The following is a 57,423-nucleotide window of genomic DNA, read 5'->3' as shown; positions in this document are numbered from 1 at the left end:
GTGCTCCATCTGACCGGGATCACCCCCGCCCTCTCCGCCGACTGCTGCGCGCTGATGCGTGAGCTGACCGCCCGCGCCCCCGGCCGTCCTCTCGTCTCCTTCGACCTCAACTACCGCGTCTCCCTCTGGCAGCGGGAGGACGACGCCGAACAGGGCCCCGCCGTCCTGCTCGGCCTCGCCCGCGGCTGCGACCTCGTCTTCGTCGGCGAGGACGAGGCCGAGGCGGTCTGGGGGCTGCGCGGCCCGGCGGCGATCCGGGCGGCGCTGCCCGAACCGGAGATGCTGGTCGTCAAGCAGGGCGGCGCCGGGGCCACCGCCTACGCCCGCCGCCCGGACGGCACCGACGCCGTCACCTTCGAACCCGCCCCGCGCGTCGATGTCATCGCCCCCGTCGGCGCGGGCGACGCGTTCGCCGCCGGCTTCCTCTCCGGCGCCCTGCGCGGACTGCCGGTCGCCGAACGGCTGCGCCACGGCCACCTCATGGCCGCCGCCGCCCTCACCGTCCCCGGCGACCTCGGCACCCCGCCCTCCCGTGAGCACGCCGACCACCTGGTGGCACTCGATGCCACGCAGTGGGGGACACTGCGATTCGGCCCCGGCTGGACAGATCTGCCGTCTCCCGCCGAAAAGTGGGCCGAGACCGCAGCGGTGGAGGTATCCGACCCATGAGCCAGACCGTCGACCGAGCGCTGAGCATCCTGCCGCTGCTGGCGGAGGGCCCGGCCAATCTGGAGCAGGTCGCCACGCGGCTGGGCGTGCACAAGTCGACCGCGCTGCGGTTGCTGCGCACCCTCCATGAGCACGGCATGGTCTACCGCCAGCAGGACCAGCGCTACCGCCTCGGCGCCCGTCTCTTCGCGCTCGCGCAGGAGGCGGTGGAGAACCTCGACGTCCGCGAGATCGCCCACCCCCATCTGATGGCGCTCAACGAGCGGTGCGGGCACACGGTCCATCTCGCGGTGTACGAGGAGAACGAGGTGCTCTACATCGACAAGGTGGAGAGCCGCTACCCGGTGCGGATGTACTCGCGGATCGGCAAGCCCGTCGCCATCACCGTCGCCGCCGTGGCCAAGCTGCTGCTGGCCGATCTGCCCGAGCCCGAGCGGCGGACGCTGGCCGAGCGGCTCACCTACCCCGCGTACACGCCCCGTTCGACGCCGAACGCCGCCGCGTTCCTCAAGGAACTGGCGACCGTGCGCGAACAGGGCTGGGCCACCGACTTCGGCGGCCACGAGGAGTCGATCAACTGCGTCGGGGCGCCGATCCGGGGAACGGACGGGCGGGTCGTCGCCGCCTGTTCGGTGTCGGCGCCGAATGTCGTCGTCAGCGCCGAGGAACTCCTCTCCCTGCTGCCGCTGGTGCGCCGCACGGCGGAGGAGATCAGCCGGGAATACTCGGGCGGCGCCGCGGTGTCCCCACCGGTGTCCCACGCCTCGCAGAACCCCTCCCAAGTAACAGCAGAAACACCCGAGAAGAAAGCCGAGGAGCCCTCCTCATGACCGAGAAGCTGCAGAAGACCGCGATCACCCCGGCCACGCACACCACCCCGCCCGCCAAGTTCTCCCACGGCGTGAAGAAGGGGAACGTCCTCCAGGTCGCCGGTCAGGTCGGCTTCGGCCCCGCCGTCCCGGGCCAGGCCCCCACCCCCGTCGGGCCGACCCTGCGCGAGCAGACCCTGCAGACCCTGCGCAATGTGCAGGCCGTGCTGGAGGAGGGCGGCGCGAGCTGGGAGGACGCCATGATGGTGCGCGTCTACCTCACCGACACCGGCCACTTCGCCGAATTCAACGAGATCTACAACGAGTTCTTCGCCGACCTCAAGGAGGCCCCGGCCGCTCGTACGACGGTCTACGTCGGCCTCCCCGCCGGTCTGCTCGTCGAGATCGACGCCCTCGCCGTTCTGGGCTGACCCCGAAAGCCCCGCGGCGGGCGGGAGCGCCTTTCGCCCGCCGCGGGTTCCACCCCTGACTCGTCCTCACCGTCCCCGTCGTCGGAAGCTCGAGCCCTGATCAACCGCACCCACGCTCTCCCAGCGCGCGGCCCCCCGCCGTGCGGCGGTACCCCCTACCCACACCCGGAGTTCCCCATGTTGCTCGCGGCCGCTCCCGCTGCCGAGACACCACCCCACACCGGTGGTCTGCTCGCGCTCATCGACGGCACCGCCGGTCTGCTGACCGTCGCCGCCCTCGGCATCGCGCTACTGCTCTACCTGATCATCAAGGTCCGGCTGCAGCCCTTCGTGGCACTGCTCGGCGTCTCCATCGCGGTCGGCCTGGCCGCCGGTCTCTCGGTCACCGAACTCTTCGGCACGGTCCAGAAGTCGGACGCCGTATCGCTCATCGAATCCGGTATGGGCGGCATCCTCGGCCACATAGCCATCATCATCGGCCTGGGCACCATGCTCGGCGCGATACTCGAGGTCTCCGGCGGTGCGGAGGCGCTCAGCGCCCGGCTGCTCGGCATCTTCGGGGAGAAGCGGTCACCGCTCGCGATGGGGCTGACCGGCCTGATCTTCGGCATACCCGTCTTCTTCGACGTCGGCATCTTCGTCCTCGCGCCGATCGTCTACGCGGCCGCCAAGCGCAGCGGCAAGTCGATCCTGCTCTACGCGATGCCGCTGCTCGCGGGCCTGTCCATGACCCACGCCTTCCTGCCGCCGCACCCCGGCCCGGTGGCCGCGGCCGGACTGTTCCATGTCGACCTGGGCTGGGTCATCCTGATGGGCATCGTCGTGGGCATCCCGTCGGTGCTGGCCGCGTGGGGCTACGCCGCCTGGATCGGCAAGCGCATCTTCGTCCCCGTACCGCAGGACATGGTCGAGGCGGCCGAGGAGTCCCGGGAGGCGGTCGCGGCCCAGCAGCGCGCCTCCGGCGTCACCCCGGCCGAGCGGCCGGTTTCGGTGGCCACGGTGCTCGCGATCATCGGCACCCCGCTCGTCCTGATCCTCTGCGCCACCTTCTCCTCCGTCGCGCTGGACCCGAGCACCGGCCGCTCGGTCATCGAGTTCTTCGGCCACCCCTTCGTGGCGCTGACGATCGCCCTGCTCCTCGCCTACTACCTGCTGGGCATCCGGCGCGGCTGGTCCCGCAAGTCCCTGGAGACCGTCTCCACCGCCTCCCTCAAGCCCGTCGGCAACATCCTCCTGGTCGTCGGCGCGGGCGGGGTCTTCGGCGCGGTCCTCAAGGGCAGCGGTGTCGCCCAGGCCCTGGCCGACGCCTTCGACAGCGCGGGCCTGCCGGTCATCGTGCTGGCCTGGCTGATCTCGGTGGTGCTCCGGGTGGCCCAGGGGTCGGCGACAGTCGCGATCGTCACGACGGCGGGCATCGTCACCCCGATGCTCTCCGAGGGCCACTACTCCCAGGCCCATCTGGCGCTGGTCATCATGGCCATCTCGGCGGGCTCGATCTTCGCCTCGCATGTGAACGACGGCGGCTTCTGGATGGTGGCGAAGTACTTCGGCATCTCCGAGAGCGACACGCTGAAGTCCTGGACGGTGCTGGAGACGGTGCTGTCGGTGGCCGGTTTCGTGGTGGCGGCCCTGCTGAGCATCGTCATCTAGCGGACGGCGCCCGCATGACAACGGCCCCCGAATCTCGGCAGAGACTGCCGAGATTCGGGGGCCGTCGCTTCTAGCTCAATTCCGCTCCCTGCCCAGTTGGCATCTCCGCAACATTCACCATTGCAACTCATTCATGAGAGCATCCAACTTTGCTCAAGTGATGGCAAAGAATTCCGGTCGAAGAGGGGGCGGATCCCGCTCGGCGGCACGTCGCGAATGCCAAGTCGTTTTATGTTCTACATACATTCAGCTCTTCATCCCCATGAGCGGCATGATCAATCCATAGGGTCCTTGAGGCATGTGAAGGAAAGGGACCCATGGAAGAACTCCGCGCAATCCGGGCTCGCGGTATCACGAAGAGCTTTGGTGATGTCGTCGCCCTGGACGGCATCGATCTCGAGGTAACGCAGGGTCAGATCCACGGCCTGGTCGGACCGAACGGCGCCGGAAAAACGACGTTGCTCGGCCTTCTGCTGGGGCTCGCGGTGGCCGACAGCGGTCGCCTGGAGGTCCTGGGTACACCGGTCGAGCGGGCACTCGACGCTCCCGACGGTGTCGCCGGCTTCGTGGACGGCCCCGCTCTCTACCCCTCGCTCACCCCACGGCAGAACCTCGCCGCGCTGGCCGCACTCCGCGGCCACGACGCGCGCACGGCGGCGATCGACGACGTACTCGCCGAGGTCGGTCTCACCGACGTCGCCGACGACCGTACCCGCGGCTTTTCCCTCGGCATGCGCCAGCGGCTCGGGCTCGCCGCCGCCCTGCTGACCAAGCCCCGGCTGCTCGTGCTCGACGAACCGTCCAACGGCCTCGACCCGGCGGGCAAGAAGCACGTGCACGGTGTCCTCAACAAGCTCGCGGCCGACGGAACCGCCGTCGTGCTCTCCAGCCACAACATGGACGACCTCGAGGCGCTGTGCTCCGAGGTGACCATCCTCGCCGCCGGACGCGTCGTCTTCTCCGGCCCGCTGTCCAAGCTGGCCACCGAGAACCGTGAACTCGACTACCGGCTGCTCACCTCCGACCCGCAGGCCGCGCGCCGGCTGGCGGACGACGCGCCGGGGATCCAGGTCTTCGACGACGCCGGGGTACGGCAGGACGCCGAACTGCTCGTCGTACGGGCCCTGATGCCCGCCCTTGACCAACTCGTGGTGCGGCTCGTGGAGGGGGGCGTCGCGCTGCGCGAGCTCACTCCCGTGGTGTCGCCGCTCGAAGCCGCGTTTCTCGATCTCACCGAGCGGCAGGAGGCCGACAGATGACCGAGCCTCTCACCCGGAGCCGGGAGCAGGAACACGAGCAGGTGACCGGGGGCCGTCGCGTCCCCGTCACCCGTGCCTGTCGCTTCGAGTTCGTCAAGCTCGTCTCCCAGTGGCGGATCCGCCTGTTGGTGCTCGCCTGCTGGATCGTTCCCGCCCTCTTCGTCGCCGGGGTGAGCCAGCAGAGCACGCTTCCCGTCGACACCCTCTTCGGGCGCTGGATGCTCGCCTCCGGGTGGGCCGGGCCGCTGGTGATGCTGGGTTTCGCGGGGACCTGGGCGCTCCCGCTGCTGACCTCGGTCGTGGCCGGTGATGTGTTCGCCTCCGAGGACCGGCTCGGCACCTGGCGCCATCTGCTCGTCGCGGTCCGCTCGCCTCGGCGGATCTTCGTGGCGAAGGCGGTGGCCAGTCTCACCGTCCTGCTGCTGCTCGTGGCCGGGCTCGCGGTCTCCAGCACCGTCGGCGGCCTCCTCGTGGTCGGCGACCAGCCGCTGGTCGGTCTCGACGGCCATCTCCTGGCACCGTCGGACGCCGCCGTTCAGGTCTTGCTCTCCTGGGTCTGCGTCCTCGCTCCGACCCTGGCGCTCGCCGCACTCGGCTTTCTCGGGTCGGTCACGCTGGGACGGTCCCCGATGGGGCTGCTGGTGCCCGTGTTCGTCTCGCTCGCGATGGCGGTCGCCCAGATGCTGCCGCTTCCGGTGGCCGTGCGCGTCGCCCTGCCGAGCTACGCCTTCATCTCCTGGAACGGTCTGTTCACCAGCCCCCAGCAACTCGGCCCGCTGCTGATCGGCATCGTTGTCAGCCTCGTATGGGCCGTGGTCGCGACGGCGCTGGCGTATGTGCTCTTCGTACGGCGCGACTTCACCAACCTGGCCCACGACGGTTCGGGCCGCCGTGCGATCACCATCGGAGTCCTGCCGCTCGTCGGGGTGGCCGCCGCGTCGTTCGCGGTCGTCGCCGCGACGACCTCGGCGACGGGCTCCGGCATCGAGCAGGACAAGGTGCAGCGCTCGCTCGCCACGGCGTTCGCGCACCTGTATCGCATGCAGACCGACCAACTCAACCGACCCGCCATCACCGAGGCCCAGCTGAAGGCCACGGCGTCGTGCAACAAGGGAAGCGTCAGGGTCGCGGCGGAAGGTCCGGGCAACGACTGGCGCTGCGTCGTGACCTGGCATCTTCCCGGCGTCGAGGCCACCGGACAGGCCATCTACCAACTCGACGTCACTCCGGACGGGCGGTTCATGGCCGATGGCGATGGACCGAAGGAAGTGAACGGCTACTTCCTGGTGCGGACCCCCGATGGGGACGCACCGAACCCGCTGTGGCAGTTCGACGGCAACGTCGAACTGCTCGACACCACCCCGAAGGGATAACCTCAATGCAGGTAACTCGCCGCCGCAAACTCGTCGAGGAAGCCCGGATCAGCCTCATCAGCAGACGCATCGGCCGCCGGATACCGCTGTTGACGGCGGGCACCACCGCTGTCGCCCTCGTGGCCGCCGGCACGGCGCTCGCGCAGACCCACCAGTTCGGCACGGACCAGGTCGGTCAGGTCACCGAGAATGGCCAGGTCGTCTCCAGCAACCAGTACATCGCCCCGTACGGCGACCGTCTCGTCATCAACCAGGGCAAGATCATGTCCTCCTCGGTCAGCCCGGACGGCACGCACATGGCCGCGTCGGTCACCGACGGTGGCGCGGCCCTGGCCATCGTGGACCTGAAGAACTGGAAGACGCAGCAGCTCGTCAGCAACGCCGCGTCGTCGAACCCCCGCATCAGCAGCAACAACGTGGGCCAGGAAGGCCCGACGTACTCGCCCGACGGCAAGCAGCTGTGGCTGGGCCAGCCGGACGGCTACACCGTGTTCACCGTGAACGCGGACGGCAGCGTCTCCAGCCCGCGGACCGTCGGCATCCCGGCGCAGGGGTCCAAGCACGCCCTGGTGGGCGCGGTGGCGTTCTCGGCCGACGGCAAGACCGTGTACTCGGCGGTCAACGGCCAGAACCGGGTCGTCTCCATCGACGCCGCGACCGGGACCATCAAGCAGAGCTGGAACGTGGGCAACGCCCCGCGCGGCATGGTCGTCGTCGGCGACAAGCTCTACGTCAGCAACGAGGGTGGCCGCCCGGCCAAGCCCGGCGAGCCCACGATCAACTCGTATGGTACGCAGGTACTCGCCGATCAGAAGACCGCTGCCACCACCAGCGGCACGGTCAGCGTCATCGACCTGGCGGACCAGGACACCGCGGTCTCCAGCATCGGGGTCGGTCTGCACCCGACCGCCGTGTACGCCAAGAACGGCGTGGTGTTCGTCACCAACACCGCCGACAACAACGTGTCGGTCATCGACACGGCGAAGGACAAGGTCGTCCAGACCATCTCCACCCAGCCGTGGGCCAAGGCCCGGGTGGGCTACGAGCCCGACGCGGTGACCCTCACCGACGACGGTCACCTGCTGGTGACCCTCGGCCGCGCCAACGCCGTCGCCGTCTACAAGTTCACCTCCGCGCAGGAGCCGGTCAGTTATGTCGGCCTGCTCCCCACGGACTACTTCCCCTCGGAGATCACCACCTCCGGCCACCAGGTGTACGTCTCCAACACCCGTGGCGTCGACGCCCGCCGTAAGGCCACCGGCGGGCACGGCACCCACGACACGACGTCGAGCGTGCAGAAGTTCACCCTGCCCGACGACAGAGTGATCAGGTCCTACACCGGCAAGGTCTTCAAGCAGAACGGCTGGAACGGCGAGTCCCTCAAGAAGACCGACGGCACCCCGGCCAAGCCTGTGCCGGTCCCGGTCAAGCTCGGCGACCCCTCGACGATCAAGCACGTCTTCCTGCTCGTCAAGGAGAACCGGACCTACGACCAGGTCTTGGGTGACGTGCCGGAGGGCAACGGCGACCCGTCGCTGACCGAGTTCGGCGAGAACGTCACGCCGAACCAGCACGCCCTGGCCAAGCAGTTCGGCCTGTACGACAACACGTACGACATCGGTACCAACTCCGCCGAGGGTCACAACTGGCTGATGCAGTCCGACGACCCGGAGTACACCGAGTCATCGGCCGGTGAGTACACCCGCAGCTACGACACCGAGGACGACGCCCTCGGCCACCAGAAGACCGGTTTCATCTGGACCGGTGCGCAGGCGGCCCGCAAGTCCGTCCGGAACTTCGGTGAGTTCCAGCAGTTCCTGACCAAGCCGTCGGGCGCAAGCTGGCAGAACCTGTACTGCGACACCAAGAACATGGCGGCGACCGGTCAGGACACCGCCTACCCGCTGAACTCGACCTCGCCGATCCCGTCGCTCAACGACGTGTCGGTGCACGGCTTCCCGAAGTTCGACACCAGCGTCCCCGACATCTACCGGGCACAGATCTGGAAGCAGGACTTCCAGAAGAACGGTCCGGCGAACCTGAACATGTTCTGGCTCTCCAGCGACCACACCGGCGGCCCGGTGAGCCCTGCCTCCCAGGTCGCGGACAACGACCTCGCCGTGGGTCAGATCGTCGACGAGATCTCGCACAGCAAGTACTGGAAGGATTCGGCGATCTTCGTCGTCGAGGACGACTCCCAGGCGGGTCTCGACCACGTCGACGGCCACCGTGCCCCGGTCCAGATCATCAGCCCCTGGGCCAAGCACGCCACGGTGGACAGCCACTACTACTCGCAGATCAACATGATGCGGACCATCGAGCAGATCCTCGGGATCCAGCCGATGAACCAGAAGGACACCGCGGCCACCCCGATGGCCGCGGCGTTCACCCAGCACCCGGACTTCACGCCGTTCAAGGCGCTGCCCAACCGGACCTCGCTGACCGACGGTGTGAAGACCGCGCCGTCCTGTGGTCTGGACACCCCCGCGGCGCAGAGCCTGAAGGCGGCGGCCGTGCCGTCGGCCTCGGTGCCGACGGACATGAAGAACGTCGCCGCCCAGTGGAGCCAGTGGAAGTCGAAGCAGCGGCTGACCGGTCCCCATGCCGTCCCGGACTACGCTCCCCCCGCCCAGATGAACCACCTCACGTGGTACGAGACGCACAACTGGGCGAAGCCGTACCCGGGTGAGAAGAAGATCTACGCTCCTCAGGACGTGCCGGGCGCCTACATCCCGTCGGCGGAGAACGACGGCTGACGCGCACTCACGTGCAGGGCGGCCCCTGGTCGGCATCATCGCCGGTCAGGGGCCCGCCCGCGGTGTGGCCCGCACCCTGGGTCAGATGGTGGGGAGCTCACCGCGCTTGACGGCGGAGACAGACGCCGACCACGCGGACGGCTCGAATACGAGCGCCGGGCCGCGCGGGGTTTTGCTGTCGCGGACGGGGACATCGGCGTATCCCCGGGCTATTTCGAGGCAGTCGCCGTTGCTGGGCCCCGCTGTGGCCGGACCTCGCGGCGGCGGAGCAGCCGCACGCGGCCCAGTGCTACGCGCTCGGTGAGCGGCCCCCGCCTCCCGATGCGCCCGAGTGCCGTCAGCCTGTCCGCTACCCGGGCGGCCGACAGCGTTACTGAAGACGACCGCACTCGCGGCCTTCGCGAGGTGCCGTCCCGGAGGTCTCCCGCCGGGACGGCGCCCGCGTCGTGGCGTACGGCCTCGGCTCAAACTCAGGCGCAGTACTGCGCTTCCTTGCCGATCGAGCGGTACATGCAGTCCGCGTTCTCCACGAGTTGGAGCACCGCGTCGCGGTTGCGGCTGGTTTCGCGGTCGATGACCTCGTCGGGCGGGTAGAAGCCGCCGCCGCCGGAGCCGGTCGGGTACATCTCGAAGGTGTAGGCGAAGACCTTCTGGGTGCCCCACAGATAGTCGTCGATCGCGCCGTCGGTGATGTAGAGCTCACTGGACTGCTCGGGCGTGTAGCCGTTGCTCGCGGCCATCTTCTTGCCGACCGCTGCGAAGGCGTCGTAGTCGTCCCGCGTCATGCCGGTGGTGGTTTCGTCGTACGTCCAGCCGAAGGGCCACAGCACCAGTTCGCTGTAGGTGTGGAAGTCGATAGCGGCCTTGAGCTGCTGCTTGCCGCCGACGACGCGGCTGCGGGCGAAGTCGGCGACGACCTTCACCTCGGGGGCGGAGCCGGCGCTGGGGCCGCGGTAGGTCTCCGAGCCGGGGGAGCCGGAGGAGCCGCCGCAGCAGCCCCATTTGAAGTCCCAGTTGCGGTTGAGGTCGGTGCCGACGGACGAGGAGCCGGAGTTGGGCTGGCGGTTCTTGCGCCAGCTTCGGTAGGAGCCGGTGGCGATGTCGTACTCGCCGCCGTCCGGGTTCACATCCGGGACGATCCAGATCTCCCGGCCGTTGACCGCGCCCGTGATCCGGGAGTCGCTGCCGTAGCCCTCGGTGAACTGGCGCACCAGATAGAGCGCCATCTCGACCGTCAGGTGCTCACGGGCGTGCTGATGGGCGGTGAAGAGGACCTCGGGCTCATTCTCGTCCGTGGCCACGTTGTCGCTGATCTTGAGGGCGACGATGTCGCGACCCTCGTACGACTTTCCGATGACGCGCTTGCTGAGGATCGACGGATACTTGGCCACCGCCGCGTTGATCTCGGCGTTCGCTTCGGCGTAGTTGTGGTACTTCGCATCGGCCGACGGGAAGTCGAACGGCTTGGCGGACCTGCCCTCGGTGCGGTCGGGCGGGCCCTGGAGCGCGGTGAGCCGGTAGCCGAGTGCGCGCAGCCGTTTGGCCTGCGCCGCGTCGGCGGTGACGACCAGGGAGCGGGCGTCCACCTCGTCGATGGACACGCCGGTGGCGGCGACGGCGGAGCGGTCGGCCCGGGTGGCGGGGCCGGAGACCTCGTACTGACGCACGCTCTCGTCGGCGCCCTGGGCAGTGGGTGACGCGGTGCGGTCGGTGCCGGGCCGTGGAGCGGGATCGTCGGCCTGAGCTGCCATGGGGGCGGCGAGTGCGAGGGTGAGCAAGGCGGTGAGGGCGGTGGCCCGTCTGCCGCGGATGCGACGTCGCATGACATCTCCTGGGGGGTGAAGGGCGAGCGACTGCTGCGCCAGTGTTCGGCCATGCGCATGACATGCGCAAGGGTGGGAAATGGTCGAAGCCGAAGGAATCTCTCATCGAGGGAAGGAACCCCCCGCATGAACAGATCTCTCGTCGGTGCGCTCTCGGCCCTGTTGTTGGGCGGCGCGACCCTCGTCGGCGCGGGCGCGGCGCCCGCGGCGGCCGCATCCCCCGCCAAGGCCCCGAACGCCGTCACCTTCGCGGGCACGGTGGCGCTCAGCAACTGCTCCGGCTCCGTCGTCCGGACGCCGGGCTCGGCCGACACCGACCCCGCGCTCGTGCTCTCCAACGGCCACTGCCTGGAGAGCGGCTTCCCCGGGGCGGGAGAGGTGATCGTCGACCAGCCGTCGAGCCGGAGCTTCACCCTGCTGACCGCTTCGGGTGGCAGCGCCGGCACCGTACGCGCGAGCAAGGTCGCGTACGCGACGATGACCGACACCGACATCTCGCTGTACCAGCTGACGTCCACATACGCCCAGATCCAGTCGGCGTACGGCATCAAGGCGCTGCAACTGTCGGACAGCCACCCGACCCAGGGCTCCGCCATCAATGTGGTCTCCGGCTACTGGAAGAAGATCTACTCCTGCAATATCGACGGATTTGCATACCGCCTTAAGGAGGGGGACTGGACCTGGAAGGACTCGGTCCGCTACACCTCCGCCTGTAACACGATCGGCGGAACCTCGGGCTCTCCCGTCGTCGACCCGGCGTCCGGCAAGGTCGTGGCCGTGAACAACACGGGCAACGAGGACGGCGGCCGCTGCACCCTCAACAACCCGTGCGAGGTGGACGAGAACGGCACGGTGACGGTGCGCCAGGGCATCAACTACGCCCAGGAGACCTACGGCATCACCAAGTGCGTGACCACCGGCAACAAGATCGACTTGAACCTGGCGGGGTGTGCGCTGCCCAAGCCGTAGCGCACACCAGTACGCCGGTGCGCCCCGCATGGTGTGAGCGGGGCGCACCGGCGTACGTCGAACTGTCGTTCGCGTCCTGGGGGTCTACAGCCCGTGGACGTGCGCGCCGACCGCCTTCGACCAGGCGTTGCCGGCGGCCGCGTCCCAGTTGGTGGACCAGGTCATCGCGCCGCGGATGCCGGGGTAGGTCTTCGACGGCTTGAAGGAGCCGCAGCCGGTGCCCTTGGCGAGGCAGTCGAGGGCGTCGTTGACGACACCCGGCTCGACATAGCCGGAGCCGGCGCCGCTGGTGGAGGCGGGCACGCCGATGCCCACCTGGGACGGGTCGAGGCCGTTCTCCAGCTGGATGCAGGCGAGGGCGGTGAGGAAGTCGACCGAGCCCTGGGAGTAGACCTTGCCGTCGCAGCCCAGCATCGAGCCGCTGTTGTAGTACTGCATGTTGACCACCGTCAGGAAGTCCTTGATGGCCAGGGCGGTCTTGAAGTACTCGGTGGACGCCGACTGCATGTCGATGGTCTGCGGCGCCATGGTGACCACGACATCGCTCTTCTTGTCGTGGATGGCCTTGAGGGCCTTGGTCATGTACGTGGAGTTGACGCCGTTCTCCAGGTCGATGTCCACGCCGTTGAAGCCGTACTTGTCCATCAGGCCGGTGATGGAGGAGGCGAAGGCGTCCGCCGAGGCGTCGTCGCTGACCGAGATGGAGCCCTTCTCGCCGCCGACGGAGACGATCACGGACTTCCCGGCCGCCTGCTTGGCCTTGATGTCGTCCTTGAACTGCTGCTCGTCGCTGTAGCCGGTGGCGGGGTCGAGCTTGAAGTCGACCGCACCGGGGGAGCCGGTGGCGTCCGCGAAGGCGACCGCGATGATGTCGTAGTCGTCCGGGACGTCCGAGAGCTTCTGCTTCGTCGCGCCGTTGTCGAAATTCTGCCAGTACCCGGTGACGGCGTGCTCGGGGACGGCGGCGGCGTGCTGCTTGGCGTCGGAGTGGTCCTCCGACGCGTTGGCCGAGCCGGCGGATATCAGCCCTCCGGCGGCGATGGCGACGACTGCGGCGGCTCCGAGCAGCCGCTTGGTGAACTGTGCGCGTACCACGACAGCCTCCGTACGTGGGGGGAGATGTGGGGGAGGTGGTGCGAGTGCGCGTTCAGGGGCCCCTGTGGCGTGCGTATAAGGTGGTCCAGACCAATGCCGTTGTCAACCCCGCGCGACGTCTTCCCTGCCCATGAGGGTGAAAAATGCGGATGAGGGGGCCGAGCGCTTGCGCCCCGGCCCCCTTGGCCCATCCCCGCGAGAGGGGCCGCGTCACGCTACGGCAGACCGTGCACCTTGGGGCCCACCGCGTTCGACCACGCGTTGCCCGCCGTCGCGTCCCAGTTGGTGGACCAGGTCATCGCGCCGCGCAGACCCGGGTAGGTACGGGACGGTCTGAAGGAGCCGCAGTTCGTGCCGCGCGCCAGACAGTCCAGGGCGTTGTTCACGACCGTCGGGGAGACATAGCCGCTGCCCGCGCCCCGCGTCGAGGCGGGCAGGCCGAGGCCGACCTGGGACGGGGAGAGTCCGCCCTCCAGTTGGATGCAGGCCAGGGCGGTGAGGAAGTCGACCGAGCCCTGTGAGTAGACCTTGCCGTCGCACCCCAGCATCGAGCCGCTGTTGTAGTACTGCATGTTGACCACCGTCAGGATGTCCTTGATGTTCAGTGCCGTCTGGAAGTAGGCATTGGACGTGGACTGCATGTCGATGGTCTGCGGGGCCATGGTGATCACCAGGCCGGACCCGGCCTTCGCCGACAGGGAGCGCAGTGCCTGGGTCATATAGGTGGCGTTGAGGCCGTTCTCCAGGTCGATGTCGACGCCGTCGAAGCCGTACTCGCGCATCAGGGCGTAGACGGAGTTGGCGAAGTTGTTCGCGGAGGCCGAGTCGTTGATCGAGACCGTGCCGTTCTGGCCGCCGATGGAGATCACGACGGACTTCCCGGCCGCCTGCTTGGCCTTGATGTCGTCCTTGAACTGCTGCTCGCTGCCGTAGCCGACCGCGGGGTCGAGGGTGAAGTCGACCGCTCCGGGGGTGCCGGTGGCGTCCGCGAAGGCGACCGCGATGATGTCGTACTGGTCCTGGACCTCGCGCAGCTTCTGCACGGTCGCGCCGTTGTTGAAATTCTGCCAGTAGCCGGTGACCGCGTGCTTGGGCACGGTGCCGCCGTCCCCGCCGTCTCCGGCGGAGGTGGTGCCCGTGACGGCGGCCGACCTGGGCGACTCGCCCGCCGCGTTGGTGGCGGTGACCTGGAACTGGTACGAGGTGGTCGGCGCCAGCCCGGTCACGGTCGCGGAAGTCCCGCCGACCGACTGCACCTTGGAACCGTCGCGGTAGACGTTGTAGCCGGTCGCGCCGGTGACCGGGGACCAGGACAGATCGACGGAGGACGAGGTGACGGCGCCGGTCTTGAGGCCGCTCGGGGCGCCCGGCACCGGGTCGCCGGGGTCGCCGCCGGGGCCGGTCAGGGTGATGTCGTCGGCGTAGTAGGCGGGCTGGCCGTACCAGCCGTGGGTGTAGACGGTCACCGAGGTGGTGCCCGCGCCGGTGGTGAAGCCGGTGCTGAGCTGCTGCCAGCCGGGCGCCGACGGCGTCCAGGCCGAGACGTCGGTGGTGCCGGTGCCGCTCGCGCCGAGGTAGACATAGCTGCCCTGGACCCAGGCGCTGAGGGTGTACGAGGAGTTGGGCTTGACGGCCACGGTCTGGGCGCAGCGGGCGTTGTCCGTGCCCGCCGGGGTGGCCTTCAGGGCGGCCGAGCCGCTGTGGACGGGGCTCGCGACGGTGGTGCCGCTCCCGGCGGAACAGGTCCAGCCGCTGAGGCCGGACTCGAAGCCGGGGTTCTGGGCGAGGTTGGCGGCGGCGCCCGCGGCGGTGCCGCCGAGCGCGACCAGGCCGGTGGCGCCCAGGGCGATTGCGGCGAATGCGCTGGTCAGCCGCGCGAAGCTGCGTCTGAGTCGGGTGGGGCGGGGGTGTGGGGCACGGTCCATGACTGCCTCCGTGGGGGAATCCGTTGGGAAGCCGGTGTGAAGGAGGAGATTGCGGACGGTGGCCACCGTATGAACGTAAAGTGGTCCAGACCAATAACCTTGTCAAGGGGATGCGCGGACTCCGCATCGGACCCGGGTGGCGTAACCCAGAGGAACTGTTCTCTCACGCCGTTTTCGTGGATAAAGTGACGACGCACCAGGACAGGGGCAGTAATGAGACAGGGGCAGTAACGACCTGCGGCCGCCGCCGCTCGGCGCCGATGTGAGACGGGGTAGCCGACGTGCCCACCGCGATAGCAGTCACCGGCCGTGAGCTGGTGCTTCCGCCGCCCGACGGGCAGACCCCGTCGGCCGTCGTGCTCCGCCCGCCGGACGCACAGTCACTCGACGACGCCCTCGCCGAGGTCGGGAACCTCCTCGACCAGCAGGGCTATCTCGTCGTGCTCTATCCCGCCGCGACCCCCGCGGCCGTGGTCCGCCGGCTCCATGTCGTGCGCTCCGTCCTGGAGAGCGACCGGATGGCGCTGCTGCCGCTCGAACTGCCCCCGCTGGCCGTGGCCGTACTGGCCCGTCAGTTACGTCAGCTTTCCATTTCCGACTTCAGCCCCGGCGTTCTGGCGTGCGCCGCCCGGCTGCTCTCCCACTACATCCACGCGGGCGCCCTGCTGGGCAGCGTCGCCCGGCTGGACCGGGTCCCGGTCAGCCTCACCTCGCACGTCAAGTCCTGGGTGCCCGGCGCCCACTTCGGGGTGCTCGCCCACCCCACCCCCCGGCTGGTGAAGGTCGGCGGCGGCGCGTCCGAACTGCCCGCCCCCGGGTATGCCACCTCCATGACCGTCGCCCGGGGCCAGCTGAACAGCCATGGCTACGGGAGCGGCGGCGCGGGCCACGACGACTGGGTCACCGGCGCCCTCGCCCCCGCCTGGGGCGTGCGGGGCGTGGAGGAGGTGCCGCTGCCCGCCGAGTCGGCGCGCTGGTGGGGCACCCCGAAGCTGATCGAGTTCGCCGCGGCCATCCCGGACCTGTCGGTCCTCTACCAGCTCGTGGCCTCCGTACGGAGAGAGGAATGCCACTGGTGCGGTTTCGAACTCATCGGCGACCGCTGTGCCTTCTGCTCCTGCCCGGTGGCGCGCGGCGATGAGATCCCCGCACTGCTCACGTCCCAACGTCCCGCCCTGACCAGCCGGTAACGTCCCCGAACGAGGTTGTGCGTCCCATGAATTCACGCCAGCGCCGCGGAGTCATCCTGCTGCTCCTGTCGGTCCTGTGCGCCGTCGGCGCCTTCGCCGGAGTGCTCTCCGTCGTCAACGACGTGGAGTCGAAGGTCGGCCCCGAGACCACCGCCTACAAGCTCACCTCGGACGTCAAGCCCTACAAGGCGCTGGACGCGGGGGAGTTCGAGAAGGTCTCGATGCCCAAGCGCTATGTGCCGTCCACCGCCGTCACCGATCTCGCCGAGCTACGCGGGAAGATCGCGGTGACCCAGCTGACCAAGGGGTCGCTGCTGCAGCGGGACATGATCGCGAACCGGCCCGCCCTGAAGCCCGGGCAGCAGGAGATCGCCATCATGATCGATGCGGCCACCGGCGTCGCCGGGAAGATCACCCCCGGTGCGAAGGTCAACATCTACGCGACCTTCGAGGGCAACTCCCAGGGCGAGGAGGCGGTCTCCAAGCTGATCGTCGCGGGCGCCGAGGTGCTCGACCTCGGCAAGATCACCGCCCTGGAGCCCAACCAGGACGACAAGCGGCGGATCGACGAGGCCGTGCCGATCACCTTCGCGCTCGACACCAAGAACGCACAGCGCGTGGCCTATGCCGAGTCCTTCGCCTCGCATGTGCGGCTCGCGCTGGTCGCCCCCGGCGGGGGCACCTCCATAGGCCCCGGCGACCGCACCTACACCCTCGACGGCGACAAATGAGTGAGGAGGTGCCGCGGTGACGATCAGGATTCTGCCGGCCGCCGGCGACCCCGACGCCGCCCGCTCCCTGAGCGGGCTGCTCGGCCAGCTGCCCGGTGTCGAACCGTCGGCGCCGGTCGGCGACTCGACCCTGCTGCTCGACACCCTCGCCTCGCTGGCCGCCGCCTCCCTGGAGGAGCTGCCGGAGGTCGTCCTCGTCCATGAGCGCATCGGCCCGGCCCCCGCGCTGGAGCTGATCCGCGAGATCGCGCTGCGCTTCCCGGCGGTGGGCGTGGTGCTGGTGACCGCCGACGCGGGGCCCGCGCTGTACTCGGCCGCCATGGACGCCGGGGCCCGCGGCATCGTCGGGATACCGCTGTCGTACGACGAGCTGGCGGCCCGCGTCCAGGGCGCCGCCCAGTGGGCGACGGGCGTGCGGCGCCATCTCGGGGGCGGCGGCGATCCGTTGGCCGCCGGGCCCGGCGGCAAGCTGGTCGCGGTCGCGGGCGCCAAGGGCGGCGTCGGCACCACCGTGACCGCCGTGCAGCTCGCGCTCGCCGCGCGGGCCGCGGGCCGTAAGGTCGCGCTCGTCGACCTGGACCTGCAGTCCGGGGACATCGCCTCCTACCTCGACGTCCAGTTCCGGCGCTCGATCGCCGATCTGGCGCAGATCAGCGACATCTCGCCCCGGGTGCTCCAGGACGCGGTGTTCACCCACCAGACCGGGCTCGGGCTGCTGCTCGCGCCGGGCGAGGGCGAGCGCGGCGAGGAGGTGACCGACCGCACCGCGCGCCAGGTCATCGGCGCGCTGCGGTCGCGCTTCGAGCTCGTGGTCGTCGACTGCGGCACGCAGATGACCTCAGCGGGCGCCGCCGCCGTGGAGATCGCGGACATCGCGCTGCTGGTGACCACTCCGGACGTGGTCGCGGTGCGCGCCGCCAAGCGCATGGTCCGGCTGTGGGACCGGCTCCAGATCCGCAAGGCGGAGGAGACCGTGACCGTGGTCAACCGGCACACCCGCAGCGCGGAGATCCAGCCGCAGCTCGTCCAGCGGGCCACCGGGACGACCGTGGCGCGCACGGCGATCCCGGCCGGCTTCAAGGAGCTGCAGCCCGCCGTCGACTCGGGCCGGATGCAGGACCTGGACGCCAAGTCGGCCGTCAAACAGGCGCTGTGGGGGCTGGCCGGTGAGCTGGGCCTGGTGGACGCCGCGCCCCCGGGCGGCGGCCGCCGCGCCGCCCACCGCGGCGGCCACGCGGCCGGGGGCGGCGGCGAGCGCGCCCTGCCGGGGCTGCGGCGGCGCCATGCCATAGAGGCCGGCGGCGACCCGGCGCAGGGCAGCGTGGGCGACGGCACCGACGCGCTCAATGAGATCGCCCCGCCGTCCGCCAAGGGCTTCCTGCGCAAGCGGGGCGGCGACCGCGGCCAGGTGACGGTCGAATTCCTCGGCGTCCTGCCGCTGGCCCTGATCGTGCTCGCGGTCGTCTGGCAGGTGGTGCTGGTCGGCTATACGTATTCGCTGGCGGGCAACTCGGCCGACAAGGGCGCCCGCGCGGGCGCCACCAAGGGCGCGGGCGCCTGCCAGGACGCGGCGAGCAAGGACATCCCCGGCTCCTGGAGCGCCGAGATCGACTGCTCCGGCGACGACGGCTCGGTCTACAAGGCCACGGTCAAGCTCCACGTCCCGATCCTCTTCCCGGGCGCCGCCGACTTCCCGTGGACAGTCACGGGTACGGCGGGCGCGGCGGACGAGAGCGATCTGGCGGGCGGAGGGGAGTGACATGAGCCGTCGTCACCGCGCACGCACGCGGACCGGCTTCGCGGGCCTCGCGACGGCCCCCCGCCGCAACGACCCGGGGGTTTCCACGGTGCCGGGCGACGGACTTGTGCCTCCGGGCGGTCGGCCCGCGGCCCCCGGGCCCGCCGTGGCCGCCGCCTGGCGCCGCGGCCCGGGTGCGGTGCTCGGCCGGGCCGTGCCGGTTGGCCCGTCGAGGGCCGTCCGATGGCGCCCTTCCGAGGCGGGAATCCCACCGCGGAGGCGTGACGGGGCCGCCTCCCCGAACGCGGCGCGGCACCGTCCCGAGGCGGTCGGTTCGTCGCGGAGGCGCCGGGCGGACGGTCACGCGTCGCCGCTTCGCGCCGTCGCCGTGCGCCGGGGCGGGGCGACGGACCGGCGGGGAGACCGCCCCGCGCCCGCCGCCGCGCGGCCCGGGGACCAGGGCTCGTCATCGGCGGGACTCCGCAGTGCGGCGGAGGCGCCCGAGCGGTGGGGCCGTTGGGTCGCGGCCGTGCCGCGCGCATTTCGGGGGGCCGCCGGGGCGGCGGCGAGCCACCTGGCCGCCGGGTCTTCGCGTGCGCGTCGCCGCACGGCCGACCGCCCAGGGACGGGCGCGCCGTTGGGCGAGCGGGCGAGGGCTCGGCACCGGCCCGGCGGGATCCTCGGCCGGGCGGGCCGACGCCCCGGTGCGTCGCGCCGGTGGCGGGCCGACGCCGGGTCGGCGTCCATCGAGTTCCTGGGCTTTCTGCCGATCCTCATCCTCGTCGCACTCGCCGCCGTGCAGCTCGGCATCGCCGCGTACGCCGCGCAGCAGGCCGGGACCGCCGCGCGGGCGGCGGCGCGCACGGCGTCGCTGGACGAGCCGCGGACCAGCCCGCAGGCCGCCGGGGAGGCGGCGATAAGCGGGTGGCTGGCCGACGGCACCGGTATCAGCAGCGGCGGCTGCGGCGGCGGGAAGGCGCGGGCCACCGCGACCGTGGAGATCCCCTCCGTCATCCCCGGCTTCGACTTCGGCAGCGCCGAGAAGAGCGCCACGATGCCCTGCGACGACGGCGACGGCGGCACGGACAGTCCGGAGGCGGCGGCGATGGGAGGCGAGCGATGAGCCTGCGGGCCCGTATCACCGCGCCCGAAGGGCCCGGCGAGGGCGGCGGCGGACGCCAGGACGGCCACCTCGTCTCCGCCTACCGCGCCAAGCTGCTCGAGGAGATCGACCTCGCGGAGATGTCCTCGCTCTCCACCGCCGAGCGCCGCTCCCGGCTGGAGCGCGTGCTCGGCCACATCATCAGCCGCGAGGGCCCGGTGCTCTCGACCACCGAGCGCTCCCAGCTGATCCGCCGGGTGGTGGACGAGGCGCTCGGCCTCGGGGTGCTCGAACCCCTCCTCGAAGACGCCTCCATCACCGAGATCATGGTCAACGGCCCGGACCAGATCTTCGTGGAGCGCTCCGGCCGGGTCGAGCAGGTCCCCGTCCGCTTCGCCTCCGAAGAGCAGCTGATGCAGACCATCGAGCGCATCGTCTCCACGGTCAACCGCCGGGTGGACGAGTCGAATCCGATGGTCGACGCCCGGCTCCCGTCCGGTGAGCGCGTCAACGTGATCATCCCGCCGCTCGCCCTCACCGGCGCCACGCTCACCATCCGCCGCTTCCCCCGCGCCTACACCCTCCATGAGCTGATCGGCATGGGCACACTGGACGAGCAGATGCTGATGCTGCTCGCGGCGCTGGTACGGGCCAAGTTCAACGTGGTGGTCTCCGGCCCCACCGGCTCCGGCAAGACCACGCTGCTCAACGCGCTCTCCGGGCTGATCCCCGACGGGGAGCGCATCATCACCGTCGAGGACGCCGCCGAGCTGCAGCTGCAGCAGACCCATGTCATCCGGCTGGAATCCCGGCCGCCCAACGTCGAGGGCAAGGGCCGTATCACCATCCGCGACCTGGTCCGCAACTCGCTGCGGATGCGCCCCGATCGCATCATCGTCGGCGAGGTGCGCGGCGGTGAGACCCTCGACATGCTCCAGGCCATGTCCACCGGCCACGACGGCTCGCTGGCCACCGTCCACGCCAACAGCGCCGAGGACGCGCTGATGCGGCTGCAGACGCTCGCCTCCATGTCGGAGGTGGCGATTCCCTACGAGGCGCTGCGGGACCAGATCAACAGCGCCGTGGACTGCATCGTGCAGCTCGTCCGCAACGCCGACGGATCCCGGCGGATCAGCGAGATCGCGCTGCTCGACAGCCACGGCCACGAGGCGTACCGCATCGCCACCGTCTGCCGCTTCGACGCCCAGCCCATGGGCGCGGACCGGGTGGTGCACGGCCGGTTCGGCTACTTCCCGCTGCCGGAGCGGGTCGCGGAGCGGCTGCGGCTGGCGAGCGAATCGGTGCCGCCGGCCTTCGGCGTGGCCGCCTTCCCGGCGCAACTGGCCACCCGCGCGGCCGGATACGACCCGTACGACGGACCGCCGTACGACCGGCCGCCACATGACCGGCCGCCGTACGACCGGCCGCCGCATGACCGGCCCCCGTTCGGCCGGCCTCCGCACGACCGATCCTCGTTCGACCCACCCCCGTTCGACCCCAGGGACCGGAGGTAGCAGGGCCCATGGACCATCTCGCGACGGCCGCCCTCGGCGCGACGCTGGTGTGCGGCGCGCTGGGCGTCGTGGGCGTGCACACCTACGTGCGCGGCAAGGAGCAGCAGCGCGCGCTGATCGACCGGCTCTCGGAGACCGGCCCGCTGCCGGGCACCGGCCGGGCGCGCCGCTTCGCCGGGGTCGACCGGCGGCTGCGCACCACCTCGCTCGGCCGGAAGCTGGAGCTGCGGCTGGCGGCGACGGGCCTGGAGATCACCCCGGGCGAGTTCGTCGTCTACACGGCGGGGGCGGCGGCCGGGCTCTGGCTGATCGCGGCGTCCTTCCTCGCGGCGTTCTTCGGCCCGATAGCGGCGGTGGTCGCCGTCTGGGGGGCCTTCGCGTTCCTCAGCTGGCAGCGGCAGAAGCGGATAGAGCGCTTCATCAACCAACTGCCCGAGCTGTCACGGATCCTGGCCAACGCCACCCAGGCCGGGCTGGCGCTGCGCACCGCGCTCGGCATGGCGGCGGACGAGATGGAGGCACCGGCGGGCGAGGAGCTGGCCAAGGTCGCGGCCAAGCTGGCCGTCGGCCACTCGATCGACGACGCGCTGGAGGAGCTGGCCGAGCGGCTGCCCTCCCGGGAGCTGGTGGTGCTGGTCACCACGCTGGTGCTGTCCAACCGCGCGGGCGGGACCGTGGTCAGCTCGCTGCGCAACCTCACCCAGACGCTGGAGGAGCGCAAGGAGACCCGGCGGGAGGTGCGCACCCAGCTCTCGCAGGTGACCGTCACCGCCTATGTCGTACCGCTGCTGGGGATCGGGACACTGCTGCTGATGAACCGGATCTCGGCGGGCTCGCTGGACCGGATGACCTCGTCCTTCTGGGGGCAGGCCGCGGTGGTCGTGGCCTTCTGCCTGTACGGGATCGGCTTCTTCCTCATCCGCCGCATGTCCAAGATCGACGTCTGACACCGTTCGAGACCGTCCGAGACCGACGTACGAGCGAATCCAGGTAAACAGGTAAAGGGGACTCAGGGAGATGGCACTGCTGCTTGCGCTGGCGGCCGGTCTCGCGGTGGCGGGCATCGCCTACGGCATCGCGCTGTACCGCAGCGAGGCCAAGCTGCCCAGCGACCTGGCGGTGGCCCTGGAGGTCGGCTCCAGCCGGACGACCGCGGTCGGTTCGGCAGTCGATCGGCTGGGCATCCGCTACGCCCCGCTGGTGCTGCGGCTGATGGGCGAGAAGCGGGTGGCCAGGGTCCGCCGCCGGATCGATCTGGCGGGCAATCCGGGCGGTCTGACGGTGGACCGCTACGCGGCCCGGCGGGCGGTCTACGGGGCGCTCGGCTTCGGCGGGGCGCTGGTGATGCTGATTAAGAGTCAAGTCCTGCTGGCCCTGGTGCTGGTGGCGTTCGGGCTGTTCTGGATCGAGGTGGGCATCTGGGCGGCGGTGCGGGAGCGCAAGGACGCGATCGAGCGGACGCTGCCGGACTTTCTGGACGTTCTGGCCGTCGTGGTGAGCGCCGGATTGAGCTTCCGTCAGGCCCTGGACCGGGTCGCGGAGAAGTACGAGGGTCCCTGGGCGGATGAACTTCGCATCACGCTTCGGCAAATGGACATGGGCGTCAGTCGCCGCCATGCGTTCGAGGAGCTACGTAAACGTAATGATTCCGAACAGGTCGCGCAGTTCGTCACCGCACTCCAGCAGGGGGAGGAGCTGGGCGCTCCGATTGTCGAGACGCTGATCGCCATTGCGAACGACATGCGCCGTACGGACGCCCAGAACGCGCGGCGGCGCGCGGCGCGCGCGGTGCCGAAGGCGACCATGGTCATCACGACCTTCATGGTGCCCGGAACCATGGTCCTGCTCGTCGCGGGGTTCTTCATCGGCTCGGGTACCGACTTCGGCTCGGTGACCGGGGACTGACGGTCTCTTTTAGGTGAAGCTCCTTCGCGGTTGCAATTGAATGTGGGACAGTCGTCGACGGAGAACTCCTCGGTGGCGGGAGGGGGTGAGACGGATGCACGACCGGGGCCGGTCGTCACGTCCACGGTTCGAACGTGGTGAACGGGGAAGGCAATGCTTCCTGGGGCACTGTTCCGAGACGGCTGTTTCGGCGTACTTTGCTCGTGTCGCGAGCGACACCACGGGGGTTGAGTCGCCGGACCACACTGGGACGGCAGCCCATGGAGGGGAACACAATGGGGAAGCGCGTCATGCGGAACGATCGGGGACAGACCTCGATCGAATATCTGGGCATCATCGCCGTGGTGGTGGCCATCGTGCTGGTTCTGTCGACCACGGACTTCGGCAGCATGATCGCGAACGCCATCTCCGACAAGATCTCACAGGTCGTCGGCATCTGACCGGTCCCGTGACAGCGCGCCGAGATCTCAGGAGCGACGCGGGGCAGGCATTTCCGATCTACATCACCGCGGTGGCGGGCCTGCTCTTCCTCGCGCTCGCCCTCTTCGCCGTCGGCCAGGCCGGAGCCACCCGCAACGGCGGACAGACCGCCGCCGACGCGGCGGCCCTCGCGGCCGCCCAGGACTACCGCGACCAGCTGCGCAAGGGGTTCCTGGAGGCGATCGCGAACGGCAGTGTCTGGGACGACCTGCTGAACGGGCGGGGGATCGGCACGGGTGATGCCTGCGAGCGGGCACAGTGGTTCGCCCAGCAGAACGGTGCGGACCTCACGGGTCCGCGGTGCGTCCCGGGCTATCTCCCCACGTCCTTCACCGTCACCGTCAGGACGCAGAAGCCCGTGGGCAAGACCGTCATCCCCGGCACGGAGACCAAGCACGCGACGGCGACGGCCAAGGCGGTCGTCACCCCCCGCTGCACGGCCGAGCCGCCCACCCCGCCGACCAAGGGGCCCGACGACGACGGCCAGGGCGGCGGCGGTAAGGACGACGAGGGCGGGGACGGCGGTAAGGGCGACGGGGACGGCGGTAAGGACGACGGCAAGGACGACGGCAAGGACGACAAGCCGCCCATCGACCTCCGCTGCGACGGACTCGACCTGACCATCGACCCGACGCGTCTCGACCTCTTCCCCGACGCCAAGGACCTCTTCTCCGTGCACCTTGCCGACTGACGGCCGACTGACGAGCGAACGAAGAGCAAAGGACAGCGAGCGATGAGCATTCGGCACACGACGAAGGCCCGGAGGGGGGCCGCCGCGACGGCGCTCGCCGCGGCCCTGGCCCTCGCCGTGGCCGGGTGCGGCAGCGGCGACGGCGACGGCGACAAGAAGCCCGGCGACGGCGCGGACCGGACGTCGACCGCGCCCAAGGACGACGGCGGGGATCAGGAGCCCGCGGCGGACTCCTCCAAGACCATCGGCGAGATGAAGGGACCCGGCGGGATCGTCGTCACCCTGCACTCCGCGGAGCGCGACGACGGCGGGTTCGTCACCGTGAACGCCACCGTCACCAATCACGGCAGCCGGCTCTTCAACGCGATCGACTGGCGCTCGAAGGAGACCGAGGTGAAGTCCCTGTCGTCCGTCTCCGGCGCGTCCCTGGTCGACGAGAAGGGCAAGAAGCGCTATCTCGTCCTCCGGGACACCGACGGCCAGTGCCTGTGCACCACGGGCCTCTCCGGGATCAAGCCCAATGAGAGCCGTCCGCTGTTCGCCCAGTTCCCGGCCCCGCCGAAGAGCGTCACAGAGGTCGACTTCCAGATCCCGACCATGCCGTCCGTCGGCATCACCCTCTCCGGATGAGCCGGGCCATGACACCGCAGACGACGGCCCGCCGTCCCGCGCGCCGCGGCCCCGTGCTCGCCGCGCTGGCCTCCACCGCGCTCCTGGTCACCCTCACCGCCCCGGCGCCGCCCGCCCACGCGGACAGCGGCCCCGGCGCGCCCGCCGACACCACCCCGCCCCTGAAGATCGACGCCAAGGACTCCGATCTGCGGATGCCGGAGGGCGCCAAGCTGGCGCCCGGCCGGGTCCTGGACATCAAGTCCGTGGTCGAGACGGACGACGGCGACGAGCGGCGGGAGGACACCAACGCCAAGGTGAAGTTCGCCCTCCAGGCCGAGGTGCTCTTCGGCAAGGACAGCGCCAAGCTGGGCGGCGAGGCGAAGGCCCGGATCAAGGAGATCGCCTCCGAGGCCGAGCGGCAGAACGCGAAGAGCGTCCGGGTCTTCGGATTCACCGACGACCTGGGCTCCGCGGGCCATGGCATCGTGCTCTCGAAGCAGCGGGCCAACGCGGTGCAGCAGGCGCTCGCCGAGGACCTCGACCCCTCGGTCAACTACGAGATCCGGGGCTACGGCGAGCAGTACCCGATCGCGGACAACGCGAGCGAGGAGGGCCGCAAGCGCAACCGCCGGGTGGAGGTCAGCTTCCCCAGGACCGCCTGAGCGGCCCGGTTCCCGGCCCTCCAGGACGGGCGGGCTCAGCGGTCGCGGCTCCCGGCCCCCCAGGACCGGCTGAGCGGCCCCGGCGGCGCGATGCCGCATCATGGGTGTGCCGATCACACCATCCGCCGGAGTCCGTTCTGAGTACCGCCGTCGCCGAGTCCCTTTCCGTCGTCCTGCTGCTCGGCGTACTGGCCTTCGCGGTGGTGCGCCCCCGGGGGCTGCCGGAAGCGGTCGCGGCCGTGCCCGCCGCCGGGATCGTCGTGGCCATCGGGGCGGTCTCGCCCGCCCGGGCCTGGGCGGAGACCCAGGAGCTGCTGCCCGTCGTGGGCTTTCTGGCCGCCGTACTGCTGCTGGCCCGGATGTGCGCGGACGAAGGGCTCTTCGAGGCGGCGGGACAGGCCGTGGCACGGGCCTGCGCGGGGCGTACCGACCGGCTCCTGGGCGGGGTGTTCGCGGTCGCGGCCGTCGTCACCGCCGTACTGAGCCTGGACGCCACCGTCGTGCTGCTCACGCCCGTGGTGTTCGCCACGGCGGGCAAACTCGGGGCGCGGTCCCGGCCGCATGTGTACGCCTGCGCCCATCTGTCGAACTCGGCGTCCCTGCTCCTTCCGGTCTCCAACCTCACCAATCTGCTCGCCCTGCAGGCCAGCGGGGTCTCCTTCACCCGTTTCGCCGTGCTGATGGGGCCCGCCTGGCTGCTGACCATCGGCATCGAGTACCTGGTCTTCCGCCGCTTCTTCGCCGCCGACCTGGCCGCCGGGACCTCCGAGCCCCCGCCCGCCGACTGGCCCCGGGTGCCGGTCTTCGCGCTGACCGTGCTGCTGCTGACCCTCGCCGGGTTCGTCGGGACCTCACTGGCAGGCCTCGACCCCCAGTGGGCGGCCTGGGCGGGCGCCCTCGTGCTCACCGTAAGGGCGCTGCGGCGCCGCGAGACGACCGTAAGGGGGGCCATCGGCGCGGCCGGACCGCTGTTCTGCCTGTTCGTGCTCGCGCTCGGGGTGGTGGTCCAGGCCGTGCTGGCGGGTGGTCTCCAGGACACGCTGACCCAGGTGCTGCCCACCGGGACGAGCCTGCCCGCGCTGCTCGGGATCGCGGCGGTCGCGGCGGTGCTGGCCAACCTCATCAACAACCTGCCCGCCGTGCTGGCGCTGCTGCCGATCGCCTCCGCGGGCGGGACCGGGCCTGTGCTCGCCGTGCTGATCGGCGTCAACCTGGGCCCCAACCTCACCTATGTCGGCTCCCTGGCCACCCTGCTGTGGCGGCGCATAGTGCACCACCACGAACCGGATACCGGCTCCGACCTGGGGGTGTTCACCCGTCTGGGCGTGCTGACCGCACCGGCGACCGTGGTGGCCGCGACGGCGGCGATGTGGATGATGCTGAAGGTCACCGGAAGCTGAGGAGCACCGGAACGCGAGGACCGCCGGAACGCGAGGATCGCACGGAACGCGAGGGGCCGCCGTCGCGACGCCTGTCGCGGCGGCGGCCCTCAGTCCGCTGTCAGGACGCGATGCGACCCGACGTCAGGCTCCGATACCAGGATTCAGGATCCGCTATCAGGATTCGATCCAGTTGTGCGCCTGGGCGAGCTCGATGACCCGCCTGCGCACCTGCTTGATCTGGTCGGCGGTCAGGCTGCCGCCCATCTCGACCAGCGCCTCGGTGAGCTCCTGCCGGAGCTCGGCGACCGACAGCACATCGCACATGGTGTCGTCGCCGTCCGGCCCGGAGGGCCGTACGACCGGCGCGGCGGCGCGCTCGAGGACGCGGACCTCCGACGCCTTGGGCCCCTTGTCGCCGTACTCGGGAACGAACCGCACCTTGGACCCCGGCTGGAACAGGTGCTTCTCGTCCAGCAGGTCGTTGGCGTGCATGAAGACGTCCTCGCCACCGTCGTCCGGAGCGATGAAGCCGTAGCCGCGGAACTCGTCGAAACGCAGAATCTTGCCCGTGGTCGTCACCGTGCCACCCCTACCCCTACTACCTCTACCTCGATGATCCCGACCGCTACCTCGATGAATCTCGACCGCGATCGAGGGTGTCCCAACCATGACACCGAGAAGTCAGCGTACAGAAGGAGAGAGCGGCGCTGAAGGGTCGGGGGCGATCACGACGCGCACGCCTCGCCGCACGCCCCAGCGCTCCAACGCGCCCGCCTCCGCCTCCAGGACATGGCGGGAGCGCAGCCGGGGGCGCCCGAGCCGGCCGGGGCGCAGGGTGTGGACGTCCACGACGGTGAGCCGCCGGTCCAGATAGGCGACGTCGATGGCGAACCGCATCCGGAAGGTGTGCACCCCGCTCGCCGGGGTGAGGAGAAGCGCCCCGGTCAGGCCGTCCCGGCCGAGCAGACCACGGGCGCGGGCGCGGTAGGAGGCGGCGATGGTGAGCGGAATGCCCGCCGCGCGTCCCGCGCTCAAGCCCTCCGCGCGCCCCGCGCTGCCCTCCGCGCCCTCCCGGTCCTCCTCTGCGCCGTCCGCTCCGTCCGCGCCGCCGACCACGTGCAGCGTCCCCGTACCGTCCCGCCAGTGGCCCACAACCCGGCCCCCCTTCGGCCCTTCCCGCGCCCTTCCGCCCCTCCCGCGCAGTGTTCCACCGGCCGGGCGCTTCCGTAGGCTCGGCCCGTGCAACCGCTGCTGATCGTGCTCGCCGCCGCGTACGGCGCGGCCGCCGGGCTGCTCGTACCGCGTCCGCTCTACCGGCTGGCCGTCGATCCGGAGGAGCCCTGGCGCGGCGCCTGTCCGCGCGGGCACGCGCTCACCGGCCCCGCGCGCGGCTGGCTGGGCCCCGCCCGCTGCGCCGGCTGCCGGGGCGGGGAGCGCGACTACGGGGCGGGCCCGATGCCCGCGGCGCTCACCGCGCTGGTGTGCGCGGGTCTGGCCGCGGCCGTCGGCGCCCGCCCGGAGCTGGCGGTGTGGCTGCTGCTGGTGCCGCTGGGGGTGCTGCTCACCGGCGTGGACCTGGCGGTCAACCGGCTGCCGGACGTCCTCACGCTGCCCATGGCGGGCGGGGCCGCGGTGCTGCTCGGCGCGGCGGCGCTGCTGCCGCACAGCGCCGGGTCGTGGCCGCGCGCGGTGCTGGGCGGCGCGGTGCTGGGCGGGGCGTATCTGGTGCTGTTCCTGATCAGCCCGAGCGGGATGGGGTTCGGCGACGTCAAGCTGGCGCTGACGCTGGGGATCGCCCTGGGCTGGTACGGCTGGGACGTGCTCTTCGTGGGTGCCTTCGCCGGACTGCTGCTGGGCTCCTGCTGCGCCCTGGCCCTGGTGCTGACCCGGCGGGCCGGGCGCCGGACCGCGATGGCGTTCGGCCCTTTCATGATCCTCGGGGCGGGCGCGGGGCTGGTACTGGGGGCGCTCGGGGCCGGATGACACCGGCTCGCGAATTGTCGGCCCCGCCGATGCATGGACATCCCCTCACGAAGCGTTATGGTGGAAACCCCCCCTCGGGCCGGTCCGTACTCCCCCCCCACGGACCGGCCCGCTCTATTTCGGGCATCCGGGGCCCCAGGGGCGGCACGTATCCCGCACGGTCGGCTACGAAGCGTGACGCAGCGCGGTCATTCGGCCGTCCCGGTTAGCCAGCCCCTCCGCCCCGCAGTAGGGTGTCGGCCTTGGGGCGGACCGCCATGGCGAGGCACTGAGGGGCTGGAAGACGTGAAGTTGCGCAACCTGGTGTACGGGCTCTACGCACGCCGGGTGGAAGGCCGCCTCGATCACGCCCAGGTGCCCAAGCACATCGGCGTCATCCTCGACGGCAACCGCCGCTGGGCCCGCGCGGCCGGCGGCACCGCCGAGCAGGGGCACAAGGCGGGCGCCAGCAAGATCCAGGAGCTGCTCGGCTGGTGCAGCGAGACGGACGTCGAGGTCGTGACGCTCTGGCTGCTCTCCACCGACAACCTGGACCGCCCCGAGGATGAGCTGGGCCCGCTCCTGAGCATCATCGAGGGCGCGGTGCGCGATCTGGCCACCGACGGCCGCTGGCGGGTGCACCACGTCGGCAACCGCGATCTGCTGCCCTCCCGGACCCAGACGGTCCTCAAGGAGGCCGAGCGGGACACCGAGCACATCGACGGAATACTGGTCAACGTGGCTGTCGGCTACGGCGGACGGCAGGAGATCGCCGACGCGGTGCGGTCGCTGCTGCTGGACCACGCCACCAAGGGCACCTCCTTCGAGGAGCTCGCCGAGGTCGTCGACATCGACCTCATCTCCGAACACCTGTACACCCGTGGGCAGCCCGATCCCGACCTGGTGATCCGCACCAGCGGTGAGCAGCGGCTCTCCGGCTTCATGCTGTGGCAGAGCGCCCATTCGGAGTACTACTTCTGTGAAGTTTTCTGGCCCGCTTTCCGCAAGGTCGACTTCCTCCGCGCACTGCGCGACTACGCCGCCCGTCATCGCAGGTACGGCAACTAGTTCCGGTCTGTAGCACCGCAGTTCACCGGCCCGGGGCCGGACGCCGCCCGGCGTCCGGCCCCGGGCCGTGTAGCACGCTGGTTTCACAACGTTCATATCCGCGCCGTCATATGCCGTTGCATGCCCCCGCACGTTCGAGGGAATATCCCTTCCAGGTCGATGCCCTGTCCCACCTGTCCAGTTGGGTGTCGAACTGCCAGCGGACGGCATGGGCCGTTCGTCCGGGAGGCCCTTTGCACACGGACGACTGTGCGGATCGTGCGTATGACGCGGAGGGCCGGCGCTCGGCCCTCCCAGTAGGGCCTGAGCCCGGTCCGTTCCCCGTCTACGGCGGGGATACCTCACTCCCGCGACGCCGTCGCACCCCAACCTCTCCCGAGGGGGTACGTCCACCCGTGGTGACCAGCAAGAAACGCCGCGAGCACGACCGGCGCACCTATGTCCTCGACACCAGCGTCCTGCTGGCCGACCCCAATGCCATGGCCCGCTTCGACGAGCACGAAGTCGTGCTGCCGGTCGTGGTGGTCACGGAACTGGAGGCCAAGCGGCATCACCCGGAGCTGGGGTACTTCGCACGGCAGGCACTCCGCCTGCTGGACGAGTACCGCATCCGTTTCGGCCGCCTGGACGCACCGATCCCGATCGGCGATCTGGGCGGGACCCTGCGTGTCGAGCTCAACCATTCCGACCCGGGTGTCCTGCCCGCGGCCTTCCTGAATCACGGCCGTATACCGGACAACGACGCGCGGATCCTCGCGGTCGCCAGAAACCTGCAGGCCGAGGGGTACGACGTCACCGTCGTATCGAAGGACCTGCCACTGCGCATCAAGGCGTCCTCGGTGGGGCTGCTCGCCGAGGAGTACCGCGCGGAGCTGGCGATCACCGACTCCGGCTGGACCGGGATGGCGGAGCTCGCCGTCTCGGCCGAGCAGGTGGACGACCTGTTCGCCGCCGAGACCGCGTATGTCCCCGAGGCGGCCGGACTGCCCGTGCACACCGGTCTGGTGCTGCAGTCCGAGCGTGGCAACGCGCTCGGCCGGGTCACCCCGGACGGCCAGGTGCGGCTGGTGCGTGGTGACCGGGAGGCGTTCGGGATCCACGGGCGCAGCGCGGAGCAGCGCATCGCGCTGGACCTGCTGCTCGACCCGGAGGTCGGCATCATCTCGATGGGCGGCCGGGCCGGTACGGGCAAGTCGGCGCTGGCGCTGTGCGCGGGCCTGGAGGCCGTGCTGGAGCGGCGTCAGCACCGCAAGGTGATGATCTTCCGCCCGCTGTACGCGGTGGGTGGCCAGGAGTTGGGCTATCTGCCCGGCACCGAGGCCGAGAAGATGAGCCCTTGGGCCCAGGCGGTCTTCGACACGCTGTCCGCGGTGACCAGCGCCGAGGTGATCGAGGAGGTCGTGGGGCGCGGGATGCTGGAGGTGATGCCGCTGACGCATATCCGCGGCCGCTCGCTCCATGACGCCTTCGTCATCGTCGACGAGGCCCAGTCCCTCGAGCGGAATGTGCTGCTCACCGTGCTGTCCCGGATCGGCGCCAACTCGCGGGTGGTGCTCACCCACGACGTGGCGCAGCGGGACAACCTCCGCGTCGGGCGGTATGACGGTGTGGTGGCGGTCGTCGAGAAACTGAAGGGGCATCCGCTGTTCGCGCATGTCACCCTGACCCGCTCCGAGCGTTCGCCCATCGCGGCGCTGGTGACCGAAATGCTGGAGGACGGCCACATCTGAGCTGCTTGAGTCGTTTGCGGCCACAGGGCGCCGCGCGGAAAGGCCAATGAGCTTAGCCGCGCGGCGTCTTGGCGCGCGGGGATTTCCAGAAATCCTAGGGCGTAAACGGGATGTGAGCTTTCACACCTGGCGGGGAATTGCCTCGAGGGCTCCGCGTCCGGCAGTGTGTGGGTTCTGTCAGGCCCCGCATACGGCACACCGGTACCCCCAGCGGTACAGAACCACAGCAGCACCAGAATTGAAGAGAGTTCGCCGTATGCCGCCCGAGCACCTCGAGGATCTCCCGCGGGGGATCCCCACCGGGCCCGTGCCTCCCGTGACCAGCCGACCCCACCGTGTACTACCGGGGACGGAACAAGGGGAGGTCAGCGTCAGGGGCACGATTGCGCCCGCGAGGTCACCTAAGCGGGCGAGCTGGAAGGAAACCGAGTGAGCCGGATTTCGGTCCGGGGATTCGCAGTGGCCTCGGCCACCGCGGTCACCACTGTGGGCGCCGTTGTCGGCGTCGCCGCGGGCGGACAGCAGCAGGGCTCGTCCGACCCGATCGAGGCGACAGCCGCCGACTCGACGCTCCTTGCGGACATACCCGCCGGGCAGCAGGCCGTTGCCCAGACCGCATCCCTGACGCAGCAGGCGGACGTTCAGTCCACCGCGGCCGACGCGGAGGCGCGCAAGTCCGCCGAGGAGGCAGCCCGCAAGCAGGCGGCCAAGGACGCGAAGGCCAAGAAGGCCGCCGCGGACAAGGCAGCCGCCGAGAAGCTGGCCAAGGAGCGCGAGGCGAAGGAGAAGAAGGACGACGTCGCGAGCCGTTCGGCCACGCGTGACGCCGGCGACTTCCCCCAGCAGGCTTCGTACACGATCTCCGAGGTCCAGTCGATGGCCCGGCAGATCGTTCCGAGTGGCCAGTTCCAGTGCTTCAGCAACATCGTGGACCACGAGTCCACCTGGAACTACCAGGCCACCAACCCCTCGTCTGGTGCCTACGGTCTGGTACAGGCGCTGCCCGCCTCCAAGATGTCCTCGGCGGGTTCCGACTGGCAGACCAACCCGGCGACCCAGATCAAGTGGGGCGTGAACTACATGAACGAGCGCTACGGCAGCCCGTGTGACGCCTGGGCGTTCTGGCAGGCCAACGGCCACTACTGAGCCGGTCGGACCGGGTCAGCCCGGCAGCGGCGCACGCTCGCACACTTCACGAAACCCCCGGCCCCATGGGTCGGGGGTTTCGTGCATCCCCAGCAGGTAACGTCTCCTTGACGGCCGAGGGGGAACCTGGGGGTAGGAAACGAGAAATGTCCAAATTGCCGCAGTGGGTCGGCAGGCTGGGAACCGGACTGACCCGGCTCGCCCACCGGCTGGAATCCCAACAGGCCGAGATGCGGGGGCGCGAGGGCGACGGCGACGCCGGCCCGAGGCCCCCATCGGGGCCCGAACCATCCGAGGAGCGCCCGCGGGGGGCACGGCCGTCCGGCGGTGCGCCCGGCACCGGAGCGGGCCAGGACCAGGGCGCCGGAGCCGCACGGGGCGGCGCCGAGAGCGCCAAGGGGGCTGAGGGCCGGGAGAGTTCCGCGAGCCCCGAGAGTTCCACCGGCCCGGGAAGTCCGGAGAGTTCCCAGAGTTCCGCGGGCGCCGCGGGGAAGGGCGCGCAGGGCGAGGCCCCCCGGCCGGAGCCGTCCAGCGTGCCCGCCCCGCCCTCCTACGCCCCCGCCGTCTCCGCCAGACCCGATCCGGTGGACGCCGTGCCCTGGGGCGTCCGCGTCGCCGCCGAGGCCGCCTGGCGGCTGCTGGTGCTCGGCGGCACGGTGTGGGTGCTCATGAGGGTCATCAGCTCCGTCCAGCTGGTGGTGCTCTCCTTCACCGTCGCGCTCCTCATCACCGCGCTGCTGGAACCCACCGTGACCCGGCTGCGCCGGCGCGGTGTGCAGCGCGGGCTGGCCACCGCGCTCACCTTCATCGCAGGCTTCGTCGTCATGGGCCTGGTCGTATGGTTCGTGGTCTGGCAGGTCATGGAGAACATCGACGAGGTCTCGGGCGAGGTCCAGGCCGGTATCGACGATCTGCGGCGCTGGCTGCTGCACAGCCCGTTCCATGTGACCGAGAAGCAGATCAACCATGTGGCCAAGAGTCTGCGCGAGGCGGTCGGCGCCAACACCGAGCAGATCACCTCGGCGGGGCTGGAAGGCGTCACGGTCGTCGTCGAGGTGTTGACCGGCATTCTGCTGACGATGTTCTCCACGCTCTTCCTGCTGTACGACGGCCCGAAGATCTGGAACTGGACCCTCAAGCTGGTCCCCGCCCCGGCCCGCGAGGGCGTGGCGGGCGCCGGGCCGCGGGCCTGGGCGACGCTGACCGCCTATGTGCGGGGTACGGTGCTCGTGGCGCTGATCGACGCGATCTTCATCGGCGTGGGTCTGTTCTTCCTCGATGTGCCGATGGCGGTACCGCTCGCCGTCTTCATCTTCCTCTTCGCCTTCATCCCGCTGGTGGGTGCGGTGGTCTCCGGCGCGCTCGCGGTGGTCGTGGCACTGGTCACCCAGGGCGTGTTCACCGGGGCGATGGTGCTGATCGTGGTGCTCGCCGTGCAGCAGATCGAGGGCCATGTGCTGCAGCCCTTCATCCTCGGCCGCGCGGTGCGGGTCCATCCGCTGGCCGTGGTGCTCTCGGTCGCGGCCGGTTCGCTGATCGGCGGCATCGGCGGCGCGGTGGTGGCCGTTCCGCTGGTGGCGGTCGCCAATACGGTGGTCGTCTACTTGCGCAGCTACAGCCAGGAGAACGCGCTGCGCGCCGTCCCGGGCCCACACGGCGCCACCGCCTCCGGCACGGCGCCCACCGACCCGCCAGGTGCCCCGCCGGAGAAGGGCACCGAGCCCCGGTAGATCCGGAACCGGCCCGCGGCCGTTGAACGCCGAAGGGCGCCCCACCGATCGGTGGGGCGCCCTTCTGGTCTCCGCGACCGTTCTGGTCTCCGCGACCGAGCGGTCTCGTGACCGAGGTCAGCCGTTCGCGGCCAGGACGCCCTCGGCGTCCAGGGTGGCGCCGACCGCCTGCAGCACGGAGGCGATCTTGAAGGCTTCCTGGATCGTCTCGCGGTCCACGCCCGCCTTGCGGAGCACCTGCTCATGCGAGTCGAGGCACATTCCGCAGCCGTTGATCGCGGACACGGCCAGCGACCACAGCTCGAAGTCGACCTTCTCCACACCCGGGTTGCCGATGACGTTCATCCGCAGTCCGGCGCGCAGGTTGTTGTACTCCGGGTCGGACAGCAGGTGCCGGGTCCGGTAGTAGACGTTGTTCATCGCCATGATGGCGGCCGCCGACTTGGCGGCGGTGTACGCCTCCGGCGAGAGGTTGGCCTTGGCCTCCGGCTCCAGCTCGGTCAGCACCCGTGCCGAGCGCGAGGCGATCGCGCAGGCCAGCACGGTGCCCCACAGCTGCTGCTGTGGAAGCTCGGAGTTGCCGATCACCGAACCGAGGTTCAGCTTGAGGTCCTTGGCGTAGTCCGGAAGCGCGGACTTCAGCTCATCGAGTGCCATGGGGAATCAGCTCACTCACCGGAGAGGAGGGCCACCGGGTCCAGGGTGTCCTCACCCTTGCTCCAGTTGCAGGGGCACAGCTCGTCGGTCTGCAGGGCATCCAGCACCCGCAGGACCTCCTTGGGGTTACGGCCCACGGAACCGGCCGTCACCATGGTGAACTGGATCTCGTTGTTCTGGTCCACGATGAACACGGCGCGCTGTGCGAAGCCGTCCTCGCCCTCGATGCCCAGGTCGCGCATCAGCTCGTGCTTGGAGTCGGCCAGCATCGGGAACGGCAGGTCGCGCAGGTCCGGGTGGTCCTTGCGCCAGGCGTGGTGGACGAACTCGGAGTCGCCGGAGAAGCCCAGGATCTGGGCGTCACGGTCGGCGAACTCGTCGTTCAGCTTGCCGAAGGCGGCGATCTCCGTCGGGCATACGAAGGTGAAGTCCTTCGGCCACGCGAAGACGATCTTCCACTTGCCCTCGTAGGTCTTGTGGTTGATCTGCTCGAACTCCTTGCCGCTCTCCAGCGACACGCAGGCGGTCAGGTCGTACTCGGGGAACTTGTCACCGACGGTGAGCACGCACACTCCTTGCAGGTTTTGCGTAGGAAAGGCCCGGTCATCCGGGTTTTCCTGGGGTTGGACGGTTCCTACCTTGGCACAGGGTGCATTGATCAGTGAAATAGCTACACTCGGTGGGGTTGATTGGAGGTGGCTATCAGTGGCCGCATCAGCCACACCGCCGGGCAAACCACGGCAGCCCAGCATTTCCCAGCTCAGAGCCTTTGTCGCGGTCGCGGAGCAGCTGCACTTCCGCGATGCCGCGGCCGCCATAGGGATGAGCCAGCCCGCGCTCTCGGGCGCCGTCGCCGCGCTCGAGGAGACACTCGGTGTCCAGCTCCTCGAGCGTACGACGCGCAAGGTGCTGCTCAGTCCGGCGGGGGAGCGGCTGGCCGCCCGGGCACGCACCGTGTTGGAGGCGGTCGGGGAGCTGCTGGAGGAGGCCGAGGCGGCGCGGGCGCCTTTCACCGGAGTGCTGCGGCTCGGGGTGATCCCGACCGTGGCGCCGTATCTGCTGCCGACCGTGCTGCGGCTGGTGCATGAGCGCTATCCCCGGCTCGATCTCCAGGTGTACGAGGAGCAGACCGCCTCGCTGCTGGACGGGCTGGCCCATGGCCGCCTCGATCTGCTGCTGCTCGCGGTGCCGCTCGGCGCCCCCGGAGTGGTCGAAATGCCGCTGTTCGACGAGGACTTCGTCCTGGTCACGCCGCGGGACCACTGGCTGGGCGGACGCGATGACATCCCCCGCGAGGCGCTCAAGGAGCTGGATCTGCTGCTGCTCGACGAGGGCCACTGCCTGCGCGACCAGGCCCTGGACATCTGCCGTGAGGCGGGCCGCACCGAGGGCACCCCGGTGACCACCAGCGCCGCCGGGCTCTCCACCCTGGTGCAGCTGGTCGCGGGCGGTCTCGGGGTGACGCTGCTGCCGCGCACCGCGCTGCGGGTGGAGACCGCCCGCAACGACCACCTGGCCACCGGCGACTTCGCCGATCCGGCGCCCGCCCGCCGGATAGCCCTGGCCATGCGGGCGGGCGCGGCGCGCACGGAGGAGTTCGAGGCGCTCGCGGAGGCGTTGCGGGAGGCGCTGCGGCCACTGCCGGTACGGGTCGCAGGCCGGTCCGCCTGAACATGCCGACGGGGCCGGTCCGCCTGAACCCGCCACCAGGGCCGGTCCGCCTGAACATGCCAGCGGGGGCCGTTCCTGTGGCGGGGAACGGCCCCCGGTGAGGTCGGGCGGTAGGGGTGCCTACTCGGTCCGCAGACCCTCCGGCCGCATCATCCGCCACAGCGGCGGCAGGCTGACCAGGGTCACCAGCAGGATCACACCGCCGCCGATACCGGTCATGGTGCCGAGCCCGGCCCAGTCCACGGCCAGCGGCTGGCCGACCATCTTCAGCAGCAGCACGCCCAGTGCCAGCCCGCCCGCGATCGACAGCGCCAGGCCCAGCACCACCGGGACCGCGGTCTGCCACAGCACCGACCAGCTCAGCGTGGTGCGCCGGGTGCCGAAGGCGACCAGGACGGACAGCAGCCGCTTGCGCTCGCGCAGCTGCTCCAGGGTGGTCACGATCATGCTGGCCCCGATGAGCAGCAGGGTCGCGGTGGCGCCGATGAACAGGGCCTTGCGGATGACCGTGAACTCATCCGACTGCGAGGTGCTGCTGAGCCGCATGACGTCGATCGTCGGGGAGAACACCGCGCTGGTGTTGCGCACGTACTCGGTCGCGTCCGGCACCTTCGGATCCATCCGCATCATGGCCACCGCGTGTGGTTTCGCCAGCTTGGCGACGTCGAAGGCGCCGGGGGTGGCGAAGATACCGGTGCGCTCACTGCCGATCGGGTCCGGCCGGGACTTCACCATCTTGGCCGAGTGGGGAATCGTCCACAGCTTCTTGTGACGCACGTCCGGCATGCTCTCGTCGTCGAAGGCGAGATTGACCTGGGCGCCCGGCTTGACGAACTTGTCCCCGGCCTCGTAGTACTCGGGCGGCGCGTCGACGAGGAAGACATCGCCGTTCTTGCAGCTGGTGATGCGGGCCACCTCGCGCAGCGAGGGGCAGTCGGCGACGGTGAGGGCCTCTTCCGGGACCGACGACGAGTCCTGCTTGCTGTGGCGCAGAGCGGAGACGTAGCCCTCGGTGACACCGAGCATCTCGCGTACGCCCTTGGTCGCGCGGTACCGCTCGAAGGCGTCGCGGGCCTCGGAACCGGTGGACACCGGGACGGTCGCCATCAGCTGGGCGCGGGTCGGGTCCTGACCGGTCGACTGGCTGTCCTGAGCCTCCACGCTGGCGAAGAGCATCTGGAGCGCGAGGGCCCCGGCGACGGCGACCGTGATACCGCTGACCGCGCGCGAAGCGGTGCCGCTGCTGAGCTGGAGCCGGCGGGTGGCGAGCTGCCAGGGCACCGAGCCCCTGCCGCCGAACCGTTCCACCACGGCCTCGACGATCCAGGGCAGCAGCGCGGTGACGCCGACGAGCAGCAGCACGGCGCCGGCCGCGGCCTGGTACGCCTTGACGTCACCGCCCCCGCTGCCCGTCTGGAAGCCTCCCGCGAGCGGCAGCAGCAGGGCCATGCCCAGGAACGGCAGCAGCAGCCGCCACCACAGACGGCGGCGCTTGGGCCTGGCGTTCCGTACGACGCCCAGCGGCTCGATGGCGATACCGCGCAGGGCGAGCAGCGTGACCATGACGGCCGAGGCGGGCACGGCCACCGCGATCGTCAGGGCGAGCGGGGTGGACGGCACGATGTCGGAGGCGAAGAAGCTGATGTCCCAGACCACGACCCCTTCGATGAACTGGCGCACCAGCAGGAACAGTCCGGTGCCCACGGCCAGCCCGAGGAGGGAGCCGAAGAGCGACTCACCCGCGGCGATCCGCCGGGTCATATGGATGTCGGCGCCGACCAGCCGCAGCGCGGCCAGCCGCCGGTCACGCCGCTCACCGCCGAAACGGGCGGCGGTGGCGATGAAGATGAGGACCGGCAGCAGCAGCACCACGCAGCCCACGATGATCAGCAGCAGCAGTGCGGGGTTGAGGGGCTGGGGCTTGCCGGCGTTCTTGGTGCCCCAACGGTCGATGCGATAGTCGCCGCCCGCCTGGTCGAACGCTTTGTGGGTGATCCCCGCGTAGTAGCGCAGGTCGTTCGGGCCGGAGAGTCCGTCGTGGGAGATGGTGCCGATGGTGCGGTAGGGGAAGCGGTCGCGCAGCAGCTTGCCCTCGTCGGAGTCGAGCAGCTTCTTCAGCGCGGGCGAGACCCACATCTGGCCGGGGTCCGGGAGATGGCTGATGCCCGGGGGCTTGGGCGGACTGTCGCCGTCGGGCGCCATCACCAGGCCCTCGATGTCCTGGTCGCGGTAGGTGGTGTTCGCCTGGCCGAGGCGGATGGTGTCGGGGCCGGGCTTGGGGTCCTCCTCGAAGCCGAGCGCGGCGCGCCGGTCGGACCGCTCACCGCGCAGGTCGTACGCGGTGGGGGCGGAGGAGGCCACTAGCAGCAGCACCACTCCCAGACCGACGCCCACCGCGGTCATGATCGTCCTGGCCCAGCTCTCCCGGCCGCCGGTGACCGCGAACCGGGCGCCCATGGCGAGGTCGGCGGCCCAGCGGGCGACGGAGGCGCGGGGGCGGGGCTCCTGCGCCGGGGCGTCCTGGCCGCTCATCGGACCCCTGCCATGTCCCGGGCCTTGCCGTCGCGGACCACGACCTCGCGGTCGGAGTAGGCGGCGACCCGGGCCTCGTGGGTGACCAGTACCACGGCGGTACGGGACTCGCGGGCGGCCTCGGTCAGCAGCTCCATGACCCGCTCGCCGTTGAGCGAGTCCAGCGCGCCGGTCGGCTCGTCGGCGAACAGCACCCGCGGCGCGGTGACCAGCGACCGGGCGACGGCGACCCGCTGCCCCTGGCCGCCGGAGACCTCGCCGGGCCGCTTGTGGGCCACGTCCGCGACCTCCAGCCGCTCCATCCAGGACTCGGCGCGGGCCTCGGCCTCCTTGCGCTTGGTGCCGTTCAGCCGCAGCGGCAGCGCGACGTTCTCCACACAGGTCAACTCGGGGACGAGCTGGCCGAACTGGAAGACGAAGCCGAACTCGCCGCGGCGCAGACCGCTGCGCTCGGAGTCCGACATGGCGGTCAGCTCGCGCCCGTTGTAGTGGACGGAGCCGGAGTCCGGCCGCACGATCCCGGCCAGGCAGTGGAGCAGCGTCGACTTGCCCGAGCCGGAGGGGCCCATGACGGCGACGACCTCGCCGGGGTGGATGGAGAAGTCCGCACCGTCCAGGGCGGGGGTGTGACCGTACGTCTTGTTCAGGGACGTGGCGATCAGCAAGGAGCCTGCCGGGGTCATGAACGCACCGCCTTGGCGAGTTGGCCGAGGCGGGCGGCGGTGAGTTCCAGCCAGCGCAGATCGGCCTCGAGATGGAAGAGGGCGTGGTCGCAGATGAGTTGGTCGCTGAGGTCGCCTTCGCGCTTGCGCTGGGTCAGTTCGCGCATCAGCCGCAGATGTTCGGCGCGTTGGACGTCGAGGAGGTCGGCCGCGTCGCGCCCGGTGAGCAGGGCGATGACGACCTTGGTGTAGAGGACCGACTGGAGATAGGGCTCGGGCTTCTCGGGCTCGGTGAGCCAGTGCTCCACATCGGTGATGCCCGCGTCGGTGATGGCGTAGCGCTTGCGCTCCGGGCCACCGCCGTGCTCGATGCCGTCGACCTCCACCAGGCCGTTCTTCAGCAGCCGGGACATGGTCGAGTAGACCTGCCCGTAGTGCAGCGGGCGGTCGTGTCCGAATCGTTCGTCGAAGGCTCTCTTGAGGTCGTAGCCGTGGCGCGGGCCGCCTTCGAGGAGTCCGAGCAGGGTGTGGCCAATTGACATGCCCAGCACTCTACATCATGCGTATACCTGCAGTGTATAGCTGCGCTGGGAAGTGTGTTATCGCAGGTCAGGGAGGTGTGAGCGGGGTCAGGGCTGATTTGGTGCGCGGCCGGGGCCCTCGGGGGCATCGGGGGGTCCCCCGCCCTCGGCGCCCTCGGCGGGCCGCCGCGGCGGTCGGCCCCGGCGCGGGATCGGGCGCACCGCGCCGGGTAGCCGGCCCGCGTCCGCGAGCGCCTTGCGCAGCAGGAACTCGATCTGTGCGTTGGCGCTGCGCAGCTCGTCGTTGGCCCAGCGCGCGAGGGCGTCATGGATGGCCGGATCGAGCCGCAGCAGCATCTGCTTGCGCTGCCGCGGCTGCCGACCCTTCGGCCCATTCTCGTCCGTCACTGGTACAGCGTGCCCGTGTTCAGAACGGGCTGCGGGGAGCGGTCCCCGCAGAGCACCACCATCAGATTGCTGACCATCGCGGCCTTGCGCTCCTCGTCCAGTGCCACGATCCCCTCCTCGGTGATCCGGGCCAGCGCCGCCTCGACCATGCCGACCGCGCCGTCCACGATCTGCCGGCGGGCCGCCACCACCGCGCCCGCCTGCTGGCGCTGGAGCATCGCGGAGGCGATCTCCGGGGCGTAGGCGAGGTGGGTGAAGCGCGATTCGATGATGCGGACCCCGGCCGCCTCGACCCGGGCGTGCAGTTCGATGGCGAGCTTCTCGGTGATCTCCTCGGCATTGCCGCGCAGCGAGAGGGCGTCCTCGTCATGGGCGTCGTACGGGTACTCGATGGCGATGTGCCGCACCGCGGCCTCGGTCTGGGTGGAGACGAACTCCAGGAAGTCGTCCACCTCGAACATCGCCTGGGCGGTGTCCTCGACCCGCCAGACGACGACCGCGGCGAGCTCGATCGGGTTGCCGTAGGCGTCGTTGACCTTGAGGATCGCGGTCTCGTGGTTGCGCACCCGGGTGGAGATCTTCTCGCGGCTGGTGAGCGGGTTCACCCAGCGCAGCCCGTCGGTGCGGATGGTGCCGCGGTAGCGCCCGAAGAGCTGGACCACCCGGGCCTCACCGGGGGCGATGGTGTTGAGGCCGCACATGGTGAGGATCGCGGCGATGATCACCACGATGCCGGAGACGATCAGCAGAGTGGACCCGGCGCCCTTGTGGTCGGAGGCGACGGCGGCCCCCGTGAAGATCAGGCCGACGCCGCCCGCGAGTCCGGCCAGGCCCCCGAGCAGGGCCAGCCCGCCGCTGACGTTGTGCGCGGGCCGCTCCCGGACCTGCGGCTCCGGAAGGGCCGGTATGTCGGCCTGGTCGGTGATGCCCTCGGTGGAGGTGGCGTCGGACATGGGTGGATCCCCGTTTCCGTTCGGTGGTGCGGGTGCGTCTTGCGTTCTAGCAAAGTGATAGCACATTACGCGTTCCTGGCAACCCTTGGTGCCCGTAAGCCGTCAGTTCCCTTGGAGTGGGTGCTTTTTGTCACCTTCGGAAAAAGCTAGATCGATGAGCATTTGAGGGTTGTTGCGGTGTTAGCTTCATGAGCTGGCCTGGGGGGCTTATGGACTGGAGCGGCGGGAGCGATGGGTAGAGCGGAAGAGCGACGCGCGCGGCAGAAGGGCGCTCGCCGAGCCAAGCGGGCGGCGAAGTCGGGGGGCATACGCCGCTTCTTCACCTGGAAATGGGTGCTCGGCTACGTCCTGGGGTTCTGCGCGTTGCTCATCGGGGCGTTCTTCGTCCTCTATCTGTGGGTCGATGTTCCGCCTGCCAACGCCGCGGCCAAGGCGGAGGCGAACATCTACAAGTACAGCGACGGCACGATCATGGCGAAGACGGGCGACGTCAACCGTGAGTCCGTACCGCTGTCCAAGATCCCCAAGAAGGTGCAGCACACCTTTGTCGCCGCCGAGAACAAGGACTTCTTCAGCGACTCCGGCGTCTCGTTCACCGGCACCGCCCGCGGTCTGATCAACACCGCGCTGGGCCGGGGCAAGCAGGGTGGTTCGACCATCACCCAGCAGTACGTCAAGAACTACTACCTGAGCCAGGAACAGACCGTCAGCCGCAAGCTGAAGGAGCTGGTGATCTCGCTCAAGGTCGACCAGCAGAAGTCCAAGGACTACATCCTCGCGGGCTACATCAACACCAGCTACTACGGCCGGGGGGCCTACGGCATCCAGGCCGCCGCCCGCGCGTACTACGACAAGGACGTCGAGGAACTCAGCGTCGAGCAGGGCGCCTATCTCGCGTCGGTACTCCAGGCGCCCAGCCAGTACGACTGGTCGGCGGCGGGCCCCAACGGCAAGCGGCTGGTGAAGAACCGCTGGAACTACGTCCTCGACAACATGGTCGAGAAGGACTGGCTGCCGAAGAGCGAGCGCGAGGGCATGAAGTTCCCCGTGCCCATCGAGCCCCGCCCCATCCCCGGCCTCGACGGTCAGACGGGCTACTTCGTCGAAGCCGCGAAGAAGGAGCTGATCAAGGCAGGGGTGGACGAGAACGAGTTCGGGGCCGGCGGCTGGACGGTCACCCTCAACATCGACAAGAAGAAGCAGAAGGCGCTGGAGAAGGCGGTCCGCACCGAGCTGACGTCCAAGCTGGACCCGAAGAAGCGCAAGGTCGACGGCGATGCCCAGGTGGGCGCGGTCTCGGTGGACCCCAAGTCCGGTGGCATCGTGGCGATGTACGGCGGCGCCGGTGCGACTGAGCACTATTACAACAACGCCACCCGCTCGGACTACCAGCCCGCCTCCACGTTCAAGCCGCTGATCCTGGCCGCGGGGCTGGAGAACGGCTCCACCACGCAGGACGGCACCCCGATCACGGCGAGCACCGTCTACGACGGCACCAGCAAGCGGCCGGTCAAGGGCTCGCTCACCGGCTTCGCCCCGCCGAACGAGGACAACAAGTCCTACGGCCCCATCTCCGTCCAGAAGGCGATGAACAACTCCGTCAACTCCGTCTTCGCGCAGATGGCGGTGGACGTGGGCCTGGACAAGGTGAAGAGCACCGCCATCGACCTGGGCATGAGCAAGGACGCGGGCGGCTTCGACGTGCGCCCCGCGATGTCGCTGGGCGTGATGGGCGCCAGTCCCAAGGACATGGCCGGGGTCTACGCCACCCTCGACAACCACGGCAAGAAGGTCACCCCGGCGATCGTGAAGTCCGCCGAAAAGGGCGATGAGCGGCCCCAGTTGCCCGATCCCACCAACGGCCAGGCGATCAGCCGGGGCGCCGCCGACTCCGTCACCTCCGTCCTCACCGGGGTGGTCGACGATGGCACCGGTCAAGCGGTGCGGCAGCAGGGCCAGGCGGTCGCGGGCAAGACCGGCACCTCGGACGACAACAAGTCGGCCTGGTTCTCCGGCTACACCCCCGACCTGGTGACCTCCGTCGGTATGTTCGGCGAGCTGAAGGGCGTCGGCAAGCAGGTCTCGCTCAAGGGCACCGCGGGCGGCGGCCGCGTCAACGGCGGTGACTTCCCGGCCCGGATCTGGGCCGCGTACACCCAGACCGCGCTGAACGGTAAGAAGGCCTCGAAGTTCGACCTGGACACCGACATGGGGGCGGCGGTCAAGCCGCCCCCGTCGCCGAGTTCGAGTGACACCTCGGAGTCGCCGTCGTCCAGCCCGTCGTCGTCCCCGTCCAATAGCGAGTCGCCCTCGTCGTCCCCGTCGTCCTCCCCGTCCGACAGCGGGTCGCCCTCCGCCACGTCCTCGGGGTCGCCGTCCGCCCCGGACTCCCCGAGCCCGCCCGACCCGTCGACGTCGTCCTCGGCCGACGACGGCGCCGGCTTCCTCCGCAGAGACCAGTAGTGACGGCCCGGTGCGGGCGTGCCCCTCGGCACGCCCGCACCGGACCGCATGGCCGTAAGGCCGGAAGGCCCCGTGGGTCAGAAGTTCGCCTCGATCTGGCTCTTGAGCATCGCGAGGGCGAAGAACCCGTAGAAGCCGATGGCCAGCAGCATCATGCCCAGCCGCGACCCCCGCAGCCGTACCGCGGCCGGCAGATCGCGGCGGTTGAGCCGGATCAGCAGCGCCGAGTAGACGAGGGTGACGACGGAGGCGGTGCAGGTGGAGATGGTCAGCAGCACGATCGGCTGGTTCACCCCGGACAGCAGGATCGCCGAGCCGATGCCCACCTCGGCCCAGACGACCGCGAAGTACAGCCGCCCCTCGGTCCAGAAGGCGGATTCCCGCAGGTAGTTGCGCTTGGCGAAGTCGCTGACCACCCGTCCGATGACGTCGAGCAGACCGATCGAGGCGGCCCAGAGCGAGACCGTGGCCACCGCGAAGAACACGATCTTGAGCCAGTCGCCCACCTGCTGCCCCAGCAGATCGCCCTGGATCCGCAGGAACGTCGGGCTGTTCTCCACATCGTCGCGTCCGAAGAGGGTTTCGTACGCGAGCATGCTCATCAGCCCGATCGTCACCAGGCAGACCACGAAGAACGACACGATGTGCTCGGTGTTGGCCCGGCGCCACCACACCCGCCAGCGGGCCAGATTCGCCTCGTCCTGCGGAAAGGCGTAGCGGTCGGCGCCCGACGCCTCCGACTGGCCGGTGATCGGGGAGACCAGCTTGGGGACATGGGCGCCCATGCCGTAGCCCTTGTCCCGGATCCAGTTGCTGAGCACCAGATTGTGCACCCCGCCCGCCCCGGCGGCGCCGATCGCGCTGAGGATCATGGTGAAGGTGATGCCGTCCGGGATCCGGCCGGCGCCGGTGACGGTCTTCTCGCCCGCCGTGCTCCAGGTGTGCCAGCCGATGACGGCGACCGCGACGACGGCGAGGAAGAACAGCGTCAGCACGACCTTGACCACCTCGACCTTCTCGATCGTGCGGTAGACCACCGGTGAGACGGTCAGCACCACCCCGAAGCCCACCAGCGAGCCCACGGTGATCCAGGTGACATCGCCGCCGCCGGTCAGATACGTGAGCACCGTCGAGCCGGAGGTGGCCCAGCCCGGCCAGACGTACTGGAACGCGCCGGCCAGGCAGATCAGGATGCCCCACGCCTTGGACCAGCGGGAGAAACCGGCGACCACGGTCTGTCCGGTGGCCAGGGTGTAGCGCTCGATCTCCAGATTGATCACGGTCTGGACGACCAGGGTGACCACCGCGAGCCACAGCAGCCCGAGCCCGCCGATCGAGGTCAGATACGGCCACAGGATGATCTCGCCCGCCGCCATGCCGATCCCGACGGCGACGACCCCTGGGCCGACCATCGTGCGCAGCGGCGGTGGATCGGGCAGATCGAGCAGATCGGGTGGCGCGTCGGCGGGGTGGGCCGGGCGCTCGGCGGACGGTGACGGTGTCGACGACGCTGACGACATGGCGGCTCCTCGGGGGGACGGCGAGGTCGTGACGGGGACGGGGACGGGGAAACAGGGAAAGGGGGCTGGCGGTGTTCAGCCGGTACGGGCGTGCTGCGCGGCCAGGCGTACGGGGGCGTTGGCCGCGCCGTAGCCCTGGTAGCCGTCGATCCGCTGGACGATCTCGAAGAAGACCCGGCCGACGGTGGCCGTGTACAGATGCAGGAAGGTGCCGTTGTCGTCCTGGTCGTAGAGCAGGCCGAGCTCGCGCAGGGTGCGATGGAGCCCGGGGTCGAGCTCATGGCGCGCCTCGAGGTCGTCGTAGTAGTTGTCGGGGATGGGCAGCAGGGGTGCGCCGAGTTCCCGCAGCCGGCGCGCGGTGGCGAGGATGTCCCGGCTGCGCAGCGCGATGTGCTGCCACAGGGAGCCGGAAGGACCCGAACCCGGCCGGACCTGGGCCAGGTTGAGTGCCAGGCGCACCGAACCGTCGGCGTTGGACACGGCCCGGCTGCGCAGCAGCCCGTACGGATCGGCCAGTTCCAGGGATTCGTGCGGCCGCAGCCCCAGGACGGCGCGGTAGAACAGCGACGCCTCGTCGAAGTGGTGCCGGGGCTGGGTGAGCGCCACATGGTCGATATGGGTGATACCGGCGGGGGAGGCCGCGTGGGCGCGCGGGGTGAAGTCGCCGGTCCAGCTCGGGTGGTCGGGGTGTTCGGTGCGGCAGAAGAAGAGCTCGGTGGAGTCGGGTGCGGCGACCGCGTCCAGCGGGGCGTCCGCCACGGCCCGGTGGCGCGGCAGAACGGGGGAGAGCAGGGCCCGCGCCCGGCCCGCGGACGCGGCCGGATCGGGGGTCTCCAGGCCGATGGCGGCGAGCGCGGGTTCGGGGTGTCCGGTGGTGGCGTCGAGGCCGGAGTTGAGGACGATCCGGGCGTCGCCCTGCTCCCACAGCTCCACGGGCTTGGAGTGGTGGCGGCCGGTGCGGGCGAAGCCGAGCCCGGTGAGCAGCGCGGACAACTCGGCTCCACCGGAGGCCAGTTCGGCGAAGGCGAAGCCGGTGGGGACGACGGGGGCGGGCAGATCGGTGCGGCCCGCGGCCTCCTCCAGGGCGATCAGCGAGCGCAGCGCGTCCACGGCGGTGCGGGCCGTATCGCCCTGCCGGAAGACGTCGTTGAAGACCTCCAGGGACAGCGGCCCGTCGTAGCCCGCCCGCAGCACGTGCTCCAGCAGCCCCGCCACGTCGAAGCCGCCCTGCCCGGGGAAGCAGCGGTAGTGGCGGCTCCACTGGAGGACGTCCATGGCCATCAGCGGGGCGTCGGCGAGCTGGAGGAAGAAGATCTTCTCGCCGGGGATCTCCTCGATGCCCTTGGGGTCCGAGCCGCGCGAGAGGATGTGGAAGCTGTCCAGGCAGGTGCCGAGCGCGGGGTGGCCGGCCTCCCGCACGATCCGCCAGGCGTGGTCGTAGGTGTTCACATGCCGCCCCCACGCCAGCGCCTCGTAGGCGATGCGGATGCCGTGGGCGGCGGCCCGTTCGGCGAGTAGCCGGAGCTGCTCGGCGGCGAGGGCGTCGTTGTCGAGGGCGAGGGGGGAGACGCTGGAGCACACCAGCATCAGATCGGCCCCGAGCCGCTCCATGACCGCGAACTTCTTCTCGGCCCGGCGCAGATTGCGGGCCAGCAGGTCCTCGGGGACGGCCTCGAAGTCGCGGAAGGGCTGGAAGAGGTCGATGGCCAGGCCCAGTTCGGCGGCGCGGTCCCGGACCCGCTCGGGGGACAGGGGACTGGCCAGCAGGTCGTTCTCGAAGATCTCGACCCCGTCGAAACCGGCGGCGGCGATGGCGGTGAGTTTTTCCTCGAGGGTGCCGCTGAGGCACACGGTGGCGATGGACTTGCGCATGATCAGCCTCCGGCGGGGAGCTCGAGCAGGTCGGTGAGGTCGGTGAGCATCCGCTCAGCGTCGGGTTCGCGGCCGGTGAAGAGGCGGAAGGCGTCGGCGGCCTGGAAGACGGCCATGCCGCCGCCGTCCAGGGTGCGGCAGCCGGCCGCGCGGGCGGCGGTCAGCAGCGGGGTGACCAGCGGGCGGTAGACCACCTCGGCGACCCACAACCCGGGCCGCAGCAGCCCGGCGGGCAGCGGCAGCCCGGGGTGGGTGGCCATCCCGGTGGGGGTGGCGTGCACCAGCCCGTCGGCGACCTCGACGGCCGCCGGGAGTCCGCCGCCCTGCACGGTACGGACCCGGGTGGCGCCGAACCGTTTGGCCAGCGTCCCGGCGAGCCCGGCGGCCCGCGCCGGATCGGTGTCGGCCAGCGTCAGCCGGTCGGCGCCGACGGTCAGCAGCGCGTGGGCGACGGCGGCGCCCGCCCCGCCCGCGCCGAGCAGCACGATGTCGCCGGTGGGCGCGTCGGGCAGGCCGCGGGCGAAGGAGCGGGCGAAGCCGGACCCGTCGGTGTTGTGGCCGATCGCCCGGCCGTCCTCGCCGAAGACGACCGTGTTGACCGCGCCGAGCAGCGCGGCGTCCTCCGACAGTCCGTCGAGATGCCCGATGACCGTCTGCTTGCAGGGGTGGGTGATGTTCAGTCCGTCGAAGCCCAGCCGGGCGGCGGCCCGCACCAACTCGCCCACCCCGTCCGGGCCGAGCCCCAGCGGATCGATGTCGATCGTGCGGTAGAGATACCGCAGCCCGTGGCGGTCGGCCTCGCGCTGGTGCAGGGCGGGGGAGAGCGAGGGGCCCACGCCGGATCCGATCAGCCCCACCAGACAGGACTCCCGGCCCGCCCGCCCCTCCGGTGACTCCCGCGACTGGTGTGCACTGCCTCGCATACGGGTGACCTCCTGCGTTCGGCGGCTCGGCTAATGTACGAACTGGTTCGTTAGTAGCTGGGACAGTAAAAACCCCAGAACGCCTTCTTGTGAACCCCCTGCACGTAGAGTGGGCCCAGCATGAGCGATCAGCCGCCGAAGAACAGCCGCCTCCGCGACGCCGTCCGCACCCAGGCCGAGATCCTGGACGTCGCGACCCGGGAATTCGCCGAGCGCGGCTACGCCGGGGCCCGCGTCGACGAGATTGCCGCACTCACCCGCACCACCAAGCGGATGATCTACTACTACTTCGGCGGCAAGGAGCAGCTCTACGTCAAGGTCCTGGAGCGCGCCTACACCGGTATCCGCGAGGCCGAACAGGCCGTGGACGTCACCGGTCTGGACCCCGCCGAGGCCATCCGGCACCTGGCCGAGCTGACCTTCGACCACCACACCGCACACGCCGACTTCATCCGGCTGGTGTCGATCGAGAACATCCACCGGGCCGAGCACCTGGTCAAGTCCGAGACGCTGGCCAAGGCCGGTACCCCGGTGATCGATCTGATCTCCGGGATCCTCGCCCGCGGCCGTGAGCAGGGCGTCTTCCGCGACGACACCGACACCGACGCCGTCGACGTGCACATGATGATCAGCTCGTTCGCCGTCTTCCCGGTGGCCAACCAGCACACCTTTGGCACCCTCTTCGGCCGCGACCCCCTGGACCCGGAGCGCCGCGCCCACTACCGCCGGATGCTCGGCGACATGGTCGTGGCCTACCTCAGCGCGAGGTCCTGAACCGTACGGCCCCGCACCGGGCGGCCCGGGACCGTACGCCTCACGACCGTGCGCCTCACGGCATCGCGAGCTCGAACCAGACGACCTTGCCCGTGGACAGCCGGGTCGCGCCCCAGCGCCGCGCCATCCGGTTCACCAGATACAGCCCGCGGCCGCCCTCGTCGGACGGCCGGGCCTGGCGCAGCCGCGGCAGCTGGGGGACGTCGTCCCCGACCTCGCAGCGCAGGACGTCCGTGCGCAGCAGCCGCAGGGTGATCGGCCGCTCGGCGTAGCGCACCGCGTTGGTCACCACCTCGCTGACCAGCAGCTCCACCGCGTCCGTCAGATCGTCCAGGTCCCAGCGGGCCAGCGCCCGGCGGGCCAGCCGGCGCGCCTGCCCGGCGGTCTGCGCCTTCGGGTCCAGGAACCAGTACGCGACATCGCTGGGCGCGATGCCCTCGAAGCGGGCCGCGAGCAGCGCCACGTCGTCGTCGCGGTCGCCGGGGCCGAGCATGTCCAGCACCTCGTCGCACAGCGGCTCCAACGGCGGCGGGTTGGGGCCGGTGAGCCGGGCGGTGGCGGTCAGCCGCTCCCGCAACTGCTCGATCCCGGTCCACACATCGCGCATCCGCGATTCGACCAGCCCGTCGGTGTAGAGCATCAGGGTGGCCCCGGCCGGGGCGTCCAGCTCGACCGCCTCGAAGTCGACCCCGCCGACCCCGATCGGCGCCCCCGGCGGCACCCGCAGCACCTCGGCGCGGCCGCCCCGGTGCAGCAGGATGGGCGGCGGATGGCCCGCGTTGGCGACCACGATGCGGTGCGCGACCGGGTCGTAGACCGCGTACAGGCAGGTGGCCATGCGGTCGGTGCCCAGCCGCTGGGCCTGCTCGTCGAGGTGGTGCAGCACCTCCTGCGGCGGCAGATCGAGCCCGGCCAGGGTCTGCGCGGTGGTGCGGAGCTGGCCCATGATCGCGGCGGAGGTCATCGAATGGCCCATCACATCGCCGACCACCAACGCCACCCGGTTGCCCGGCAGCGGGATCGCGTCGTACCAGTCGCCGCCGACCCGCGCGGTCTCGGCCGCGGGCAGATAGCGGCTGGCCAGCCGGACGCCGGTGGGCTGCGGCAGCGAGTCGGGCAGCATGGTGCGCTGCAGCTCGTCCGCGATGTACACCTCGCGCCCGTACAGCACCGCCTTGTCGACGCCGAGCGCGGTGTGGGTGGCGAGCTGCGCGGCCACCAGCAGGTCGTCCGGTTCGAACGGCGGCCGGTCCGGGCGGCGTACGAACACGGCCGCGCCGATCACCCGGCGGCGGCCGCGCAGCGGCGCCAGCACGGTGCGCTGACCGGTCGCCACCGAGGGGCCCTCGCCGAGCAGTTCCGGCAGCGCGGCGCGGGCGGCCTGCGAGTCGCCGAACACCGGCCGCACCCCGCGCAGCACCTCGGCCAGCGGACCGCCCGCCTCCACCTCGCACAGCTCGGCGGCCGGGCCGCCGCCCACTGCGGGCGACAGATCCGGCTGGGAGGGCAGCAGCGACAGCCGGCCGCTGTCGGTGTCCGGATCCAGCGGGATCCGGTCGGTGCGGCGCAGCCGCAGCACCACCGGGCCGACCGGGCGCTCGTCGCCGACCGGCAGCGGATCGCGCAGATACACCAGGATCGCGTCGGCGAAGGTGGGCACGGTGGCCCGGCACAGGCCCAGCACGATCTCGTCCAGGTCGATGCCCCGGGCGATCCGCCGGGTCGCGGCCCCCACGAACCGCAGCCGGTCGCCGCCCCGGTCCCGCGCGGTGGCGGCCTCGGCGGCGGCGGTGGATACGCCCGCGGGCGGCACCGTGGGCACCCCGCCCTCCGGCCCGCTGTACGCCACCTCGCCCGCGGTGGCGGCCGCCGCGTGGGTCTCACCGGCCCGCTCCGGGTGCTCGCCCGCGCCGGCGCCCCGGCGCGCCGTTCCCCGGCCCCGGTCGCCGCTCGGGGCGGCCGGGAGCTGCTCATCGGGGCCGGTGCCGCCGCTCGGCCCTCCGGGCCGGCCCGACGCGCCTCTTGCGGCATTGCGATCCGCGTCCCACACAGGCTCGCCCTCCGGTGTGCCGTGCTCCGGCTGCGCCGGGTGCTCGCTCTCCGCCGTGTTCCGGCGCTCCCTGCCTCCGCCACCGCGCGCCGCGGCGGCGCCTCCCTGCCCGGCGGCGCCGTCGGTGCCGGTGGCGCCGCTCCGGCCGCGGTTACGGCGCCCGCGCCCCGTACGGTCGGCGCCGTCGCCGCGCTCGGGGGCGCCGCCGCGCTCTCTGGCGCGCGGCACGGGCTCCGCCTCGGGGCCCGGGGGTCCGTCATGGGCCGCCGGGCCCGCGGGGCCGTCCGCGGGGTAGGCAGGACGCGGGCGGCCGCCGCCGGGCTCCTGGCCGGGGGCAGCCGTCTGCCGCACGGCGGTCCGCGGGTCCGGGACCGCGCCGTGCGCGTCGTCGGGCGCGGGCGCGCCCGGGGCGGCGGCAGAGGTGGCCGCCTGCCGCCTGTTGTGGGAGGTGGGGTGCTCCGTCACGCGTGGGTTTCCATCCGTCCGGGGCCGTGCGCCCGCAGGTCGTGGGCGCACCGAGTGTCAGGCACGTCGTCGGCAGTTCAGATAGAGCTGGATCTCGGGTGGTACGTCCGTGCTGGCCGGGGCGTACGCGTGTGAGTCCTCCCCGGCGATCTCGAAGCCCGCTTCGCGTACGACCTGGCGCAGCTCGTCCCGCAGATAACCGGATACCCGGACCGAGTTGCCGAGGAACGGGATGGGGAAGTCGTCGATGTCCGCCTCCACCATCCCCAGCCCCAGCAGCCCCTCGGGTCTGAGCACCGCGTGCAGGGTCCGCAGTGCGTACGGGATCTCCGGGCGGGGCAGCAGCAGCAGTGTGAAGTAGCCGGCGATGCCGTCGAAGGGGCCGAGCTCCCGGGGGCCTCCCGGGCCGTACCGGCCGCCCACCCGCAGATCGACGATGTCCACATGGTGGAAGGTGGCCTCCGGCACATTGTCCCGGGCCAGCTTGAGCATCCCCGCGGAGATGTCGATGCCGACCACCTCGTGCCCCGCGTCCACCAGCTGACGGGCCGTGGGCAGGCCCGTACCGCAGCCGACGTCGAGCACCCGGGAGCCGGGCGGCAGGGATTCGGCCAGCCACTGGCCGGCCGCGATCTGACCCTCTTTGTACGGAAAGGCCTCGTCATAGCGGTCGCCGATGGTGTCGAAGGCGTCCGCCTGACCGCTGCGGTCCAGTGCGAGGCGGTCGAAGTCCTCGTAGCCCTCGTAACCGTCCCCGCACTCGTCCTCACCGCTCACGACTCCGCCCCCTCCTGTGGCAATACGTCAGATCTTGCGCATCGCCCGTGACTTGCGCCGGCATCTGGTGTCCCGCATGGGCAGTGTTCCGGACGACGATCCTACGTTTGAAACACTGGGACACGACAAGAGGTTCATGACCTCGAGTGTGCCGAGGTGTGCTTCTTGTCCGTACGGCCCCAGTCCGCCGGAAGGGCGGGCACGGACCATGCGGGGTCGGGCCGCCAGTTCTCCCACCCGTCCCGGAACGGCGCTCCCCAGGACTCGATGGTCGCCACGGCCGCCCGGCCCGCGGTCCGGACCCGCTCCGCCTGCTCGGGGCCCATCAGCCCGGCCCGCTGCGCCTGCGCGAACTCGTCCTCGTCCTTCCATTCCCAGCTGTGGTCGGGGTAGACCGCGATGTCCAGGAAGTGGTCCTCGGAGTCCACTCCGCGGGCCCGGCGGACCAGCGGCTCCTCCAGGTTCACGTACCAGTTCTTGAACTGCCAGCCCTGGTCCCAGAACAGCCACACCGACCACGGCTCGCCGGGCCGGGCCAGCTTCAGCACCCCGGTGCCGAACCACTGGGACAGCGCCGTGGTCCGCGGCTTGGTGTAACGGGTGGACAGCGGCTCGTGGTGCACCGAGGTGCCGTCGGTGAGCTGCGGTTTGACGCAGGGGGTGCCGGGGGCGAGCCAGACGGCGAGCAGCTCGGCGGTGTCCTCGACGACGGTTACGGGACGGCAGATGTGGATGAGCTCGGAGGCGTTGGCGCGATAGCGCCACAGGATATGGTCACCCGGTGCCCACCGGGCGATGTCCGCCGTCCCCGTCGTCTCCGCGATGTCCGCTGTCATGAGCAGATCTTAGGTGCGCCGGGGCCGCGATGCCGTGACCTATGCCGCAACCGGTGGCCAACGCCCGGCTAAGGATGCGTCATACGCAGGACGTCGAGCGCCTCGTCCAGCTGCTCCACGGTCAGCAGCCCGCGCTCCACATAGCCGGACTCCAGCACCACCGCCCGGATGGTCTTGCGCTCCGCCAGCGACCGCTTGGCCACCTTCGCCGCCTCCTCGTAGCCGAGGTAGCGGTTGAGCGGGGTGACGACGGACGGCGAGGACTCCGCGTACTCCCGGGCCCGCTCGGCGTTGGCGGTGATCCCGTCGATCGTGCGGTCCGCGAGCAGCCGGGAGACATTGGTCAGCAGCCGGATCGACTCCAGCAGATTCTTGGCGATCACCGGGAGCATCACATTGAGCTCGAAGTTCCCGGCGGCCCCGGCCATGGCGACGGTGGTGTCATTGCCGGTGACCTGCGCCGCGACCATCAGCGTGGCCTCGGGGATCACCGGGTTGACCTTCCCCGGCATGATGGAGGAGCCCGGCTGCAGATCGGGCAGGGCGATCTCGGCGAGCCCGGTGCGGGGGCCGGACGCCATCCAGCGCAGATCGTTGGAGATCTTGGTGAGGCCGACCGCGATCGTCCGCAGCTGCCCGGACGTCTCGACCAGCCCGTCCCGCGCGCCCTGCGCCTCGAAGTGGTCCCGGGCCTCGGTCAGCGGCAGCCCGGTGGTGCGGGCCAGCTCGGCGATGACGGCGGCGGCGAACCCGGGCGGGGTGTTGATCCCGGTGCCCACCGCCGTACCGCCCAGCGGCAGCTCGGCCAGCCGGGGGAGCGCGGCGCGCAGCCGCTCGATCCCGTACCGTACCTGTGCCGCGTAGCCGCCGAACTCCTGACCAAGGGTCACCGGAGTGGCGTCCATCAGATGGGTGCGCCCCGCCTTGACCACCTCCGCGAACTCGGCCGCCTTGCGCTCCAGCGCCTCCGCCAGATGGGCCAGGGCCGGGATCAGATCGCCGGTGACGGCCGCGGTGGCCGCGATGTGGATCGACGAGGGGAAGACGTCGTTGGAGGACTGGCTGGCGTTGACATGGTCGTTGGGGTGCACCGGGCGGCCCAGACGCTCGCTCGCCAGGGTGGCCAGCACCTCATTGGTGTTCATATTGGACGAGGTGCCGGAGCCGGTCTGGAAGACGTCCACCGGGAAGTGGTCGTCCCAGCGGCCCTCGGCGACCTGGGCCGCCATCTCCGCGATCGCCCCCGCGATGTCCTTGTCCACCACGCCCAGATCGGCGTTGACCAGGGCGGCCGCGCCCTTGATCCGGGCCAGCGCCTCGATATGCGCCCGCTCCAGCCGCTGCCCGCTGACGGGAAAGTTCTCCACCGCCCGCTGGGTCTGGGCGCGCCACTTGGCGTGCGCCGGGACCCTCACCTCCCCCATCGAGTCGTGCTCGATGCGGTAGCCCTCCCGGGGGCGCTCGTCGCGGTGGCTCTCGTCGGTCATGGGGACACCTCCGTCCAGCACAGCGTCATCACGCCACCCCGTGTTCCCGCGCCCGCCGTGCCGAACGAGTGAGCCCGGTCACCGTACGGCCTCCGGCGCCCGCGGAGTCTCCACCTCGCCGGTGCGCTTGAGCTTCTGCCACGGCAGCAGGGCGCCGGTCGCCGCGGTGACACAGGAGTGCAGCAGCACCAGATACATCAACTGGCGGTAGGCGATCTGCTGCAGCGGCAGTACGGCCAGTGCCCGGTAGCCCTCCCGGTCCAGCCGGAACGCGTACGCCGCGCCCAGCAGCTGCACCAGCAGCAGCGCGCCCCAGGCCAGCAGCGAACGCACCGGGTCCAGGAAGATCACCCCGTAGAGGGTGAAGAGGTCGATCAGCGGCGCGCACAGCGGGGTGAGGATCTGGAAGAGCACCACCAGTGGCATCCCCACCCGGCCGAACCGCCCCGAGGGCCCCCGGTCGATCAGCGAGCGGCGGTGCTTCCACAGCGCCTGCATGGTGCCGTAACTCCAGCGGTAGCGCTGCTTCCACAGCTGGCCGAGGGAGCTGGGCGCCTCGGTCCAGGCGCGGGCGTGCTCCTGGTAGACCACCTGCCAGCCGGCCCGGTGCAGGGCGATGGTGATGTCGGTGTCCTCGGCCAGGGTGTCCGCGCTCATGCCCCCGGCCTCCAGCAGCGCCCGGCGGCGGAAGGCGCCGATCGCGCCGGGGATGGTGGGCATGCAGCGCAGCAGGTCGTACATCCGCCGGTCGAGGTTGAAGCCCATCACATACTCGATGTGCTGCCAGGCGCCGATCAGCTTGCCCCGGTTGCCCACCTTGGCGTTGCCCGCGACCGCGCCCACCCGCGAGTCGGCGAACGGGCGGACCAGCTCACGGATGGTGGTGGGCTCGAAGACGGTGTCGCCGTCCATCATCACGATCAGCTCGTGGCCGGCGTGGGCGATGCCCCGGTTGAGCGCGGCGGGCTTGCCCGCGTTGGCCTGGCGCAGCACCCGCACGTTGGGCAGCCCCATCGCCTCGGCGATATCGGCGGTGCCGTCGGTGGAGCCGTCGTCCACGACCAGGATCTCGATGGGGTGGGTGGAGGCGGACAGCGACTTCAGGGTGTTGGCGATGCACTCCTTCTCGTTGTACGCGGGCACGATCACGCTCACCGGATCGGTCACCTCCTGCACCCGGCTCCAGCGCCGCCGCTCCCGCGAGCGCCGGTGCCACCAGGCGAGGACCACCATCAGCAGCAGCCGCCCGATCACCGAGAAGCCGACCAGGCCCAGCAGCGCCATCAGCGCCGGCAGCGCGCTGTGGGTGAACGCGGCGGCCCAGATCAGCGCCCGGCCCTCCCAGACCGGCAGGGTCTGCGCCGGGTGGTTGGCGCTGTGGGCGCCGAGCGCTCCGGTGACGGTGGTGAAGGAGTAGCCCTTCTTCTGCATCCGCTCGATGTACAGCCCCAGGGCCGTCACGGTCCGCGAGCGGTTGCCGCCCGCGTCGTGGAAGAGCACGGACGCGCCCTTCTTCCCCTCGGGAGTGGCGTTCTGGACGATCTCCTTGACCGGGGGCCGCTGCCAGTCCTCGCTGTCGGTGTCCACGAACGCGCTGATGTAGCCCTTGGAGCCGATGTGCTGCTGCACCGGCCAGGTGCGGTCGTCCAGCGCGCGGACCTTGGAGGCGTACGGCGCGCGGAAGAGCGAGCTGGTGATGCCCGCCGCACCGGCCAGGGCCAGCTGGGACTGGGCCAGTTCGCGGTCCATGCGCCCCTTGTCCTGGTAGGACAGGTCGACATGGGAGAAGGTGTGCACCCCGACCTCATGGCCCGCGGCCCGCATCCGGCGGACCAGCTCCGGATGGCGGACCACCATCTGGCCGAGCACGAAGAAGGTCCCCCGCACCTTGTGGCGGCGCAGCACGTCGAGGATCTCCGGGGTCCAGCGGGGGTCCGGGCCGTCGTCGAAGGTCAGGGCGATGGTCTTGGACGGGATGGCGTGCTCGGTGGCCTTCCCCTTCCGGTCGAAGGTGATCACCGGCCCGCCCTTGCGCAGCCGGTCGGGGACGGTGCGCGAGGCCTGTGAGCGGTACACCCGGGCGTCGTTGCCCACCTCGGCGTGCAGATAGCCGTCCAGCAGCAGGGTGCACACCAGCGCGAGCAGGGTCGCGAGGGCGAGCACCATCCGGGTGCGGGTGCGGAGCTTTCGCAGCTTGAGGGTGCGGAGCCTGGGCGGGCGGAGTGTGGAGGCGGGCGACTTGGGGGCGCGGGCCTCGGCTTTGGTCAGCTTGGGGGTGCGGGCCTCGGCTTTGGTCAGCTTGGGGGTGCGGGCCTCGGCGTGGGGCGGCCTGACGCCGCGGAGCCTGCCCGGGAGCCTGAGCCTGCCCATGACCCGGAGCCTCCTCGTGAGCCTCGCGGCGCGGTGCCCGGAGCCGGTCAGCCGGAACACCGTGCGGGGCGCGCCGTCCT

The 57,423-nt window shown here is 70.7% G+C and carries 49 protein-coding genes (1 of these 49 running past the window's edge); 28 read left to right on the top strand and 21 right to left on the bottom strand.

Features of this window, described 5'->3' with window-relative positions; translation table 11 throughout:
- The 7 genes from ACFYOY_RS03650 to ACFYOY_RS03620 form a co-directional block, all read left to right on the top strand.
- Window positions 1-669, top strand: partial view of a sugar kinase gene (locus tag ACFYOY_RS03650; RefSeq protein WP_351887072.1) — the 3' portion only. It extends 507 nt beyond the left edge of the window; 669 of the gene's 1,176 nt are visible here — the last part of the coding sequence; its start codon lies off the left edge, out of view; its stop codon occupies window positions 667-669.
- Window positions 666-1,499 (top strand): IclR family transcriptional regulator, encoded by an 834-nt coding sequence (locus tag ACFYOY_RS03645; RefSeq protein WP_351887075.1) that lies wholly within the window; start codon window positions 666-668, stop codon window positions 1,497-1,499. Before ACFYOY_RS03650 ends, ACFYOY_RS03645 begins: the two co-directional genes overlap by 4 nt.
- A complete protein-coding gene (locus ACFYOY_RS03640) occupies window positions 1,496-1,909 on the top strand; it encodes a RidA family protein (protein WP_351887078.1) in 414 nt (137 codons plus the stop codon). The genes ACFYOY_RS03645 and ACFYOY_RS03640 overlap by 4 nt, the downstream gene beginning before the upstream one ends.
- Window positions 1,910-2,086: 177 nt before the next feature.
- Window positions 2,087-3,559, top strand: coding sequence for a GntP family permease (locus ACFYOY_RS03635; RefSeq protein ID WP_093464286.1), 1,473 nt, complete (start codon window positions 2,087-2,089; stop codon window positions 3,557-3,559).
- Between the two features lie 317 nt (window positions 3,560-3,876).
- Complete coding sequence (locus ACFYOY_RS03630; protein ID WP_388584547.1) at window positions 3,877-4,818, top strand: ABC transporter ATP-binding protein; 942 nt, start codon at window positions 3,877-3,879, stop codon at window positions 4,816-4,818.
- Window positions 4,815-6,191 (top strand): ABC transporter permease, encoded by a 1,377-nt coding sequence (locus tag ACFYOY_RS03625; protein ID WP_388584544.1) that lies wholly within the window; start codon window positions 4,815-4,817, stop codon window positions 6,189-6,191. The genes ACFYOY_RS03630 and ACFYOY_RS03625 overlap by 4 nt, the downstream gene beginning before the upstream one ends.
- Before the next feature lie 5 nt (window positions 6,192-6,196).
- The gene (locus tag ACFYOY_RS03620; protein ID WP_388584541.1) at window positions 6,197-8,947 is read left to right on the top strand and encodes an alkaline phosphatase family protein; all 2,751 of its coding nucleotides are present in this window, start codon (window positions 6,197-6,199) and stop codon (window positions 8,945-8,947) included.
- 81 nt (window positions 8,948-9,028) lie between these two features.
- On the opposite strand, the gene ACFYOY_RS03615 is transcribed toward ACFYOY_RS03620, so the two are convergent.
- Together ACFYOY_RS03615 and ACFYOY_RS03610 are read right to left on the bottom strand one after the other, a co-directional pair.
- A complete protein-coding gene (locus ACFYOY_RS03615; RefSeq protein ID WP_388584538.1) occupies window positions 9,029-9,415 on the bottom strand; it encodes a DUF397 domain-containing protein in 387 nt (128 codons plus the stop codon).
- Window positions 9,416-9,417: 2 nt separating this feature from the next.
- Entirely contained in the window at window positions 9,418-10,770 is a 1,353-nt protein-coding gene (locus tag ACFYOY_RS03610) for a M14 family metallopeptidase (RefSeq protein WP_351887090.1), read from the bottom strand.
- Window positions 10,771-10,896: 126 nt separating this feature from the next.
- Here ACFYOY_RS03610 and ACFYOY_RS03605 point away from each other — a divergent pair, with 126 nt between their 5' ends.
- A complete protein-coding gene (locus tag ACFYOY_RS03605; RefSeq protein ID WP_388584535.1) occupies window positions 10,897-11,739 on the top strand; it encodes a serine protease in 843 nt (280 codons plus the stop codon).
- Window positions 11,740-11,823: 84 nt separating this feature from the next.
- Here ACFYOY_RS03605 and ACFYOY_RS03600 read toward each other — a convergent pair whose 3' ends face one another.
- Together ACFYOY_RS03600 and ACFYOY_RS03595 are read right to left on the bottom strand one after the other, a co-directional pair.
- Window positions 11,824-12,834 (bottom strand): chitinase, encoded by a 1,011-nt coding sequence (locus ACFYOY_RS03600; RefSeq protein WP_388584532.1) that lies wholly within the window; start codon window positions 12,832-12,834, stop codon window positions 11,824-11,826.
- Window positions 12,835-13,049: 215 nt separating this feature from the next.
- Window positions 13,050-14,759 (bottom strand): glycoside hydrolase family 18 protein, encoded by a 1,710-nt coding sequence (locus ACFYOY_RS03595; protein ID WP_351887099.1) that lies wholly within the window; start codon window positions 14,757-14,759, stop codon window positions 13,050-13,052.
- Window positions 14,760-15,040: 281 nt separating this feature from the next.
- On the opposite strand from ACFYOY_RS03595, the gene ACFYOY_RS03590 reads away from it, so the two are divergent.
- From ACFYOY_RS03590 to ACFYOY_RS03535, 12 genes are all read left to right on the top strand, one after another.
- Window positions 15,041-15,949 carry a hypothetical protein gene (locus ACFYOY_RS03590; RefSeq protein ID WP_351887101.1) on the top strand — a complete coding sequence of 303 codons (909 nt, stop codon included), beginning with the start codon at window positions 15,041-15,043 and terminating at the stop codon, window positions 15,947-15,949.
- A gap of 26 nt (window positions 15,950-15,975) precedes the next feature.
- Window positions 15,976-16,680 (top strand): Flp pilus assembly protein CpaB, encoded by a 705-nt coding sequence (gene cpaB, locus ACFYOY_RS03585; protein WP_388584528.1) that lies wholly within the window; start codon window positions 15,976-15,978, stop codon window positions 16,678-16,680.
- 16 nt (window positions 16,681-16,696) lie between these two features.
- A complete protein-coding gene (locus ACFYOY_RS03580; protein ID WP_388584525.1) occupies window positions 16,697-18,439 on the top strand; it encodes an AAA family ATPase in 1,743 nt (580 codons plus the stop codon).
- A 616-nt stretch (window positions 18,440-19,055) separates the two neighbouring features.
- Window positions 19,056-19,541, top strand: a complete 486-nt coding sequence (locus ACFYOY_RS03575; protein ID WP_388584522.1) for a TadE/TadG family type IV pilus assembly protein — start codon at window positions 19,056-19,058, stop codon at window positions 19,539-19,541.
- A complete protein-coding gene (locus ACFYOY_RS03570) occupies window positions 19,538-21,034 on the top strand; it encodes an ATPase, T2SS/T4P/T4SS family (RefSeq protein WP_388584519.1) in 1,497 nt (498 codons plus the stop codon). The genes ACFYOY_RS03575 and ACFYOY_RS03570 overlap by 4 nt, the downstream gene beginning before the upstream one ends.
- A gap of 8 nt (window positions 21,035-21,042) precedes the next feature.
- On the top strand, window positions 21,043-21,981 hold the full coding sequence (locus ACFYOY_RS03565) for a type II secretion system F family protein (protein ID WP_351887113.1): 939 nt from the start codon (window positions 21,043-21,045) through the stop codon (window positions 21,979-21,981).
- A gap of 70 nt (window positions 21,982-22,051) precedes the next feature.
- The gene (locus tag ACFYOY_RS03560; RefSeq protein ID WP_351887116.1) at window positions 22,052-22,939 is read left to right on the top strand and encodes a DUF5936 domain-containing protein; all 888 of its coding nucleotides are present in this window, start codon (window positions 22,052-22,054) and stop codon (window positions 22,937-22,939) included.
- Between the two features lie 290 nt (window positions 22,940-23,229).
- Entirely contained in the window at window positions 23,230-23,379 is a 150-nt protein-coding gene (locus tag ACFYOY_RS03555; RefSeq protein WP_162496074.1) for a hypothetical protein, read from the top strand.
- An 8-nt stretch (window positions 23,380-23,387) separates the two neighbouring features.
- Window positions 23,388-24,110, top strand: a complete 723-nt coding sequence (locus ACFYOY_RS03550; RefSeq protein ID WP_388584515.1) for a pilus assembly protein TadG-related protein — start codon at window positions 23,388-23,390, stop codon at window positions 24,108-24,110.
- A 42-nt stretch (window positions 24,111-24,152) separates the two neighbouring features.
- Window positions 24,153-24,740: a hypothetical protein gene (locus ACFYOY_RS03545; RefSeq protein WP_388584512.1), complete on the top strand. Its 588-nt coding sequence runs from the start codon at window positions 24,153-24,155 to the stop codon at window positions 24,738-24,740.
- A gap of 8 nt (window positions 24,741-24,748) precedes the next feature.
- The gene (locus ACFYOY_RS03540) at window positions 24,749-25,384 is read left to right on the top strand and encodes an OmpA family protein (RefSeq protein WP_137970161.1); all 636 of its coding nucleotides are present in this window, start codon (window positions 24,749-24,751) and stop codon (window positions 25,382-25,384) included.
- 137 nt (window positions 25,385-25,521) lie between these two features.
- Window positions 25,522-26,784 carry an SLC13 family permease gene (locus ACFYOY_RS03535; protein WP_351887298.1) on the top strand — a complete coding sequence of 421 codons (1,263 nt, stop codon included), beginning with the start codon at window positions 25,522-25,524 and terminating at the stop codon, window positions 26,782-26,784.
- 156 nt (window positions 26,785-26,940) lie between these two features.
- Here ACFYOY_RS03535 and ACFYOY_RS03530 read toward each other — a convergent pair whose 3' ends face one another.
- Window positions 26,941-27,345: a cold shock domain-containing protein gene (locus ACFYOY_RS03530; protein WP_078643271.1), complete on the bottom strand. Its 405-nt coding sequence runs from the start codon at window positions 27,343-27,345 to the stop codon at window positions 26,941-26,943.
- A gap of 102 nt (window positions 27,346-27,447) precedes the next feature.
- Window positions 27,448-27,918 (bottom strand): DUF192 domain-containing protein, encoded by a 471-nt coding sequence (locus ACFYOY_RS03525; RefSeq protein ID WP_388584508.1) that lies wholly within the window; start codon window positions 27,916-27,918, stop codon window positions 27,448-27,450.
- 87 nt (window positions 27,919-28,005) lie between these two features.
- Between ACFYOY_RS03525 and ACFYOY_RS03520 the strand changes: the two genes are divergently transcribed.
- The 5 genes from ACFYOY_RS03520 (at window position 28,006) to ACFYOY_RS03500 (ending at window position 34,402) form a co-directional block, all read left to right on the top strand.
- Window positions 28,006-28,749: an A24 family peptidase gene (locus tag ACFYOY_RS03520; RefSeq protein ID WP_351887129.1), complete on the top strand. Its 744-nt coding sequence runs from the start codon at window positions 28,006-28,008 to the stop codon at window positions 28,747-28,749.
- 285 nt (window positions 28,750-29,034) lie between these two features.
- The gene (locus ACFYOY_RS03515) at window positions 29,035-29,796 is read left to right on the top strand and encodes an isoprenyl transferase (RefSeq protein WP_351887132.1); all 762 of its coding nucleotides are present in this window, start codon (window positions 29,035-29,037) and stop codon (window positions 29,794-29,796) included.
- Window positions 29,797-30,191: 395 nt separating this feature from the next.
- On the top strand, window positions 30,192-31,526 hold the full coding sequence (locus tag ACFYOY_RS03510; protein ID WP_351887134.1) for a PhoH family protein: 1,335 nt from the start codon (window positions 30,192-30,194) through the stop codon (window positions 31,524-31,526).
- A 429-nt stretch (window positions 31,527-31,955) separates the two neighbouring features.
- The gene (locus ACFYOY_RS03505) at window positions 31,956-32,672 is read left to right on the top strand and encodes a transglycosylase SLT domain-containing protein (RefSeq protein ID WP_351887136.1); all 717 of its coding nucleotides are present in this window, start codon (window positions 31,956-31,958) and stop codon (window positions 32,670-32,672) included.
- A 146-nt stretch (window positions 32,673-32,818) separates the two neighbouring features.
- Window positions 32,819-34,402, top strand: a complete 1,584-nt coding sequence (locus tag ACFYOY_RS03500) for an AI-2E family transporter (protein WP_388584503.1) — start codon at window positions 32,819-32,821, stop codon at window positions 34,400-34,402.
- 117 nt (window positions 34,403-34,519) lie between these two features.
- Here the strand turns inward: ACFYOY_RS03500 and ACFYOY_RS03495 are convergent, their stop codons facing one another.
- Window positions 34,520-35,059, bottom strand: a complete 540-nt coding sequence (locus ACFYOY_RS03495) for an alkyl hydroperoxide reductase (RefSeq protein ID WP_014054603.1) — start codon at window positions 35,057-35,059, stop codon at window positions 34,520-34,522.
- Between the two features lie 11 nt (window positions 35,060-35,070).
- Complete coding sequence (locus ACFYOY_RS03490) at window positions 35,071-35,625, bottom strand: peroxiredoxin (RefSeq protein ID WP_093464336.1); 555 nt, start codon at window positions 35,623-35,625, stop codon at window positions 35,071-35,073.
- A 139-nt stretch (window positions 35,626-35,764) separates the two neighbouring features.
- Here ACFYOY_RS03490 and ACFYOY_RS03485 point away from each other — a divergent pair, with 139 nt between their 5' ends.
- Window positions 35,765-36,730, top strand: coding sequence for a hydrogen peroxide-inducible genes activator (locus ACFYOY_RS03485; protein ID WP_351887143.1), 966 nt, complete (start codon window positions 35,765-35,767; stop codon window positions 36,728-36,730).
- A gap of 120 nt (window positions 36,731-36,850) precedes the next feature.
- Here the strand turns inward: ACFYOY_RS03485 and ACFYOY_RS03480 are convergent, their stop codons facing one another.
- From ACFYOY_RS03480 to ACFYOY_RS03460, 5 genes are all read right to left on the bottom strand, one after another.
- A complete protein-coding gene (locus ACFYOY_RS03480; RefSeq protein WP_388584499.1) occupies window positions 36,851-39,262 on the bottom strand; it encodes an FtsX-like permease family protein in 2,412 nt (803 codons plus the stop codon).
- A complete protein-coding gene (locus ACFYOY_RS03475; RefSeq protein ID WP_351887149.1) occupies window positions 39,259-39,945 on the bottom strand; it encodes an ABC transporter ATP-binding protein in 687 nt (228 codons plus the stop codon). Before ACFYOY_RS03475 ends, ACFYOY_RS03480 begins: the two co-directional genes overlap by 4 nt.
- A complete protein-coding gene (locus ACFYOY_RS03470) occupies window positions 39,942-40,466 on the bottom strand; it encodes a PadR family transcriptional regulator (protein WP_014054635.1) in 525 nt (174 codons plus the stop codon). The genes ACFYOY_RS03475 and ACFYOY_RS03470 overlap by 4 nt, the downstream gene beginning before the upstream one ends.
- A gap of 87 nt (window positions 40,467-40,553) precedes the next feature.
- Window positions 40,554-40,853 (bottom strand): hypothetical protein, encoded by a 300-nt coding sequence (locus ACFYOY_RS03465; RefSeq protein WP_388584494.1) that lies wholly within the window; start codon window positions 40,851-40,853, stop codon window positions 40,554-40,556.
- Window positions 40,850-41,806 carry an SPFH domain-containing protein gene (locus ACFYOY_RS03460; protein ID WP_351887152.1) on the bottom strand — a complete coding sequence of 319 codons (957 nt, stop codon included), beginning with the start codon at window positions 41,804-41,806 and terminating at the stop codon, window positions 40,850-40,852. Before ACFYOY_RS03460 ends, ACFYOY_RS03465 begins: the two co-directional genes overlap by 4 nt.
- A gap of 231 nt (window positions 41,807-42,037) precedes the next feature.
- On the opposite strand from ACFYOY_RS03460, the gene ACFYOY_RS03455 reads away from it, so the two are divergent.
- Window positions 42,038-44,269: a transglycosylase domain-containing protein gene (locus ACFYOY_RS03455; RefSeq protein WP_351887155.1), complete on the top strand. Its 2,232-nt coding sequence runs from the start codon at window positions 42,038-42,040 to the stop codon at window positions 44,267-44,269.
- 77 nt (window positions 44,270-44,346) lie between these two features.
- Here ACFYOY_RS03455 and ACFYOY_RS03450 read toward each other — a convergent pair whose 3' ends face one another.
- From ACFYOY_RS03450 to ACFYOY_RS03440, 3 genes are all read right to left on the bottom strand, one after another.
- The gene (locus tag ACFYOY_RS03450; protein WP_351887158.1) at window positions 44,347-45,789 is read right to left on the bottom strand and encodes an Nramp family divalent metal transporter; all 1,443 of its coding nucleotides are present in this window, start codon (window positions 45,787-45,789) and stop codon (window positions 44,347-44,349) included.
- Between the two features lie 75 nt (window positions 45,790-45,864).
- Window positions 45,865-47,661: a TIM barrel protein gene (locus ACFYOY_RS03445; RefSeq protein WP_351887161.1), complete on the bottom strand. Its 1,797-nt coding sequence runs from the start codon at window positions 47,659-47,661 to the stop codon at window positions 45,865-45,867.
- Between the two features lie 2 nt (window positions 47,662-47,663).
- Window positions 47,664-48,584, bottom strand: coding sequence for a shikimate dehydrogenase (locus ACFYOY_RS03440; RefSeq protein ID WP_388584489.1), 921 nt, complete (start codon window positions 48,582-48,584; stop codon window positions 47,664-47,666).
- A 120-nt stretch (window positions 48,585-48,704) separates the two neighbouring features.
- Between ACFYOY_RS03440 and ACFYOY_RS03435 the strand changes: the two genes are divergently transcribed.
- Window positions 48,705-49,358: a TetR/AcrR family transcriptional regulator gene (locus ACFYOY_RS03435; protein WP_351887167.1), complete on the top strand. Its 654-nt coding sequence runs from the start codon at window positions 48,705-48,707 to the stop codon at window positions 49,356-49,358.
- Window positions 49,359-49,413: 55 nt separating this feature from the next.
- Here ACFYOY_RS03435 and ACFYOY_RS03430 read toward each other — a convergent pair whose 3' ends face one another.
- From ACFYOY_RS03430 to ACFYOY_RS03410, 5 genes are all read right to left on the bottom strand, one after another.
- Complete coding sequence (locus ACFYOY_RS03430; protein ID WP_351887170.1) at window positions 49,414-51,873, bottom strand: SpoIIE family protein phosphatase; 2,460 nt, start codon at window positions 51,871-51,873, stop codon at window positions 49,414-49,416.
- A 57-nt stretch (window positions 51,874-51,930) separates the two neighbouring features.
- On the bottom strand, window positions 51,931-52,650 hold the full coding sequence (locus tag ACFYOY_RS03425; RefSeq protein ID WP_351887173.1) for a methyltransferase domain-containing protein: 720 nt from the start codon (window positions 52,648-52,650) through the stop codon (window positions 51,931-51,933).
- 134 nt (window positions 52,651-52,784) lie between these two features.
- On the bottom strand, window positions 52,785-53,486 hold the full coding sequence (locus ACFYOY_RS03420; RefSeq protein ID WP_351887176.1) for a DUF402 domain-containing protein: 702 nt from the start codon (window positions 53,484-53,486) through the stop codon (window positions 52,785-52,787).
- Window positions 53,487-53,554: 68 nt separating this feature from the next.
- A complete protein-coding gene (locus ACFYOY_RS03415; protein ID WP_351887179.1) occupies window positions 53,555-54,973 on the bottom strand; it encodes a class II fumarate hydratase in 1,419 nt (472 codons plus the stop codon).
- A 78-nt stretch (window positions 54,974-55,051) separates the two neighbouring features.
- Window positions 55,052-57,139 carry a bifunctional polysaccharide deacetylase/glycosyltransferase family 2 protein gene (locus tag ACFYOY_RS03410; RefSeq protein ID WP_351887304.1) on the bottom strand — a complete coding sequence of 696 codons (2,088 nt, stop codon included), beginning with the start codon at window positions 57,137-57,139 and terminating at the stop codon, window positions 55,052-55,054.
- Window positions 57,140-57,423 lie beyond the last annotated feature (284 nt).

This window comes from Streptomyces sp. NPDC007875 (genome assembly GCF_042868035.1).
Classification (GTDB): domain Bacteria; phylum Actinomycetota; class Actinomycetes; order Streptomycetales; family Streptomycetaceae; genus Streptomyces; species Streptomyces antimycoticus.
Note: the sequence above shows the minus strand (reverse complement) of the source record. Positions and strands in the feature narration are given on the sequence as shown.

Coding starts and splice junctions, on each gene's coding strand:
- ACFYOY_RS03620 (WP_388584541.1), top strand. CDS start 6,197: ATGCAGGTAACTCGCCGCCGCAAACTCGTCGAGGAAGCCCGGATCAGC.
- ACFYOY_RS03495 (WP_014054603.1), bottom strand. CDS start 35,059: ATGGCACTCGATGAGCTGAAGTCCGCGCTTCCGGACTACGCCAAGGAC.
- ACFYOY_RS03460 (WP_351887152.1), bottom strand. CDS start 41,806: ATGTCCGACGCCACCTCCACCGAGGGCATCACCGACCAGGCCGACATA.
- ACFYOY_RS03475 (WP_351887149.1), bottom strand. CDS start 39,945: ATGACCCCGGCAGGCTCCTTGCTGATCGCCACGTCCCTGAACAAGACG.
- ACFYOY_RS03560 (WP_351887116.1), top strand. CDS start 22,052: ATGGCACTGCTGCTTGCGCTGGCGGCCGGTCTCGCGGTGGCGGGCATC.
- ACFYOY_RS03435 (WP_351887167.1), top strand. CDS start 48,705: ATGAGCGATCAGCCGCCGAAGAACAGCCGCCTCCGCGACGCCGTCCGC.
- ACFYOY_RS03605 (WP_388584535.1), top strand. CDS start 10,897: ATGAACAGATCTCTCGTCGGTGCGCTCTCGGCCCTGTTGTTGGGCGGC.
- ACFYOY_RS03570 (WP_388584519.1), top strand. CDS start 19,538: ATGAGCCTGCGGGCCCGTATCACCGCGCCCGAAGGGCCCGGCGAGGGC.
- ACFYOY_RS03540 (WP_137970161.1), top strand. CDS start 24,749: ATGACACCGCAGACGACGGCCCGCCGTCCCGCGCGCCGCGGCCCCGTG.
- cpaB (WP_388584528.1), top strand. CDS start 15,976: ATGAATTCACGCCAGCGCCGCGGAGTCATCCTGCTGCTCCTGTCGGTC.
- ACFYOY_RS03415 (WP_351887179.1), bottom strand. CDS start 54,973: ATGACCGACGAGAGCCACCGCGACGAGCGCCCCCGGGAGGGCTACCGC.
- ACFYOY_RS03555 (WP_162496074.1), top strand. CDS start 23,230: ATGCGGAACGATCGGGGACAGACCTCGATCGAATATCTGGGCATCATC.
- ACFYOY_RS03610 (WP_351887090.1), bottom strand. CDS start 10,770: ATGCGACGTCGCATCCGCGGCAGACGGGCCACCGCCCTCACCGCCTTG.
- ACFYOY_RS03630 (WP_388584547.1), top strand. CDS start 3,877: ATGGAAGAACTCCGCGCAATCCGGGCTCGCGGTATCACGAAGAGCTTT.
- ACFYOY_RS03635 (WP_093464286.1), top strand. CDS start 2,087: ATGTTGCTCGCGGCCGCTCCCGCTGCCGAGACACCACCCCACACCGGT.
- ACFYOY_RS03450 (WP_351887158.1), bottom strand. CDS start 45,789: ATGTCGTCAGCGTCGTCGACACCGTCACCGTCCGCCGAGCGCCCGGCC.
- ACFYOY_RS03440 (WP_388584489.1), bottom strand. CDS start 48,584: ATGCGAGGCAGTGCACACCAGTCGCGGGAGTCACCGGAGGGGCGGGCG.
- ACFYOY_RS03470 (WP_014054635.1), bottom strand. CDS start 40,466: ATGTCAATTGGCCACACCCTGCTCGGACTCCTCGAAGGCGGCCCGCGC.
- ACFYOY_RS03445 (WP_351887161.1), bottom strand. CDS start 47,661: ATGCGCAAGTCCATCGCCACCGTGTGCCTCAGCGGCACCCTCGAGGAA.
- ACFYOY_RS03420 (WP_351887176.1), bottom strand. CDS start 53,486: ATGACAGCGGACATCGCGGAGACGACGGGGACGGCGGACATCGCCCGG.
- ACFYOY_RS03565 (WP_351887113.1), top strand. CDS start 21,043: ATGGACCATCTCGCGACGGCCGCCCTCGGCGCGACGCTGGTGTGCGGC.
- ACFYOY_RS03410 (WP_351887304.1), bottom strand. CDS start 57,139: ATGGTGCTCGCCCTCGCGACCCTGCTCGCGCTGGTGTGCACCCTGCTG.
- ACFYOY_RS03500 (WP_388584503.1), top strand. CDS start 32,819: ATGTCCAAATTGCCGCAGTGGGTCGGCAGGCTGGGAACCGGACTGACC.
- ACFYOY_RS03595 (WP_351887099.1), bottom strand. CDS start 14,759: ATGGACCGTGCCCCACACCCCCGCCCCACCCGACTCAGACGCAGCTTC.
- ACFYOY_RS03545 (WP_388584512.1), top strand. CDS start 24,153: ATGAGCATTCGGCACACGACGAAGGCCCGGAGGGGGGCCGCCGCGACG.
- ACFYOY_RS03640 (WP_351887078.1), top strand. CDS start 1,496: ATGACCGAGAAGCTGCAGAAGACCGCGATCACCCCGGCCACGCACACC.
- ACFYOY_RS03645 (WP_351887075.1), top strand. CDS start 666: ATGAGCCAGACCGTCGACCGAGCGCTGAGCATCCTGCCGCTGCTGGCG.
- ACFYOY_RS03625 (WP_388584544.1), top strand. CDS start 4,815: ATGACCGAGCCTCTCACCCGGAGCCGGGAGCAGGAACACGAGCAGGTG.
- ACFYOY_RS03480 (WP_388584499.1), bottom strand. CDS start 39,262: ATGAGCGGCCAGGACGCCCCGGCGCAGGAGCCCCGCCCCCGCGCCTCC.
- ACFYOY_RS03455 (WP_351887155.1), top strand. CDS start 42,038: ATGGGTAGAGCGGAAGAGCGACGCGCGCGGCAGAAGGGCGCTCGCCGA.